This is a genomic window from Klebsiella oxytoca NBRC 105695 (assembly GCF_001598695.1).
Classification (GTDB): domain Bacteria; phylum Pseudomonadota; class Gammaproteobacteria; order Enterobacterales; family Enterobacteriaceae; genus Klebsiella; species Klebsiella oxytoca.
On sequence record NZ_BCZK01000001.1, the window covers coordinates 344831 to 400759 of the forward strand.

Sequence of the window (55929 nt, forward strand, 5' to 3'; positions counted from 1 at the left end):
CCATAAAAAACGCGCCAGCCACCAGCAGAGCAGGTGCTGAAAAAGAGCGGTCGTCCCTGGAAGAGATGTTTGTACTCATCGTTGTATCACTGCCATTGCTAAGCGATCCCGGATTCACCTGGAGCCCGCGGCTCTTAACTATCCGAAATAACTCACTCTTGTTGAATGTTTAAATTTATTTTGTAAATAAAACGTGATTTATCGCACGTTGAGATTGATTTTTGTGATGCAAGTCATATTATAGCCGTGTAGATATTAACACCTGCATAACAAAAATGGAGCCAACCATGAAACTGCGCAAAATTCTGAAGAGCATGTTCGAAAACTACTGCAAAACCTTTAAAGACGTACCGCCTGGCGCTATGTTCTGATAAAAAAACCTGCTGCGGCAGGTTTTTTTATATCCGAGGAATTAGGGTACTATTACGCTCCTGAAAAAAGGAGTGAAAAATGTCTCAACATCTTACCGAACACGACGAACTGGTCTCTGACGTTGTTGCCTGCCAGTTAGTTATCAAGCAGATCCTCGACGTCATCGATATCATCGCCCCTGTCGAGGTGCGCGAAAAAATGACTACCCAGCTGAAAGCCATCGATTTTGCCAGCCACCCGGCCTCGGCTGACCCGGTGACGCTGCGGGCGGTACAAAAAGCCATCGCGCTGATTGAGCTGAAATTCACCCCGCAGGAAGAAGCGCACTAGCGGCGTGAGCCCCGCCATCAACGTGATAGCGGGGCGTTATTGCTGATTAATGGGACACGGCGGTTTGAATGACGTTCTCCTGCGCATTCTTGAACAGTTTGCTGTTGCCCCAGCACTCTTCATAACGATGGCCCACTAAATCTTCCACGATAAGGCGAACGTCCGGCGCGATGTCGGCAATTTTGCCTCCCGCTTTAATGCGCGCGACTTCCTGTAGCACCACCAGGTGCGCCTTGCGATCGAGCTTCATCTGTTTACTGAACACGATGGCTGCCAGCGCCAGTAAAATCACCCCTGCACAGAATACCACCGCAATCGCGGTGACCGCACTTTCCGGCTGCGTGTGCGCCTTTGACTGGAACCCGTAGAAGCTGAGGATAGCTCCCATTGTAAAGACGATAATCGAGCGCAAAATTTTACCTGAGAAGGTCATGGCGCCTGCATAGATCCCCTCGCGACGGCGGCCGGTGTAAATTTCATCGACATCAGCCAAAAAGGTGTAAACGGTCCAGGGAATGTAGTAGACGCCGCCGGTGCCGAGACCGAACAGCACCGTGATGCCAAACATCAGAATGGTGGCCAGGCTTGAAGGCAGGTGGAAGAACCACAGCGAGGTGTAGAGCAGCACGGCAAAGATGACCACGCTCAGCGCCAGAATATACGGCTTACTGAAGCCTTTCTTCACGCACAGGCCGATAAACAGGGCCGTTGATACCAGCTGCAGAATTGAGTTCAGGCTGTTGAGCCCGGCCACCATGGCCGGATCGTGTTGCAGCACGAAGATGACGAAGTAAGTGAAGATCGACGCAAACAGCCATTCGGCGCCGAAACCGCAGAGATACATACCAAGGTGTTTACGGAATACGCGCAGATAAAAGGTTGAGCGCATATCTTTGGCCAGCATAAGCAGCGTATTGAGTAGCCCCTTTTTCTCCCCCGAGCTTTTTTCCTCTTCGCGCGGTCGTTCCCAGCTGCAGTACCACAAACAGGAGATGGCCACGATAAGAATGACACCGTAGGTCAGTCCGGTAAGGAAAAACGGGGTGGCGGATTCTTTGCCATAAAGCAGGATGAACTGCCCGGGGATAAATGCCGCGAGGAAGTTAGCCAGTTTGCCGAATATCGCTTTATAACCGGTGAGCTTCGAACGCAGTGAGAAATCATCAGTCATTTCGGTCGCCAATGTTTCATAGGGGACCATAATCGAGGTATAAATGATTTCAAAGACGACGTAGGTGCAGAGGTAGTACCAGAAACCGAGACCTTCTACCCACAGCAGCGGGTAGAACATCATTAGCGGAATGCCTATTAATAAAAAGAAGCGACGGCGGCCAAAGCGTTTACCGAGCCGGGTTTTGCCAAAGTTATCGGTGAGGTAGCCCATCAGCGGGTTACTAATCGCGTCGATAATGCTGGCGACGGAGAAAATAAAGGAGGCTTCGATCAGCGTCAGCCCACAGAATGTTGTATAAAAATAGAGCAGCCAGGCACCGCTGATCGCCAGTGCGCCGCTTCCCAGCAAATTTCCGCCGCCGTAGGCTAACTGATGGCGTAACAAAATCGGTCTTCCCTGCAGCCCGTTTGAGGCTGAAGCCGTATATCTTGCCATTAAAATAAACTCCGTGTTTTAAATTTTTGAAACACTGTTTTTATATTATCAACCCGGAGTTTTAAACGTGATCCAGATCACCAATACCCTGCTAATTCCTCCGGTTGAGCGGGAATGAGATCTGGTTAAAAGTTTTTAATGCCTTTCAGGAATAAAAACGGCGCCGAAGCGCCGAAAAAGATTGGTTCGCTGAGGGGCGATGAGGGCATTAAAGGCAGAAACACGCCTCTTTTTACGCTTTATCGCGCGCTCCGGTATTTGCCGACATGACGCTGGCGTACTGTTGGCTGACCAGTTCAAGCAGGTGACGATCGGTTTGCTGTTCGCTGGTCCCGGCCTGGTCCGCGCAGCGGACTTCATCCAGAATGGTCTCCAGCAGCATGCCATCCAGCTGCTGTTCTTTCGCCAGCAGCGCGAGGAAGCGTAGGGTTGATTCGTCGCTTTGCGCCTTCGCCTCTGCCGTCAGGCCGGAAAGCATGGTGCTGCGCTGCTGATAATCAGCAACGGTTTTGCTAAACAGGTCTTCAAGAGAGGCGCATTCCGCGCTGCAGGCTTCGTCTGCTTTAACCACGGGCCAGGCGCCGGAACTTTTCATAAAATCAAAGACCCGCATCATCTGCGTTATGCTGGATTGCGCTCGATTACGCAGAAAAGTGGCGGTACCGTTCAACCGCTGCTGAATACACCACTCGCTTAACTGCAGATACAAGTTGGAAGTATGGAACTCAAGATTCAATTGGTTATTCAGCTTTTGCACCATTCCTGGAACGACCATAACAATATCCTTATTTACTGTGCGGGAAGCGCCTGCGTCATATCCAGACGCGATTGTGACCAAGGGAGTTTGCGAAATTAAAACCAGCAGATGAAAAGCTCAGAATAATTCTATTCAAAACTTAAGCCCGAACCATGGAATTAAATTTCTTGTCTCAACCAAGATAGAATAGCGCTATATCTGAATTAAGAAAACTCTCAATGGTGGTTATTTACATTATGTTACAACATCTGGATTTAACTTTATACAGGCTGAAAATGTAATAGTAATCGCTTACCGTAGTACATTGTTATTTATATTAACCTTATGATTTAACACCCCTTTATTGGCTTTATGATTAAGAGGTAGTATCTCTAATATTTTTAGTGAAATTGCGTTTTAAAAATAATGATTCAAAATTCCTTTTTGTGATATCGTGAGTCATCAAAGCGAAGGCTGCACTGGTTCATCTTTTCGCCTGGGTAACTGAAAAGATGATGATAATTTAAAAAAAGATGTTTGTTTGTAAAAGGCTTATGACTACCACGCTAACGAAAGGAGACTGAAATGAAAAAAGTTGCGGTGCTACTGGCGTCGGGTTTTGAAGAGGGAGAGGCGATTGTGGTGGTTGATATCCTCCGCCGTCTGCATCTGGATGTGGAGCTTCTCTCCTGCGCCGAATCGCGCGCGGTGGTGAGCTACCACGATATCCCAATGGTTGCGGATAGCACTTTAGCCGAACGCGCAGGGATGCTGTACGACGCGGTGGTTCTGCCCGGCGGTCCGCAGGGAAGCGTCAACCTCGCCGCCAGCCAGGACGTCGTAGCGTTTATTACGGCCCACGATAAAGCAGGAATGCTGATCTGTCCGATCTGTTCGGCAGCCGCAAGGGTTCTCGGCGGCAATGGGCTGCTCAGGGGGCGACGCTACGTCTGTTCGGGGGAGTTATGGCAGAACGTGACGGACGGGGAGTATGTTGATCAACCCGTAGTGGAAGACGGTAATTTGATCAGCGGTAAAGGGTTAGGCCATGTTTTTGATTTTTCTTTTACCGTTGCCGCTCGTTTATTGGGGGATGAGGTGCCGGTACGCAATCATGCGGAGCATATTTATTGCCGCTGGTAATATCGACAAGGATAACTCTGCTGATGATATAGAGAATATTGCTACAGCCTGCGCTAATTGTCTGACAATTAGCGCTTTTTTTATGTCTTTTTTCGCTGTTTTTATGTACGCAATTACTGTAATTCCGCGATGTGATTGCGCTCTCGTATGGAGAAATAATTTCCGGTTAATACTATTTTAACAACGGCGGTCTTGATTGAGACTTTCCTAATGCCTTGTTTTGCGTCCGATAAAAAAATTAACTCTTAATTTTCCCTACATAAAAGCGAATTAAAGCTGGAGTTTACCATGCACAAATTTACTAAAGCGCTGGCGGCGATCGGTCTCGCCGCAGTTATGTCACAATCAGCTATGGCCGAGACGCTTAAGCTGGGTTTTCTGGTCAAACAGCCTGAAGAGCCATGGTTTCAAACAGAGTGGAAATTTGCCGATAAGGCCGGTAAAGATTTAGGTTTCGACGTCATCAAAATTGCCGTCCCCGACGGTGAGAAAACCCTCAATGCCATTGATAGCCTGGCGGCTAGCGGAGCCAAAGGCTTTGTTATCTGTACGCCCGATCCCAAACTCGGGGCGGCTATAGTCGCCAAAGCGCGCGGCTATGATATGAAAGTCATTACCGTCGATGACCAGTTCGTTAACGCCAAAGGCAAACCGATGGAGAGCGTACCGCTGGTGATGATGGCGGCCAGTGAGATCGGCGCACGTCAGGGGCAGGAGCTCTATAAAGAGATGCAAAAACGCGGCTGGGACGTGAAGGATACCGCCGTCATGGCCATCACTTCCGACGAGCTGGACACCGCCCGTCGTCGCACTACCGGATCGATGGACGCCCTGAAATCAGCCGGTTTCCCGGAGCAACAAATCTACCGTGTGCCAACGAAATCTAACGACATTCCCGGCGCCTTTGATGCCGGCAACTCTATGCTGGTTCAGCATCCTAACGTCAAACACTGGCTGATCGTCGGCATGAACGACAATACCGTTCTGGGCGGCGTACGCGCCACCGAAGGCCAGGGCTTTAAAGCGCCTGACGTTATCGGTATCGGTATTAACGGTGTTGATGCTGTGAACGAACTCTCTAAAGCGCAGGCCACCGGTTTCTACGGCTCTCTGCTGCCAAGCCCGGATATTCACGGCTATAAAACCAGCGAGATGCTTTATAACTGGGTGACAAAAGATGTCGAACCGCCAAAATTCACCGCGGTGACCGACGTGGTGCTGATTACCCGCGACAATTTTAAAGAAGAGCTGGCTAAAAAAGGGCTGTAAGGCCGGTTGAGCGGGCCTCTTGCCTTGCGCGAGAGGCCCTGTACAGAAAAGCGGAGTCGTTATGCAACAGTCTACCCCTTATCTCTCATTCCACGGCATCACCATGACATTCCCGGGCGTTAAAGCGCTGTCCGATATTAGCTTTGACTGCTATGCCGGACAGGTCCACGCCCTGATGGGAGAAAACGGCGCCGGGAAATCCACGTTGCTCAAAATCCTCAGCGGCAACTACGTACCCACTGCCGGCAGCCTACAGATCCAAGGCCAGCAGATGACCTTTACCCACACCACCGAGGCGCTGAATGCCGGGGTGGCGATTATCTATCAGGAGCTGCATCTGATCCCGGAAATGACCGTGGCGGAAAATATCTACCTCGGCCAATTGCCGCACAAGGGCGGGATTGTGAATCGGTCGCTGCTGAATTATGAAGCTGGCCTGCAGCTGCAGCATCTGGGGCTGGATATCGACCCGGAAACGCCGTTGAAGTATTTGTCGATTGGCCAGTGGCAGATGGTGGAGATCGCCAAGGCGCTGGCGCGGAACGCCAAAATCATCGCTTTTGACGAGCCCACCAGCTCACTGTCGGCCAGGGAAATCGACAATCTGTTTCGGGTCATCCGCGAACTGCGCCAGGAAGGGCGGGTGATCATTTACGTTTCCCACCGGATGGAAGAGATCTTTGCGTTAAGTGACGCCATCACGGTCTTCAAAGATGGTCGCTACGTGCGCACCTTTGACAATATGCAAGAGGTTAACCACGACGCTCTGGTACAGGCGATGGTCGGTCGCGAGCTGGGCGATATCTACGGCTGGCAGCCCCGTGAATATGGCAAAGAGCGTTTGCGCCTCGATCGGGTGAAGGCGCCTGGCGTACGGCAACCCGTTAGCCTTTCGGTGCGTAGCGGAGAAATCGTCGGCCTGTTTGGGCTGGTTGGCGCCGGACGCAGCGAACTGATGAAAGGCCTGTTCGGCGGCAGCAGAATAACCGCCGGTCAGGTTTATATCGACGGCGAGGCCATTGATATCCGCAAGCCGGCTCAGGCGATTCAGGCCGGGATGATGCTCTGCCCGGAAGACCGCAAAGCAGAGGGGATTATTCCGGTTCACTCGGTTCGCGACAACATCAATATCAGCGCCCGCCGCAAGCACATTCTCGCGGGCTGCGTCATCAATAATGCCTGGGAAGCGCAGAACGCCGACCAGCATATTAAATCGTTGAATATCAAAACGCCCGGCGCAGAGCAGCTGATTATGAATCTCTCCGGTGGCAATCAGCAAAAGGCGATTCTCGGCCGCTGGCTGTCGGAGGAAATGAAAGTCATCCTGCTTGACGAGCCCACGCGCGGCATTGATGTTGGCGCTAAGCATGAGATCTATAACGTTATTTACGCATTAGCGGCATCGGGCGTCGCGGTGGTCTTTGCCTCCAGCGATTTACCGGAAGTTCTCGGCGTAGCCGATCGCATCGTGGTGATGCGCGAGGGTGAGATTGCCGGAGAGCTGCTGCATGAACATGCCAATGAACAGCAGGCATTGAGCCTTGCCATGCCAAAAGTGAGCCAGGCAGTCGCCTGAGTAAGGAGTCTATGATGTCATCAGTTACCACTTCAGGTACTTCCCGGTCGGCTTTTAGTTTCTCCCGTATCTGGGATCAGTTCGGCATGCTGGTTGTTTTCGCGGTGCTGTTTATTGGCTGCGTAATTTTTGTGCCCAATTTTGCCTCGTTTATTAATATGAAAGGTCTGGGGTTGGCTATTTCTATGTCCGGAATGGTCGCCTGTGGGATGCTGTTTTGCCTGGCGTCCGGCGATTTCGATCTGTCGGTCGCCTCGGTTATCGCCTGCGCTGGCGTGACCACGGCGGTGGTGATTAATCTGACTGAAAGCATGTGGGTTGGCATCGGCGCCGGTCTGCTGCTTGGCGCAGTGAGCGGCCTGGTCAACGGTTTTGTCATTGCCCGCTTAAAGATTAATGCTCTGATTACCACCCTCGCCACGATGCAGATCGTCCGCGGTCTTGCCTATATCATCTCCGACGGTAAAGCGGTAGGGATTGAAGATGAGCGCTTTTTTACCCTCGGCTACGCCAACTGGTTTGGTCTGCCTGCGCCTATCTGGTTAACCGTTGCCTGCCTGATTGTATTCGGTCTGCTGCTGAATAAAACCACCTTTGGCCGAAACACGCTGGCGATAGGGGGTAATGAAGAAGCGGCTCGTCTGGCCGGCGTCCCGGTTGTGCGGACAAAAATTATTATTTTCGTCCTTTCAGGGCTGGTTTCCGCGGCGGCGGGCATTATCCTGGCATCCCGTATGACCAGTGGTCAGCCGATGACGTCCATTGGCTATGAGCTGATTGTCATTTCGGCCTGCGTGCTCGGGGGCGTATCGCTGAAGGGCGGGATCGGCAAGATCTCCTACGTGGTAGCCGGGATCCTGATTCTGGGAACGGTGGAGAATGCGATGAACCTGCTGAACATTTCCCCGTTCTCGCAGTACGTTGTGCGCGGCGTGATTTTGCTGGCTGCGGTGATCTTCGACCGCTATAAACAGAAAGCGAAGCGTGCGGTTTAATTCGTCCAACTTTTCAGTTTAATCCTAAACCCTCGCCAGCGCCCGTTGCGCTGGCGATGACTATCAAAAATGGCGATGCTGGTCACACTGTCTATACTTACATGGCTACAATAATTTAACACCCAGCATGTTGCTGGCCATGATAAGGAGGAAACAGGGTGGCTGACCAGATTTATGTACCGCCTGCGTTAACCGGAAACTACGCTTTTTTCTTTGACCTCGATGGTACCCTTGCCGGTATCAAACCCCATCCCGATCAGGTGGTCATTCCAGCCGATGTTCTGCAGTCGCTGCGCCAGCTTGTGCAGCAGCAAAACGGCGCGGTGGCATTGATTTCAGGGCGCTCAATGGTTGAGCTGGATGAGCTTACCCGTCCTTACCGGCTACCGCTTGCCGGTGTCCACGGGGCTGAACGCCGTGACATCAATGGTAAAACGCATATTGTCTCTTTACCGGATTCACTTCTGAAGGCGCTCTCTGCGCAGTTGACGACGGAACTGGATGCTTTGCCGGGATGCGAACTGGAAAGTAAGGGGATGGCTTTTGCTTTGCACTATCGACAGGCGCCGGAGCAGCAGCAAGCGGTGCTGGCGCTGGCGCAATCTATCGTCCAGCGCCATCCCATTCTGGCCCTGCAGCCGGGTAAGTGCGTGGTGGAGATCAAACCGCGTGGAGTGAATAAAGGTGAAGCGATAGCCGCTTTTATGCAGGAAGCTCCATTCAAAGGACGCAAGCCGGTGTTTGTTGGTGATGACTTAACCGATGAAGCTGGTTTTAGCGTCGTGAATCAATTGAATGGCGTATCGGTCAAAGTGGGCGGCGGCGAAACGCAAGCGCGTTGGCGTTTGCCTGACGTGCCCGCCGTCCATCTTTGGATTAGTAACATCGCGAATCATGGGCAACAACCAGATGCGCTAACCGACAGGAGAGATGGCTATGAGTCGCTTAGTCGTAGTATCTAATCGTATTGCCCCGCCGGATGACAAAAAGGCCAGCGCCGGTGGCCTTGCCGTGGGGATTATGGGGGCATTAAAAGCAGCCGGAGGTTTGTGGTTCGGCTGGAGTGGGGAAATCGGTGACGACCAACAGCCGTTAAAAAAAGTGACTCAGGGCAATATCACCTGGGCCTCTTTCAATCTTAGCGAGCAGGATCACGACGAATATTACAACCGCTTTTCCAATGCCGTTTTATGGCCCGCATTCCACTATCGTCTTGACCTGGTTGATTTTCAGCGTGAAGCCTGGGAGGGCTATCAGCGCGTTAATGCGACCCTGGCGGATAAACTGCTGCCGCTGATTGAACCTGACGATATCGTCTGGATCCACGATTACCACCTGCTGCCGTTGGCCAGCGAACTGCGCCAGCGCGGCGTCAATAATCGTATCGGCTTCTTTTTGCATATTCCGTTCCCGACGCCGGAAGTGTTTAATGCGTTACCGCCGCATGCGGAACTGCTTGAACAGCTTTGCGATTACGATTTATTGGGTTTCCAGACCGAAAGCGACCGACTGGCGTTTCTGGATTGCGTATCGATGCAAACCCGCCTGACGACGCGCGACGGCAAAAAGCATGTGGCCTGGGGAAAACCTTTCCAGACCGAAGTCTATCCGATCGGTATCGATCCGGAAGAGATTGCGCGCAGTGCTAAAGGGCCGCTGCCGCCGAAGCTGGCGCAGCTGAAGAGCGAGCTCAAAAGCGTCCAAAATATCTTTTCCGTTGAACGGCTGGACTATTCGAAAGGGCTGCCGGAGCGTTTTCTTGCTTATGAAGCCCTGCTGGAGAACTATCCGCAGCATCACGGCAAGATTCGCTATACCCAGATTGCGCCGACTTCACGCGGGGACGTTCAGGCCTATCAGGATATTCGTCATCAGCTGGAAAACGCAGCCGGCCGTATCAATGGCCAGTATGGCCAGCTGGGCTGGACGCCGCTTTACTACCTTAACCAGCACTTTGAACGCAAGCTGCTGATGAAAATCTTCCGCTACTCCGACGTTGGTCTGGTTACCCCGCTGCGCGATGGTATGAACCTGGTGGCGAAAGAGTATGTTGCCGCGCAGGACCCGCAAAATCCGGGCGTGCTGGTGCTGTCGCAGTTTGCCGGCGCGGCCAACGAGCTCCCGACGGCCTTAATCGTTAATCCTTACGATCGCGATGAGGTCGCTGCGGCGCTGGATAAGGCATTAACCATGCCTCTGGCCGAGCGTATTGCCCGCCATTCGGCCATGCTGGCGGTGATTAAGGAAAACGATATTCATCGCTGGCAGGAGCGGTTTATTGCCGATCTAAAGGAGATTGAGCCAGGGAGCGAGGAGAGCCACTTAGAGCGCAAGGTCGCCACTTTCCCTAAACTCGCCTGAGGCCAAGACGGTTAGCGCCTCCCCGGCGCTAGCCTTTTTCCAGACAAACCAGCAGCACATCGACGCCGCTACTGCCAACAATATCTTTTGCCGAACAGGTGGCGCGAGAAAACAGACTCTGGTTGTGGTTACCGCAAATCACCAGGTCAACGCGATGCTGTCGGCAAAAATCCTGCACGTGGTGAGCAATTCCGCCGCTGGCGATGGTCATTTTCTCTATAGGATAGTCGGCGTGGCGGGCCAGCTCGGCCAGAAATCCGCGCGTCTCCTCCTGCATCACTTCGCGTAAGTTTTCCATCATGGGCGCCGCAAACTGATTATACAGCTCCGGATCCGTCGCCAGCGTAATCAGGCTGACTTTTGCATTGACCGGACGTGCGATGGAGACGGCTTTTTGAATGAGGACCCGGCTTTCCGGGGTTGGCGCCACGGCGACCAGCAGATGTGAGTAGGGCATCAAGCCTCCTTGATATACGCGAAACAACCCTTTTCTTATTGTCTTTACTCCCATTCCTTAGCATTCGCAAGGTTTATCCGCAGCGAAATACATCGCCCAAATTTCATTCCACGACGCGCCGTTTCGGTGGCCATATCTCAGTTTTTGGTCCGATCTTTTGTATTAAAAGAAACGCTGTTTTATAAATCAGTGAAGCGTGTTCATCGACTCTTTGTGTTTTTGCCATTGAACGCTTTTGGCTGGCAAAAATGAAAAGGTAACGCCGTTCCCATGTTCTTACTGTAGCCATGTATCAACCCCCTTTTGGCGGAATGAGCCAAAAAGCGGTTCGGAGTTCTCAAAAAAAAGACACAGGATTTACGGCGATGAAAACACGTAAAATCGGTTTGGTTAACTACCTTGCCTATGGATCGGGCGATTTTCTTGGTGCGGGAACAACTGCACTCACGGCAGCCTGGCTGCTCTACTTCTACACCACCTTTTGCGGACTTTCGCCTATCGAGGCGACGCTCATTTTTGCCACTGCCAGAGTTCTGGATGCGGTAATCAGCCCGCTGATGGGCTTTCTGACGGATAACTTTGGCTCGACCTGGCTGGGAAAACGTTTTGGCAGGCGTAAGTTTTTTATCCTGCTCGGCATCCCTTGCGTGTTTAGCTACTCCATTATGTGGGTAGGGGATATGGGGTTCTGGTACTACCTGCTGACCTATCTGCTGTTTGACATCGTCTATACCATGATTCTGGTGCCGTATGAAACGCTGGTGCCGGAAATGACCGACGATTTTAAACAGAAAACCAAATTCTCCGGCGCGCGTATTTCTATGGCGCAGATGTCGGCGATCCTGGCTTCTTTCCTGCCGGGCATTCTGCTGACCATCTTCGGCAAAGACAACGCCGTCTCTTTCTTCTACGCCAGCCTGGTGTTCTCGGTGCTGTGCGCAATGATGTTAACTTTTGTCTGGTTCTTTACCTGGGAGCGCCCGCGTGAAGAGTGGACCGAGGCTGCGCTGCGCGCCGAAGAGGAGAAACAGAACCTGAGCTTGTCTCAGAGTCTTAATCGCCTGTTTATTGAATTAAGTTCGACCCTGCGCATTAAAATTTTCCGTCAGCATTTGGGGATGTATCTGGGGGGCTATATCGCCCAGGATGTCTTCAATGCGGTCTTTACTTACTATGTGGTGTTTGTCCTGATGCAGGAAGCCTCAATGGCCTCCAACCTGCTGGGGACCATGGCGATCTTCCAGTTTATTGCGGTTATTGCGATGATCCCGCTGTGTATTCGCTTCGGTCCGGCGCCATCGTACCGCATGGTGGTAGTGCTGTTCGGGCTGAGTTCGCTCTCTTACGCGGTGCTGTACTACGCTGGCCTCAGCGATGTTTATTCGCTGCTGCTGCTGATTTCCGCAGTGGCGGGTCTGGGCCGCGGCGGCATCAACTATGTTCCGTGGAACACCTATACGTATATTGCCGACGTGGACGAAGTGATCACCGGCCAGCGTCGCGAAGGCATCTTTGCCGGGATTATGACTCTGACGCGTAAGGCTTCCCAGGCCGGGGCGGTGATGCTGGTAGGGATCATCATGCAGATGTCCGGCTTTGTCTCCGGGCAGAAAACGCAGCCTTATGAAGTGAGCCATACCATTCTGCTGATCCTCAGCGTCGGCACTTTGCTGGTGCTGGCCTGCGGCTTCCTCGTTTCCCTGCGCTTTAAGCTCAATCTGCAAACCCACAGCGTCCTGCGTGCGGAAACGCTCAAAATGCGTGAATCCGGACGCGCTCAGCCGGAACTGGCCAGCGCCCAGGATCGTGAAGTAGTCGAGATGCTGGCCGGGATGCCGTACGACTCCCTGTGGGGAAACAACAATATTGGTTATCTGAATCGTAATAAACCCGCCGCGCCATCGCTGAAGCAGCGTTCTGCCATGAATTCGACATATAACAGAGGTTAAGGATATGAAAGTTTGGCCTGTCAAACATAGCCCACTACTGCGCCAGCCTGAGCGCTTTATCGCCCGCAATGAACTGCAGGCGCTGATTCAGAAGGTCACGCAAAATCTGGTCAACATTAAAGATGAAAGCGGGCAATTTTTACTGCGGCTGGACGACGGGCGCATCATTGATACGAAAGGGTGGAACGGCTGGGAGTGGACTCACGGCGTCGGCCTGTACGGCATCTGGCAGTATTACCAGCAGACCGGCGATACCGCAATGCGCGATATTATCGATAGCTGGTTTGCCGATCGCTTTGCCGAGGGGGCGACCACCAAAAACGTCAACACCATGGCGCCGTTTCTCACCCTCGCTTATCGCTATGAAGAGACGGGCAACGCCGCGTATCTGCCCTGGCTCGATAGCTGGGCCGAGTGGGCGATGAACGAGATGCCGCGCACGGAGTCTGGCGGCATGCAGCACATCACGCTGGCGGAAGAAAATCATCAGCAAATGTGGGACGACACGCTGATGATGACCGTTCTGCCGCTGGCGAAAATTGGTAAGCTGCTTAATCGCCCCGAATACGTAGAGGAGGCGGTGTATCAGTTTCTGCTGCACGTGCAGAATCTGATGGACCGCGAGTCCGGTCTGTGGTTTCACGGCTGGAACTACGAGGGGCGACATAATTTCGCTCGCGCCCGCTGGGCGCGCGGCAATAGCTGGCTGACGATCGTGATCCCGGATTTCCTGGAGCTGGTGGATTTACCCGAAAACAGCGCGGTGCGACGTTACCTGGTGCAGGTGTTGGATACGCAGATTGCTGCGCTGGCCCGCTGTCAGGACGATAGCGGCCTGTGGCATACGCTACTTGATGACCCTGACTCCTATCTGGAAGCGTCGGCGACCGCCGGTTTTGCGTATGGGATCCTCAAGGCGGTGCGCAAGCGCTACGTGAGTCAGGCGTATACGGAGGTTGCGGAAAAAGCGATTCGCGGCATTGTGGCGAATATCTCTGCGCAAGGGGAACTGCTGCAAACGTCCTTCGGTACCGGGATGGGGTCGGATCTCGATTTTTATCGCGACATCCCGCTGACGTCGATGCCGTATGGCCAGGCGATGGCGATCCTGTGTCTGACGGAGTATCTGCGGAAGTATTTTTGAATCAGGTGAGAACAGCCGGGTGTGGCGTCAGCCGCCGCCCGGCAAACCCGGCGTTAAGCCGGGTTCTTTCGACACATTACATCCGTTCTACGGTTTCGATACCCAGGGTATCAAGACCCAGCTTCAGCGTTTTCGCCGTCAGCAGAGCCAGTTTCAGGCGGCTGTTGCGCGTCTCTTCGCTTTCAGCGCTCAGGATCGGGCAGTGCTCGTAGAAACCGGAGAACAGACCCGCCAGATCGTACAGGTAAGAACACATAACGTGCGGCGTGCCTTCACGGGCAACGACCGTAAGGGTTTCTTCAAACTGCAGCAGACGGGCCGCCAGCTGGGCTTCGCGGTCTTCGATGATGACCACCGGCGCCGCCACCAGCGCGCTTTCATCAATATCCGCTTTGCGGAACACGGAGAGCACGCGGGTATAGGCATACTGCATATAAGGCGCGGTATTGCCCTCAAAGGCCAGCATGTTATCCCAGTCGAAGATATAGTCAGTGGTGCGGTTTTTTGACAAGTCGGCATACTTAACCGCGCCAATCCCGACCGCGTTCGCCAGTTTTTCCAGTTCATCGGCGGGCATATCCGGGTTTTTCTCCGCCACCAGACGGCGGGCGCGTTCCAGCGCTTCGTCCAGCAGGTCGGCGAGCTTCACGGTACCGCCGGCGCGGGTTTTGAACGGTTTGCCGTCCTTGCCGAGCATCATGCCGAACATGTGGTGCTCCAGCGGTACGGACTCCGGCACGTAGCCGGCTTTACGTACGATAGTCCACGCCTGCATCAGGTGCTGATGCTGGCGAGAGTCGATGTAGTAAAGCACGCGATCCGCATGCAGATTCTCGTAGCGGTATTTTGCGCAGGCGATATCGGTAGTGGTGTAAAGGTAGCCGCCATCCTTCTTCTGGATGATGACGCCCATCGGTTCACCTTCCTTGTTTTTGTACTCATCAAGGAATACCACCGTCGCGCCTTCGCTTTCTACCGCCAGCCCTTTGGCCTTCAGGTCGGCCACGATACCCGGCAGCATCGGGTTATAAAGGCTTTCGCCCATAACATCATCGCGGGTCAGGGTGACGTTCAGGCGGTTATAGGTTAACTGGTTTTGCGACATGGTGATGTCGACCAGCTTGCGCCACATTTCGCGGAAATATTCGTCGCCGCCCTGCAGCTTAACGACGTAGCTGCGCGCGCGCTCGGCGAAGGCTTCATCTTCATCGTAGTGTTTTTTCGCTTCACGATAGAAACCTTCGAGGTCGGCCAGCGCCATTTCACCGGCGTTCTCCTGCTGCTGTTTTTCCAGGTACGCGATAAGCATGCCGAACTGGGTACCCCAGTCGCCCACGTGGTTAGCGCGGATCACTTTATGCCCGAGAAACTCCAGCGTACGCACCGCGGCATCGCCAATGATGGTGGAGCGCAGGTGGCCTACGTGCATCTCTTTCGCCACGTTCGGCGCAGAGTAATCGACCACCACGGTTTGTGCCGGCGGCTGAGCCACGCCCAGACGTTCCGATTTCAGCGCGCTGCTGACATTTTCCGCGAGGAAGGCCGGATCGAGGAAAATATTAATAAAGCCAGGGCCGGCGATCTCTACCTTATTGGCAATCCCGCTCAGATCGAGATGAGACAGTACCTGCTCTGCAAGTTGTCGCGGCGCCATGCCCAGTTTTTTGGCAACGGCCATCACGCCGTTGGCCTGATAGTCGCCGAACTGGACTTTTGCTGACTGGCGGACCTGAGGTTCGCAATCGGCAGACGCGCCTGCTGCGATCAGGGCCTGACTGACTTTTTCTGAGAGAAGAGCCTGAATATTCACCGAAACACCTTACGTTAACACGCCGTCACCCTGATGGGGCGGCGCGGGAATGTGGACAAATTAGGGCAGGAGTATACTGCATTTGCACCCACGCGTCAGCACCGCACGGAGGTTGCTTAGCCTCGCGCTCAACGAATAGCCGTTCGCCGGACGTCGCCGACGATTGCCGGTTGGTCGGCTGCGGAAAACGCGATAGATTAGCGCTTTTTAGTGCGTACCGAGGCTTACGATGGCGAACTGGCAGCAGATTAATGAATTAAACGATATTTCCGCGGACCTGCCGCGCTTTACCGAGGCGCTAAACGCGCTTGCTCATCGGCTTGGTCTCGATATTACGCCACTTGATGCCGACCATATTTCCCTGCGCTGTCACCAGAACGCCACGGCGGAGCGCTGGCGTCGCGGCTTTGAGCAATGCGGCACGCTGCTGTCGGAAAATGTCATTAACGGCCGCCCCATCTGCCTGTTCAGGCTGGATGAGCCGGTGGTCGTGGCGCACTGGCGTTTTAGCATTGTTGAACTGCCGTGGCCGGGCGAAAAGCGCTATCCGCATGAAGGCTGGGAGCATATTGAAATCGTTCTGCCTGGCGAGCCCGAAACGCTCAATACCCGCGCCCTGGCGCTGCTTTCCGATGATGGATTGAGCCAACCGGGCATTTTTGTAAAGACCAGCGCGCCAAAAGGAGAGCATGAGCGCTTGCCGAATCCAACCCTGGCGGTTACTGATGGCAAAGTGACGATCAAATTTCACCCGTGGTCGATTGAGCAAATTGTCGCCAGCGAACAATCAGAACGATAACAGTGTGAAGCTACGCGGCGTCTGTCGGAAGAAATCGTGACATTCTGTCGTGCCTGCCATATCGACGGAGAGAAGAATGAGCTTACTGGAAGTCTGTTGTTACAGCATGGAGTGCGCGCTGGAGGCCCAGCGCTGCGGCGCCGACCGCATCGAGCTATGCGCCGCGCCGCAGGAGGGGGGGCTGACGCCTTCCTCGGGCGTCCTTAAAACGGTGCGTGAGTCGGTGACCATCCCCGTTCATCCAATTATTCGTCCGCGCGGCGGTGACTTTTGCTATACCGCTGGCGAATTTGCCGCAATGCTTGATGATGTGGCTGCGGTGAGAGATCTCGGCTTTCCCGGCATGGTGATCGGCATCCTGGACGCCGACGGTCAGGTAGATAGGGCGCGAATGAAAAAAATAATGGCGGCGGCGGGAACGATGGCCGTCACCTTTCACCGTGCCTTTGATATGTGCGCCAACCCGCGCCAGGCCAGCGTTGAGCTGGCTGAGCTCGGCGTTCAGCGGATCCTGACTTCGGGCCAGCAGCCGTCTGCCGAAAAAGGAATTTCATTAATCAGGGAACTTATTTCCCAAAGCGACACTCCTATTATTATGGCCGGCGCAGGAGTGCGTGCCGCCAACCTGCCGCTGTTTTTGCAGGCTGGGGTAAAAGAGGTCCACAGCTCGGCAGGCCAGTGGCTACCGTCCCCGATGCGCTTTCGTAATCCCGGGTTGTCGATGTCTACGGATGCCGATGCTGATGAATACTTACGCTACGCCGTCAATGGCGAAGCGGTAGCGGAAATGAAGAAGATTATTTCCGCACAGAGAGATTAAAACCCTAAATAATTCGAGTTGCGAGAAGGCGGCGACGCAGGGAATCCCCAGGAGCTTACTCAAGTAAGTGACTGGGGTGAGCGACAAATCTGTCTGGAACAGATTTGAACGCCGTATCCCGGCGGCCCGTAAGGGCGAGGCTCATGGATGAGCCGAGTAACAAAGCCAGCGCACATGCAACTTGAAGTATGACGGGGATAAACCGTTTTTTGCTGCACATCATGTCGCCCAATATGATGATTGCCCGTACCAGGCCCCTGCCCATTAAACAGGGGCCTTTTTTTATGCTAAAAACGCGTCAACCGGCCCGCTTGTCGGCACGTTTTTTCGCTGCCAGAGACTGTTCCGTTTCCGGTTTGGTGGCAATAATCACCGCGCGCAGCGGGGCGGGATAGCCTTCGCGGGTTTTGCTACTGTCCTCTGGATCGAGGAAGTCGGCCAGCGACTCGGTGGTCATCCACTCGGTGCGGCGCTGCTCTTCGGTCGAGGTCACGCACGCATCGACGATGCGTACATCGACAAATCCGCACTTCTCCAGCCACTGCTTCAGCGCGGCGGCAGAGGGAATAAAGTAGACGTTGCGCATCTGCGCATAGCGATCGCCCGGCACCAGCACGGTATTTTCGTCGCCTTCAACGACCAGCGTCTCCAGCACCAGCTCGCCGCCGGGAACCAGCTGATCTTTTAGCTGCCACAGGTGATCGAGCGGGGAACGACGATGGTACAGCACGCCCATCGAAAAAACGGTATCAAAGGCGTTCAGCGCCGGAAGCTGTTCAATTCCCAGCGGCAGCAGATGCGCCCGCTGGTCGTTGCCCAGCAGTTTACGTACGGCTTCAAACTGGCAAAGGAACAGTTGGGTGGGATCGATGCCTACCGCCAGATGAGCGCCGGCGCCAATCATCCGCCACATGTGATATCCGCTGCCGCAGCCGACATCAAGAATAGTCCGTCCGGTCAGGTCGGAAAGGTGCGGCAGTACGCGCTCCCACTTCCAGTCGGAACGCCACTCGGTATCGATATTCACGCCGTAAAGGGAGAAGGGCCCTTTACGCCAGGGCATCAGATTCTTCAGCAGGTTTTCAATGCGCAGGCGCTGGCCTTCACCGAGCGGCGTTTCGCTCTCAGCAGTGACGCTATGCAGCAGGTCGAGGCGGTAGGGCGCAAACTCGGGCAGAAACTCGACGGCCCGTTCCCACTCCCGGTATTTGCCGTGCAGCGCTTCACGTTGCCAGGCCGCGACCTGAGCGGGTAGCGTCTCCAGCCAGTGTGACAGCGGGCTTTTGGCAATCAATTGATAAAAGTTGCTGAAATCAATCATGCCGGTTCCCCGGATTTTACGGCGATTAACGATCCGAAGTTAAAGCACTGGAACCACAATTCGGCATGTTCGAAACCGGCCTTGCGCAGGCGGGCTTTGTGGGTTTCCACGGAATCGGTGAGCATGACGTTTTCCAGCATGCTGCGCTTCTGGCTGATTTCCAGCTCGCTGTAGCCGTTGGCGCGCTTGAAGTCGTGATGCATGTTGAACAGAAGTTCGCCGACGTTGTCATCCTCGAAGCTGAATTTTTCCGACAGCACCAACGCACCGCCCGGATTCAGCCCCTGATAAACCTTATCAAGAATGGCCTGGCGTTCGCCCGGCTCGAGAAACTGAATGGTGAAATTCAGCACCACCATCGAAGCATTTTCGATAGTGACTTGACGGATATCGCCTTCAATAACTTCGACCGGCGTCGGCGCTTTATAGGCGTCAATATGGCGACGGCAGCGTTCGACCATCGCCGGTGAGTTATCAACGGCGATAATTTTACAGCCGGCATGGGCAATGTTGCGGCGCACGGACAGCGTGGCTGCGCCAAGCGAGCAGCCGAGATCGTAAACCTGGGTATCCGGCTGAACGAAACGTTCCGCCAGCATGCCGATCATTGAAATAATGTTGGAATAGCCGGGAACAGAGCGCTGGATCATATCCGGGAAGACTTCAGCAACCCGTTCATCAAAGGTCCAGTCGCCGAGACTGGCAATCGGCGCGGAAAAAAGCGTATCGCGGTGAGACATAACGTTAAACCCGAAAAATCGAAAACGGCGTATTGTGCGCTAACGGACGGAGAAAACCAACTCCCAGGGCATATACCAGAAGTTCGCCAGCACCATCAGCAACAATGAACACCACGTCGCGCTCATGCCAGAGCGGCGCCAGCGATACAGGCGATGATGGAAACCATAAGAGTGCATCAGGCGCCCGACAATCAGCAAAATACCGCAGACGTGAACCATCCAGGTCTGCGCGCCGTTCATTTCCATAAACAGCAGCAGAATCAGGCCAATGGGAACGTATTCCACCGCGTTGCCGTGCACGCGAATAGCAACCTGCAGCTCGCTAAAACCACCGTCGCCGTAGCCAACGCGATATTGCGTCCTCAGGCGTACGACATCGTAAGAAAACTTTATTAGCAATAACGCACCTAAAACCGCATACAGCGCGCTGACCATACTCAAAACTCCCTTTTATTCCATCCGGTGGCTCAGTTGAGGATAGCAGGATATCAGAAAAGAGAGGTTTGCTGCGGAATTGACGGCGCATCACCTATTTCCGGTAGGGCGGCGCGCAGATCGCTCCACAGGATGTCGACCAGCTGCGGAGCCTGGGCGATATCCGGTGTGTGGAGGAACAGGTAGGGCGTTGTGGTTTGCGCCCATTTTGGCAGCGTCCTTATCCACACGCTAAAAAGCTCGCGATTTTGCGCCATATCGTCGCTGCCAATAAAGCGCACCATAGGGTGCCGGGCCGTCACCAGCGCATGGACGGGGACTTTGGGCTTTTTGTTTTGTGCTTCGATCATTGCCTGACTGCGGGCGATGGCGCTGTGAACCGGGCGGCTATCGAGGATAACGCGGTTGACGTTTCGCTGATGCAAGCCGCGATTAAGCTGCTGCTCCGCTTCCCCCTTGGCGAAAAATTCCGCATGCCTTACTTCGACGCCGTAGGTGAATTCACGCGGCAGACTATCAAGAAAGTGCCAGAGGGCGGGAAGGTCTCGAGGGCCAAACGTCGCCGGCAGCTGTAGCCAGTATTGGCCGATGCGCGAAGACAGCGGCGCCAGACGAGTAAAAAACTCCTGGCTTAAGTCGTCGCAGTTGCGCAGCGCCGCCTGGTGCGAAATGGTGGCCGGAAACTTGAAGCAGAAGCGAAAATCGTCGTGGGTCTGTTCATACCATCGGCTGACAATCTCCGCTTTTGGTAACGCGTACAGGGTGGTGTTGCCCTCCACGCAATTAAAGTGGCGGGCATACTCTTCAAGGCTGGTGATACCCAGGCGCACCCACTTCGGGTGCGCCCATTGGGGAAGCCCAATATAGATCATAAGGCGGCAAGTACCTCCTCGGTACTGCGCACGCGAGCAATACGCGGGAAGATGTGCGTCATGCTGCCCTGATGCTGTTCGGCCGACGCCGCGCTGCAGGCATCTTCAACCAGAATCAGATTAAATCCCAGCTCCCAGGCGTTGCGCGCCGTGGATTCGACGCCGATGTTGGTGGATATTCCGCACAGAATGATGGTGTCGATGCCGCGACGGCGAAGCTGCAGCTCGAGGTCAGTGCCGTAAAAAGCGCCCCACTGACGTTTAGTAACTTCGATATCGCTTTCCTGTTTTTCCAGCGCGAGCGGGTAGGTCCACCAGTTTTCCGGTAGCGTATGGGCGCCAGCCTCGGCATCGACCGGCTGTTTCAGCGCTTCGGCGAAATCCGCTGACCAGCCGACGCGAACCATCACTACGGGGGAGCCCTGCTGGCGACACTTTTTCGCCAGCTTCGCGGCCCGCTCAACCACTTCATCAGCACGATGAGGGCCGCCGGCAAACGGTAAAATACCTTCCTGCAGGTCAATAATGACCAGCGCGGTGTTTTTTGCATTGAGTTCTAACATAATATCCCCGTATCTTCTCCAGGTGGTCAGGTCGCTACAATACCGTTGCCGATTCTGCCCAAGGGTAACAATTTTTGTTAATTTTTGTGAGTGCAGGCACTAAGCGCACAGCAAAGCAACGCTGCGCGCTGCGCCGGGCTTATCGTGCGGCATAATTTCCAGTATAATAGCCGCCTTTTTTCATTCAGTAGTGACATCAGCTAAAGCTGCGACCTCGTCGCCTGCAAGGCAGGCAACAATCCGCCTGCGGCTAAGTTAAGGGATATCTCATGCGTACAGAATATTGCGGACAGCTCGGTCTGTCCCACGTAGGGCAGCAAGTGACTCTGTGTGGTTGGGTCAACCGTCGTCGTGATCTTGGTAGCCTTATCTTTATTGATATGCGCGACCGCGAAGGCATCGTGCAGGTGTTTTTCGATCCGGATCGCGCGGATGCATTAAAGCTGGCCTCCGAACTGCGTAATGAGTTCTGCATTCAGGTCACCGGTACCGTGCGCGCGCGTGACGAAAAGAACGTCAATAATGATATGGCCACCGGCGCCATTGAAGTGCTGGCAACCGACCTGACGATCATCAACCGTGCTGAAGCGCTGCCGCTGGATTCCAACCACGTCAACACCGAAGAAGCGCGTCTGAAATACCGTTACCTGGACCTGCGTCGTCCGGAAATGGCGCAGCGCCTGAAAACCCGCGCGAAGATTACCAGCCTCGTTCGCCGTTTTATGGACGACCACGGTTTCCTCGATATCGAAACCCCGATGCTGACCAAAGCGACCCCGGAAGGCGCGCGCGACTATCTCGTGCCTTCTCGTGTGCATAAAGGCAAATTCTACGCGCTCCCGCAGTCTCCGCAGCTGTTTAAACAGCTGCTGATGATGTCCGGTTTTGACCGCTACTATCAGATTGTTAAATGCTTCCGCGACGAAGATCTGCGCGCTGACCGCCAGCCGGAATTCACCCAGATCGACGTCGAGACTTCCTTTATGACCGCCCCGCAGGTGCGCGAAGTGATGGAAGCGCTGGTGCGTAATCTGTGGCAGGAAGTGAAGGGCGTGGATCTGGGGGATTTTCCGATCATGACCTTTGCCGAAGCCGAGCGCCGCTATGGTTCTGACAAACCGGACCTGCGTAACCCGATGGAGCTGGTGGACGTCGCCGATCTGGTGAAAGCGGTGGAATTCGCCGTCTTTGCGGGCCCGGCTAACGACGCCAAAGGCCGCGTTGCCGCGCTGCGCGTGCCTGGCGGCGCTGCGCTGAGCCGTAAGCAAATCGACGAATACGGTAAGTTTGTCCAAATCTACGGCGCCAAAGGTCTGGCATACATTAAAGTCAACGAACGGGCGAAAGGCCTTGAAGGTATCAACAGCCCGGTGGCTAAATTCCTCAACGCCGACATCGTTGAAGCGATCCTTGAGCGCACCGGCGCGCAGGATGGCGATATGATCTTCTTCGGCGCGGATAACAAAAAAGTGGTTGCCGATGCGCTGGGCGCGCTGCGTCTGAAGCTGGGTAAAGATCTGAACCTGACCGATGAAGAGAAATGGGCGCCGCTGTGGGTGATCGACTTCCCGATGTTTGAAGACGACGGTGAAGGCGGCCTGACCGCGATGCACCATCCGTTTACCTCGCCGAAAGATATGACCGCCGCAGAGCTAAAAGCCGCGCCGGAAGATGCGGTAGCTAACGCTTACGACATGGTGATTAACGGCTATGAAGTTGGCGGCGGTTCCGTGCGTATTCACAGCGGTGAGATGCAGCAGACCGTATTCGGTATTCTGGGAATTAACGAGCAGGAGCAGCGCGAGAAGTTTGGCTTCCTGCTGGATGCGCTAAAATACGGTACTCCACCGCATGCGGGTCTGGCTTTTGGCCTTGACCGTTTGACCATGCTGCTGACCGGCACCGATAATATCCGTGACGTTATCGCCTTCCCGAAAACGACGGCGGCGGCCTGCCTGATGACCGAAGCCCCGAGCTTTGCGAATCCTGCATCGCTGAGCGAGCTCGGTATTCAGGTGGTGGCGAAAGAGGCAAAAGAGTCTCCGGAGAATAAGTAAGATGTCATTCAAGCTCCCCGTTTCCGTTCTGGTGGTGATTTATGCCGAAGATACGAAGCGGGTGCTGATGTTGCAGCGTCGCGACGATCCCGCCTTCTGGCAGTCGGTTACCGGCAGCCTGGAGGAGGGGGAAACCGCGCCGCAAGCTGCCGCGCGTGAAGTAATGGAAGAGGTCGCCATTGACGTTGCCTGCGAGCAGCTGGCTTTGGTTGATTGTCAGCGAACGGTAGAGTTCGAGATATTTTCTCATTTACGTCATCGCTATGCGCCGGGCGTTGAGCGCAATACGGAGTTTTGGTTCCGTCTTGCGCTCCCCCATGAACGCCAGATTGTCTTTACGGAACATCTGGACTATCGCTGGGTTGATGCGACGGAAGCCGCCACGTTGACCAAGTCCTGGAGCAACCGGCAGGCGATTGAAGAATTTGTAATTAACGCCAACTAATTTCCCCCAGAATTTTAGTTATCAGGAAGGCGGCCAGTTGGGATATCACCCGGAGCTTACTTGCGTAGGTAATGGGTGTGAAACAACGCAGCCAGTGCTCCTGAGGGCTAAAAGGCGCCGGGAAAAGGCTTTTTTGGAGATATTATTTTATGGCAGGTCATAGTAAATGGGCCAACACCAAACACCGCAAAGCGGCACAGGATGCCAAACGCGGTAAGATCTTTACGAAAATTATTCGCGAGCTGGTCACCGCGGCCCGTCTTGGCGGCGGCGATGCGGGCTCAAACCCGCGTCTGCGCGCAGCGATTGACAAAGCGCTGAGCAACAACATGACCCGTGACACCCTGAACCGCGCTATTGCCCGCGGCGTCGGCGGCGATGATGATGCGAACATGGAAACCATCATTTATGAAGGTTACGGTCCTGGCGGTACGGCGGTAATGGTTGAATGTCTGTCCGACAACCGCAACCGTACCGTTGCTGAAGTACGTCACGCGTTCAGCAAAACCGGCGGTAACCTGGGCACCGACGGCTCCGTTTCCTACCTGTTCAGCAAAAAAGGCGTCATCTCCTTCGAGCAAGGCGATGAAGATGCGATCATGGAAGCGGCGCTGGAAGCGGGCGCGGAAGACGTGGTGACCTATGACGACGGCGCAATTGACGTCTACACCGCCTGGGAAGAGATGGGTGCGGTACGCGATGCGCTGGAAGCTGCCGGTCTGAAAGCGGACGCCGCTGAAGTCTCCATGATCCCGTCAACCAAAGCGGATATGGACGCGGAAACTGCGCCGAAACTGCTGCGTCTGATCGATATGCTGGAAGATTGCGACGACGTGCAGGAAGTTTATCATAACGGCGAGATCTCTGATGAGGTCGCCGCAACCCTGTGATACCCGTACACTTTCAGCCCACAGCGGTGTTGGCGCTCCTCGCTTACCCCGGTCACGTAGTGAATCTACGCACCCGGGGATGCGCTGCGTGGCCGCCTGGCTGTGAACTGAAATCGTTAGGGTCTCACGAGTTAGTTATGACCGGGGGCGCGTGATGGCTATTATTCTCGGTATTGACCCGGGGTCGCGCGTCACTGGTTATGGCGTTATCCGTCAGGTTGGACGCCAGCTGAGCTACCTCGGCAGCGGCTGTATACGCACGAAAGTGGATGATTTACCGTCCCGCCTGAAGCTTATCTATGCCGGCGTTACGGAAATTATCACCCAGTTCCAGCCGGACTACTTCGCCATCGAACAAGTTTTTATGGCCAAAAACGCCGACTCGGCGCTGAAGCTCGGCCAGGCGCGCGGAGTGGCCATCGTCGCGGCGACGAATCAGGATCTGCCGGTCTTTGAGTACGCCGCCAGGCAGGTGAAGCAGACCGTTGTCGGGATTGGCAGCGCGGAAAAGAGCCAGGTGCAGCACATGGTGCGCACGTTGCTCAAGCTTCCGGCCAACCCACAGGCGGATGCGGCGGATGCTTTAGCTATCGCCATCACTCATTGCCACGTCAGCCAGAACGCAGCTCAGATCAGTGAAAGCCGCCTGAACCTGGCGCGCGGACGCCTCCGCTAATCTACACCGCCCCGGCGCTTGTTGCCCGGGGCGTTTTACTTTCCTCACTGACATCGTTAACTAAAAAGAGTAAGGATGCAGATTATTCGGCATAGCGTTGGATAGTCAGTTGAATGATGAAAATCCGGGTGGTGAAATCTCTTTTTTTTATGCTGCTAATTATCGTCAGTGGATATTATTTACTGACCGAATATCAGTATTACCATCAGAGTTCGACGGTTTTCGGCACAGTCGTCAATACCCGCACCGTCAGCAGCGCAGAGCGGCGCCTGGCCGACGCCTGCACCACATTTCGCGGACGCGAAGATTGTTCCCCGCTCTTTGAGTATGATATTACCTGGCGGTCAGGCGGTCACTCCTACCTCTATCACGTTGCAAAGGCCTGGTCTCCGCCCGCAGACAGACTTTGTATGAATATCGTGCAGGGAAAACCCGCTATTGCCAAACCGTGTGACGCTCTCTTTTTTAACGTCAGCCGGCTCCCGGGTCTGATAGCAATCTGGGTTATCGTGGCTTTTATTACTTTGACGCTATTTTTATACCGTAAGCGTTACGCCATTTCTCGTCAGTGGCCTGCGCAGACGCTTTATCGGATTTATCACCGCAGGCACAGGCTGATGCTGGAAACCCCGGATGAACAAGAAGCGCTAAAGTTCATCAACAGCGGTTATCGAATAAGCGAAACTTTCCACCATCAGAAAGTCGTTGGGTCGGGTCGTCAAAGACGCGTCATTCACTACATCATCTACCTTGTGCGGGGGAAAAAGAGCGCATAAAAGCGCAAGCCAGGCTCGCGCCCCACCGATGTACGGGAATTACGTGTTTTTCATCTGGATATCTATCCAGCCTTTTTTTATGATACCGCATTAGACTTTCGGCCCTTAATCCAGGAGCTCCATGTGATAGGCAGACTCAGAGGCATTATTCTCGAAAAACAACCCCCGCTGGTTTTACTCGAAACGGGAGGCGTAGGCTATGAGGTTCATCTGCCGATGACCTGCTTCTATGAGCTGCCGGACGTGGGCAAAGAGGCGATCATTTTCACCCACTTTATCGTCCGTGAAGATGCGCAGCTGCTGTATGGCTTTAACAACAAGCAGGAGCGCACGCTGTTTAAAGAGCTGATTAAAACTAACGGCGTCGGTCCAAAACTGGCGCTGGCAATCCTTTCCGGCATGTCCGCTCAGCAGTTTGTCAATGCCGTTGAGCGTGAAGAGCTGGCGGCGCTGGTCAAACTGCCGGGGATCGGTAAGAAAACCGCGGAACGACTGATTGTCGAGATGAAAGACCGCTTCAAAGGACTGCATGGCGATCTGTTCACTCCGGCAGCCGATCTGGTTCTGACGTCGCCGGCCGGGCCGTCTGACGATGATGCTGAACAGGAAGCGGTTGCTGCGCTGGTGGCGCTGGGCTATAAACCTCAGGAAGCCAGCCGGATGGTCAGCAAAATCGTGCGTCCGGATGCCAACAGTGAAACGCTAATTCGCGAAGCGCTCCGCGCCGCGTTGTGAGGTAAGGGATGATAGAAGCAGACAGGCTGGTATCGGCAGACAGCAGCGGCTTTGAAGAGGCGGCGGACCGCGCAATCCGCCCCAAACTGCTGGAAGAGTATGTAGGCCAGCCGCACGTCCGTTCGCAAATGGAGATCTTTATCCAGGCGGCGAAACTGCGCGGCGACGCGCTCGATCACCTGCTGATTTTTGGTCCTCCAGGGCTGGGAAAAACCACGCTGGCGAACATCGTCGCTAACGAAATGGGCGTTAACCTGCGCACGACCTCCGGCCCGGTGCTGGAGAAAGCGGGCGATCTGGCGGCGATGTTGACCAACCTTGAACCACACGACGTTCTGTTTATCGACGAGATTCATCGCCTTTCACCGGTTGTCGAAGAAGTCCTGTATCCGGCAATGGAAGATTACCAGCTGGATATCATGATTGGTGAAGGGCCTGCGGCGCGTTCAATCAAAATCGATCTTCCGCCGTTTACCCTGATTGGCGCGACCACTCGCGCCGGCTCGCTGACGTCGCCGCTGCGCGACCGCTTCGGTATCGTCCAGCGCCTGGAGTTCTACCAGATCCCTGACCTGCAGCATATCGTCAGCCGCAGCGCCCGCTATATGGGGCTGGAGATGAGCGAAGAGGGAGCGCTGGAAGTTGCGCGTCGCGCGCGCGGTACGCCGCGAATCGCTAACCGCCTGCTGCGCAGGGTGCGCGATTTTGCCGAAGTCCGCTACGATGGACGTATCTCAGAGGATATTGCCGCTCAGGCGCTGGATATGCTCAACGTGGATGCCGAAGGATTTGACTATATGGACCGTAAGCTGCTGCTGGCGGTCATCGATAAATTCTTTGGCGGGCCGGTTGGGCTGGATAACCTGGCGGCGGCAATAGGTGAAGAGCGTGAAACCATCGAGGACGTGCTGGAACCGTATCTGATTCAGCAAGGTTTTCTACAACGCACCCCGCGCGGACGTATGGCGACGGTACGGGCCTGGACCCACTTTGGCATTACGCCACCTGAAATGCCTTAATCCTTGTCGGTGTTTAAAACAACAGACCGCAAGGGTCGGTAGCCCGGCTAAGCGCAGCGCAAGCCGGGGAAATCGTTGAAGCGGTATTGCGGTTGATGACCCGGCTTGCGGGGTGAACGCCTCAGCCGGGCGACAAAGTCCGCAGACAGCTGTGACCCTATAGCAATCTGCCGAGTTTTGATGGCGGTTGAGGCGGGCGCATAAGCGTCAGGCGGCCGGCTTCTTGCTCATGCTGATGATAAACAGCACCGCAGCGCACAGCACCACGGAAGGCCCGGCGGGCGTGTCGTAAAACGCTGAAAAGGTCAGTCCGCCGGTGACGGCAATCATCCCCATTCCTACCGCAATACCCGCCATTTGTTCAGGCGTACGGGCAAAGCGACGCGCCGTGGCTGCGGGAATAATCAGCAAAGACGTAATGATCAGCGCCCCGACGAACTTCATCGCCACGCCGATGGTCAGCGCGGTGACCAGCATCAACAGCAGTGTAACCCTCTGTAGCTTAACGCCGTCAACGAAGGCCAGATCCGGACTAATGGTCATCGATAGCAGATTACGCCACTGCCAGAGCAGGATCGCCAGTACGATCGCTACGCCAATCGCGATGGATATTAAATCCTCCGGCGTAACCGCCAACAGGTCGCCAAACAGATAGGCCATCAGATCGACGCGCACGTTCGACATCAGACTGACTACCACCAGGCCCAAAGACAGCGCGCTGTGGGCCATGATACCGAGTAGCGTATCTACCGCCAGATGAGGACGTTTTTCCAGCCATACCAGCCCGCCCGCCAGCAGCAACGTCACCACGATGACCGCATAAAAAGGATTAACGTTCAGCAGCAAACCAAAAGCGACGCCGAGCAGAGAGGCATGGGCCAGGGTATCGCCAAAGTAGGACATGCGGCGCCAGACGACAAACGATCCCAGCGGACCCGCCGCACAGGCGAGCATTATCCCGGCCAGCCAGCCGGGAAGCAGTAATTCAATCATTAACGGTCATTTCCCCGACGCAGTACAATCCGCCCCTGCAGGTCGTGGCGGTGATTATGATGATGGCGATAAATACCCAGCTGTTCCGCGCCGCGCTGGCCGAACATTGAGATAAATTCCGGATGCATGGAGACCACTTCCGGCGCGCCGGAGCAGCAGATATGCTGATTGAGACACAGTACTTCATCGGTTTTCGCCATCACCAGGTGCAGGTCGTGGGAAACCATCAGCACGGCACAATCAAGCTCCTGGCGCAGCTGATTAATCAGATCGTACAGCGCCACCTGACCATTCACGTCAACGCCCTGCGTTGGCTCGTCAAGCACCAGCAGCTGCGGTTGATTGAGCAGCGCGCGCGCCAGAAGTACCCGCTGAGTCTCGCCGCCGGAAAGCTTTTGCATAGGCGCGTCAATCAGATGACCGGCCTGCACGCGCTTCAGCGCCGGCAGTATGTCGCGCTTGTGCGTTCCTGGCCGCAACAGCATAAAGCGGCTGACGGTGAGCGGCATCGTGGCATCAAGGTGCAGCTTTTGCGGGACATAGCCTATCCGCAGATGTCCCTCGCGTTTGATAACCCCTTCTGTAGGTGCTACCAGCCCAAGAACGACTCTGACGAGGGTCGATTTACCGGCGCCGTTGGGGCCCAGCAGAGTTAAAATTTTGCCCGGCTTAAGCGTGAGCGAAATGTCAGACAGCACGCGCCTTTGGCCATAGACGACCGCGACGTTTTCCAGAGTTACAAGATTTGTCATATCAAATTAGAGGTTGCACAAGCCAGTGAATGTTATAATATCACATCTTTCTCATTCATTACGATGATTAGACGCATTATGTTACATAAAAATACGCTTCTTTGCGCTGGACTTAGCGCCGCTTTTTTGTTCGCTCATGCACCGCTGGCAAGCGCCGCGGTCGTCACCTCGCTTAAACCGCTGGGCTTTATAGCATCAGCCATTGCTGATGGGGTAACAGAGACCCAGGTACTGCTGCCTGACGGGGCATCGGAGCATGATTATTCACTGCGTCCATCGGATGCAAAACGCTTACAGAACGCAGACTTAGTGGTCTGGATTGGTCCAGAGATGGAGGCGTTTATGGATAAGTCAACGCAAAGCATTGCGCCGAACAAAAAGGTGACGATTGCCGAGCTTGACGGCGTGAAACCGTTACTCATGAAAGGCGTCGACGACGACGATGACCATCACGGTCACGATCATGGCGCCGGGGAAAATAGTGACGACGATCACCATCACGGCATCTATAACATGCATCTATGGCTTTCCCCAGAGATAGCGCGCCTTTCGGCGGTTGCAATCCACGATAAATTATTGGAACTTATGCCGCAGAGTCGAGCCAAACTTGACGCCAACCTGAAGGATTTTGAGGCAAAATTAGCCGCAACCGACAAGCAGGTTGGGACCGAGCTGGCACCGCTGAAAGGGAAGGGGTATTTCGTTTTTCATGACGCCTACGGCTACTTTGAAAAACACTACGGTTTGACCTCCTTAGGTCATTTTACTGTCAACCCTGAAATCCAGCCTGGTGCGCAGCGTTTACACGAAATCAGAACACAGCTGGTTGAGCAAAAAGCAACTTGCGTTTTTGCTGAGCCACAGTTCAGGCCAGCGGTTATAGAAGCTGTTGCCAGGGGGACGTCCGTGCGCATGGGAACCCTGGATCCACTTGGAATCGGAATTAAGCTGGGTAAAGAGAGTTATCCGCAATTCCTGAGCCAGATGGCAAATCAGTATTCAAGCTGCCTGAAAGGAGAATAACGAGGAAGTGAATACGTGCAACAGATAGCCCGCGCTGTCACTCAGGCATTTAACAATCTGCCGCGACCTCACCGCGTTATGCTGGGGTCGCTTAGCGTTCTTACCTTAGCGGTCGCCGTCTGGCGACCCTACATTTACCACCATCCCGAAACGGCTCCCATCTCCAGAACCATCGAGCTGGAACAAAGCGAAATTCGTTCTCTGCTGCCAGAGGCCTCGGAACCTATCGATCAGGCGCCTCAGGAAGAAGAAGCCATCCCTCAGGATGAGCTGGATGATAAAGCGGACAGCGATTCCGGCGGCCATGAATATGTGGTGTCGACCGGGGATACGCTCAGCAGCATTCTTAATCAGTACGGTATTGATATGGGCGATATCGCCCGGCTCTCCTCGGCGGATAAAGAGCTGCGTAATCTGAAAATCGGCCAACAGCTCTCCTGGACGCTGACGGCGGATGGTGATTTACAAAGCCTGACCTGGGAGATGTCGCGCCGCGAAACCCGTACCTACGACCGGGTGGCCAACGGTTTCAAAATGAGCAGCGAGCTGCAAAAAGGCGACTGGGTCAATAACGTACTGAAAGGTACCGTGGGCGGAAGCTTTGTCGCCAGCGCTCGCGATGCCGGCCTGACCAGCACTGAAATTAGCGCGGTGATCAAAGCCATGCAGTGGCAGATGGACTTCCGTAAGCTGAAAAAAGGCGATGAGTTTTCCGTACTGATGTCGCGTGAAATGCTGGACGGTAAGCGCGAGCAAAGCCAACTGCTTGGCGTACGCCTGCGTTCGGATGGCAAAGACTATTACGCGATCCGCGCTGAGGATGGCAAATTCTACGATCGCAATGGTACAGGGCTTGCGAAGGGCTTCCTGCGTTTCCCGACCGCCCGCCAGTTCCGCGTCTCATCAAACTTTAACCCGCGTCGTCTGAACCCGGTCACCGGCCGCGTCGCTCCGCATCGTGGCGTCGATTTTGCGATGCCGCAGGGCACCCCAGTGCTCTCGGTTGGCGATGGCGAAGTGGTAGTGGCTAAACGTAGCGGTGCGGCAGGTTATTACGTTGCCGTCCGCCACGGTCGTACCTATACCACCCGCTATATGCACCTGCGTAAGCTGCTGGTCAAACCCGGGCAGAAGGTGAAACGCGGCGATCGCATCGCGCTGTCGGGCAATACCGGCCGTTCGACCGGTCCGCATCTGCATTATGAAGTGTGGATCAACCAGCAAGCGGTTAACCCGCTGACGGCGAAACTGCCGCGTACGGAAGGGCTCAGCGGTTCTGACCGTACCGATTTCCTGGCGCAGGCCAAACAGGTGATTCCGCAGCTACGGTTTGATTAACCTCACGCCAGTTAAAGCCGGTGCCTTCTGCGCGCCGGCTTTTTCTTTTGTACGTTACTCCACGTATCGCTAAACTAACCCATTATCTTTACTGAGCGGAAATTCTGCGGATTGGGCATGGAAACGAAAAAAAATAATATTGAGTTTATTCCAAAATTTGAAAAATCCTTTTTACTGCCGCGCTACTGGGGCGCGTGGTTCGGCGTTTTTGCCTTCGGCGCCATTGCCCTGACGCCCGCGTCTTTCCGCGATCCGATCCTGGGTAAACTGGGGCGTTTTGTTGGTCGTCTGGCAAAGAGTTCGCGCCGCCGGGCGCAAATTAACCTGCTGTACTGCTTTCCGGAAAAAAGCGAGCAGGAACGTGAAGAAATAATTGATGCCATGTATGCCTCCGCGCCGCAGGCGATGGTGATGATGGCCGAGTTAGGCCTACGCGATCCGCAGCGGATTCTTTCCCGCGTCGACTGGCAGGGCAAAGAAATTATTGATGAGATGCAGCGCAACAACGAGAAAGTGATCTTCCTGGTTCCTCATGCCTGGGGAGTGGACATCCCGGCGATGCTGATGGCGTCCGGCGGGCAAAAAATGGCGGCGATGTTTCATAACCAGGGCAACCCGGTATTCGATTACGTCTGGAATACCGTGCGTCGTCGTTTCGGCGGTCGTATGCACGCGCGCAACGACGGCATCAAACCCTTCATTCAGTCGGTACGTCAGGGATACTGGGGCTACTATCTGCCGGATCAGGATCACGGGGCCGAACACAGTGAATTTGTTGATTTCTTTGCCACCTACAAGGCGACGCTCCCGGCAATTGGTCGTTTAATGAAAGTATGTCGCGCCCGGGTTGTCCCGCTGTTCCCGGTTTACGATGGCGAAACGCATCGCCTGACGGTGCTGGTGCGCCCGCCGATGGACGATCTGCTGGAAGCGGACGACAATACCATTGCCCGACGGATGAATGAAGAGGTAGAGATTTTCGTTAAGCCGCATACCGAGCAGTATACGTGGATCCTTAAACTACTCAAAACGCGCAAACCCGGCGAAATCGAACCGTACAAGCGCAAAGAGCTGTATCCGAAAAAGAAATAGTCCGCGTAGACGCTGCGGGCAAAAAAAAACCTGCCGACAACTGCCGGCAGGTTTTTTTATGGCGCAGCAAATTACTCGACGGTCAGAATACGGGTGGTATTGGTGCTGCCGATGGTGCTCATTACGTCGCCCTGAGTGACGATAACCAGGTCACCGGTCACCAGATAGCCTTTATCACGCAGCAGCGTTACCGCATCGTGCGCGGCGGCGACGCCGTCGCTTGCGCTATCGAAATAAACCGGAGTCACACCGCGATACAGCGCAGTCAGGTTCAGCGTACGCTCGTGGCGAGACAGCGCGAAAATCGGCAGGCCGGAGCTGATACGGGAAGTCATCAGCGCGGTACGCCCGGATTCCGTCATGGTAATGATAGCGGTGACGCCCTTGAGGTGGTTCGCCGCGTACATAGCCGACATCGCAATGGCTTCTTCAACATTATCGAACTGAACGTCCAGACGGTGTTTGGAGACGTTGAGGCTGGGGATTTTTTCCGCGCCCAGGCAAACGCGCGCCATCGCGGCAACGGTCTCAGACGGATACTGGCCCGCGGCGGTTTCTGCAGACAGCATGACGGCGTCGGTACCATCCAGCACGGCGTTCGCCACGTCCATCACTTCCGCGCGGGTTGGCATCGGGTTGGTGATCATCGACTCCATCATCTGCGTCGCGGTAATGACCGAGCGGTTGAGCTGACGAGCGCGGCGGATTAATGCTTTCTGGATGCCGACCAGCTCCGGGTCGCCAATTTCTACGCCGAGGTCGCCGCGGGCTACCATGACAACGTCGGAAGCCAGGATCACGTCATCCATCGCGTCCTGATCGCATACCGCTTCCGCACGCTCTACTTTGGCCACGATTTTTGCATCGCAGCCCGCATCGCGCGCCAGACGACGCGCGTAGTTCAGGTCTTCGCCGCAGCGCGGGAAGGAGACGGCCAGATAGTCGACGCCGATTTTGGCGGCGGTGATGATGTCTGCTTTGTCTTTTTCAGTCAGCGCTTCGGCAGAGAGGCCACCACCCAGCTTGTTGATACCTTTGTTGTTAGACAATGGTCCGCCGACGGTGACTTCGGTGAACACTTTCATGCCCTGAACTTCCAGGACTTTCAGCTGCACGCGCCCGTCGTCCAGCAGCAGGATATCGCCAGGAACCACGTCAGCCGGCAGGCCTTTATAATCGATGCCGACTTTTTCTTTATCGCCTTCGCCTTTACCCAGGTTCGCGTCGAGCAGGAATTTATCACCGATATTGAGGAAAATTTTGCCTTCTTTGAAGGTAGAGACGCGAATTTTCGGCCCCTGAAGGTCACCGAGAATAGCGACATGACGGCCCAGTTTTGCCGCAATCTCACGGACTTTATCCGCACGGAGCTGGTGATCTTCCGCGGTGCCGTGAGAGAAGTTCATACGTACCACGTTAGCGCCTGCGGCGATAACCTTTTCAAGGTTGTTATCGCGATCGGTAGCCGGGCCTAAGGTGGTAACGATTTTGGTTCTGCGAAGCCTTCTGGACATGTAATACTCCGTTGACTGAAACAACTTTGGTGTTGCGTGAACATGGATTCGGTAGCGCCAGCGAGCAAAGTCGCTATACCGGAACATTACCGACGTTGTAATAGGATACTGCTTTGTTTCTACTTTTATTGGTCATTACTGTGTAAGCTGAGCTCTTTATCAAAGCGCGATTCCTTCAGCGCTTCCTTGACCCTCTTCAAGTTATCTCTGAATTTCGCTCCCCGACGAAGGGTAAAGCCGGTTGCCAGTACGTCAATCACCGTCAGCTGCGCTAAGCGGGAAACCATTGGCATATAGATATCGGTATCTTCCGGGACATCCAGCGTAATGGCCAGCGTCGACTCGCGGGAAAGCGGGGTGCCCGGCGAAGTAATGGCGATCACCATCGCATCATTTTCGCGCGCCAGCTGCGCCAGCTCTACCAGGCTTTTGGTCCTGCCGGTATGCGAAATAATCACCACCACGTCATCGTCATTACAGTTCATACAGCTCATGCGTTGCAGGACGATGTCGTCGGAATAAATCACCGGCACATTAAAGCGGAAAAATTTGTTCATCGCATCGTGGGCGACGGCTGCCGATGAGCCCAGGCCGAAGAAGGCGATTTTCTTGGCCTGAGTGAGAAGGTCCACTGCCCGGTTGATCGCCGACATATCGAGAGAATGATGGACCTGATCTAAACTGGCCATAGCCGATTCAAATATCTTACCCGTATAGGACTCAACGCTGTCGTCTTCATCGACGTTGCGGTTAACATAGAGGGTACCGTGCGCCAGGCTTTGCGCCAGATGCAGTTTGAAATCCGGGAAACCGCGGGTTTCCAGACTGCGGCAGAAACGGTTGACCGTAGGCTCGCTGACGCCGGCTTCCAGCGCCAGGGCAGCAATACTTGAATGAATGGCCTGCGCGGGGGTTGCAAGAATGACTTCCGCCACTTTGCGTTCAGATTTGCTAAGGTGTTCCAGTCGGGACTGGATTTTTTCCAGCATATTCATGGGTAATCAGGCGCTCATCAATGGAAACGATTTCATTAATGGGTGAAATCATCAGGCGTTTTAGCAAGAATATACCCCTCCGTAGTCGGAAACGGTGAGGAATGACTTTAAAATATGTTGTTTTTTTTCATTACATGATCAGAGTCGTATTTTACTAACTGATAATCGGTCGAAACAACGAACAATACTAGCCGCATGCCCAAAAACTCAGCCCATATTTTCCTCCCTGTGCGATTTAGCCGCGGGAACGGGAGCGGAGGGTTTCGGGAAATTCGTAAACACAGTACGATGCAGTGAAAGAAAATTACAAATACAACTATAGCCTGGCATAAGCACCGGGCTATCAACTAAGGAGAATGACATGGCGGTAACGCAAACGGCCCAGGCATGCGATCTGGTCATTTTCGGCGCGAAGGGTGACCTGGCGCGACGTAAATTGCTGCCTTCCCTGTATCAGCTTGAAAAAGCTGGCCAGATCCACCCTGATACCCGCATCATCGGCGTCGGGCGTGCCGACTGGGATAAAGACGCTTACACCAAGGTAGTGCGTGAAGCGATGGAAACCTTCATGAAGGAGAAAATTGATGAAGGTTTGTGGGAGACCCTGAGCGGGCGTCTGGATTTTTGTAACCTGGATGTCAACGATACCAAAGCGTTTACTCGTCTGGGCAAAATGCTCGATCAGAAAGAGCGGGTGACGATCAACTATTTCGCCATGCCGCCAAGTACCTTCGGCGCGATTTGTAAAGGCCTGGGCGAAGCGAAGCTGAACGCCAAGCCGGCCCGCGTGGTGATGGAAAAACCGCTGGGTACCTCGCTTGAAACGTCCCGCGAGATTAACGATCGGGTGGGCGAGTTCTTCGAGGAGTGCCAGGTCTATCGCATCGACCATTATCTGGGTAAAGAGACGGTGCTGAACCTGCTGGCGCTGCGCTTTGCTAACTCGCTGTTCGTCAATAACTGGGATAGCCGCACCATCGATCACGTTGAGATCACCGTAGCGGAAGAGGTAGGCATTGAAGGTCGCTGGGGCTACTTCGATCAGGCCGGGCAGATGCGCGACATGATCCAGAACCACCTGCTGCAGATCCTGTGCATGATCGCCATGTCCCCGCCGTCGGATCTGAGCGCCGACAGCATCCGCGATGAAAAAGTGAAGGTGCTGAAATCTCTGCGCCGCATCGACCGCACCAACGTGCGTGAAAAAACGGTGCGTGGTCAGTACACCGCCGGCTTCGCGCAGGGCAAAAAAGTGCCTGGCTACCTCGAAGAAGAGGGGGCGAATAAATCCAGCCATACGGAAACTTTCGTGGCCATCCGCGTCGATATCGACAACTGGCGCTGGGCGGGCGTACCGTTCTACCTGCGCACCGGTAAACGTCTGCCGACCAAGTGTTCTGAAGTTGTGGTGTACTTTAAAACGCCGGAACTCAACCTGTTCAAAGAGACCTGGCAAGAGCTGCCGCAGAATAAGCTGACCATTCGTCTGCAGCCGGATGAAGGGGTGGATATTCAGGTACTTAATAAAGTTCCTGGCCTTGACCATAAGCACAATCTGCAAATCACCAAGCTGGATCTGAGCTACTCAGAAACCTTTAATCAAACCCATCTGGCGGATGCCTATGAGCGTCTGCTGCTGGAGACCATGCGCGGTATCCAGGCGCTGTTCGTCCGTCGCGACGAAGTGGAAGAGGCGTGGAAGTGGGTCGATTCTATCACCGAAGCCTGGGCTGCCGATCGCGATTCGCCGAAACCTTATCAGGCGGGCACCTGGGGGCCGGTTGCCTCCGTGGCGATGATCACCCGCGATGGTCGTTCGTGGAATGAATTTGAGTAATCGCCAGCTCCTCCGTCAGGGTTATTTTACCGGTAACATGATCTGACGCAGCAAGTCGCGTAATTTTTAATCTTTTAAGCCCCGGAGGATTCACCCCCGGGGCTTTTTTTATTACACTGGCTGCAGATATTTTGCCCCTGAGCCCCAGTACTTGTGCCTTGAGTCCCAAAAAGTACCGCTAAAGCGCTGCGGCCGGACAGATGAAATTTGAGGAGCCTTTATGAATTCTGAAATGTTACGGGTAACAAATCGCATCATCGAACGTTCGCGCGCTACCCGCGAAGCCTACCTCGCGCGGATTAACCAGGCCAAAACTGACACCGTTCATCGCGCCCAGCTGGCATGCGGTAACCTGGCCCACGGTTTCGCCGCCTGCCAGGCGGATGACAAAGCCTCGTTGAAAAGCATGCTGCGCAATAACATCGCTATCATCACCTCCTACAACGATATGCTTTCCGCCCACCAGCCCTATGAGCGCTATCCGGAGATTATTCGCAAAGCGCTGCACTCCGCGAACGCGGTAGGCCAGGTCGCAGGGGGCGTTCCGGCGATGTGTGATGGCGTTACGCAGGGACAGGACGGAATGGAGCTGTCGCTGCTCAGCCGCGAAGTGATTGCCATGTCCGCGGCGATTGGTCTGTCGCACAACATGTTTGACGGCGCGCTCTATCTCGGGGTCTGCGATAAAATTGTTCCCGGCCTGGCGATGGCTGCGCTATCCTTCGGCCATCTGCCGTCTATCTTTATTCCTTCCGGTCCGATGGCCAGTGGCCTGGCAAATAAAGAAAAAGTGCGCATTCGCCAGCTGTATGCGGAAGGCAAAGTGGATCGTATGGCGCTGCTGGAGTCCGAAGCTGCGTCTTACCATGCGCCTGGCACCTGCACCTTCTACGGCACCGCCAATACCAACCAGATGGTGGTTGAGTTTATGGGGATGCAGCTGCCCGGATCGTCATTCGTGCATCCCGATGCGCCGCTGCGCGAAGCGCTGACCGCCGCCGCCGCCCGCCAGGTGACTCGTCTGACCGGCAACGGTAATGAGTGGATGCCGCTGGGCAAAATGTTTGATGAAAAAGTGGTGGTTAACGGGATTGTCGCGCTGCTGGCAACCGGCGGCTCCACCAACCACACCATGCACCTGGTGGCCATGGCGCGGGCGGCGGGGATCATCATCAATTGGGATGATTTCTCCGATCTCTCTGACGTGGTGCCGCTGCTGGCGCGTCTCTACCCGAACGGCCCGGCGGATATTAACCACTTCCAGGCGGCTGGCGGGGTACCGGTGCTGGTTCGCGAACTGCTGAAAGGCGGACTGCTGCATGAAGATGTTCACACCGTGGCCGGCTTCGGCCTCTCTCGCTACACCCTGGAGCCCTGGCTTAATAACGGCGAACTTGACTGGCGCGAAGGGGCGACCGCTCCGCTGGACGAACAGGTTATCGCCACCTTTGACAAACCGTTCTCTCGCCACGGCGGCACCAAAGTCCTGAGCGGCAATCTCGGCCGCGCGGTCATGAAAACCTCCGCCGTGCCGGTTGAAAACCAGATTATAGAAGCCCCGGCGGTCGTCTTCGAGAGCCAGCATGATGTGCTGCCTGCCTTTGAAGCGGGCCTGCTCGACAAAGATTGCGTAGTTGTCGTCCGCCATCAGGGGCCAAAAGCGAACGGCATGCCAGAATTACATAAACTTATGCCGCCACTTGGTGTATTATTGGACCGCCGTTTCAAAATCGCGCTGGTGACCGATGGTCGACTCTCCGGCGCGTCAGGCAAAGTACCATCGGCAATCCACGTGACGCCTGAGGCGTACGATGGTGGCCTGCTGGCGAAGGTACGCGATGGCGATATCATCCGCGTCAATGGTCAGACGGGCGAGCTAACGCTGATGGTCGATGACGCTGAGCTGGCCGCGCGTCAGCCCCATATTCCTGACCTGAGCGGTTCGCGTGTGGGAACCGGCCGGGAAATGTTCGGTGCGCTGCGTGAGAAACTCTCCGGAGCTGAACAGGGCGCAACCTGCATCAATTTTTAAGACGATTCGATTTATAGATCTGGCGAGAGAAAATCTGATGAAAAACTGGAAAACAACTGCAGAAGCAATCCTCACCTCCGGCCCGGTTGTACCGGTAATCGTGGTGAAAAAGCTGGAACACGCTGTGCCAATGGCGAAAGCGCTGGTTGCAGGCGGCGTACGCGTACTGGAAGTCACCCTGCGTACCGAGTGTGCGATGGACGCTATCCGCGCAATCGCCAAAGAAGTCCCGGAAGCGATCGTCGGTGCCGGGACCGTCACCAACGTTGAGCAGTTGAAAGAAGTGACCGAAGCGGGCGCGCAGTTTGCTATCAGCCCGGGCCTGACCGAATCTCTGCTGAAAGCGGCGACCGGTGAAGGCACCATTCCGCTGATCCCGGGGATCAGCACCGTATCCGAGCTGATGCTGGGTATGCAGTATGGCCTGAAAGAGTTCAAATTCTTCCCGGCTGAAGCGAACGGCGGCGTGAAAGCGCTGCAGGCGATTGGTGGTCCGTTCGCGCACATTCGTTTCTGCCCGACTGGCGGCATCTCTCCGGCAAACTATCGCGATTATCTGGCGCTGAACAGCGTACTGTGCATCGGCGGTTCCTGGCTGGTTCCGGCGGATGCGCTGGAAGCCGGTGATTACGACCGTATCACCAAACTGGCTCGTGAAGCGGTAGAAGGCGCGAAGTAATCTTCGCGCGCTTACCCGAGGCCCGGTCTGCAGTCCATGCGACCGGGCTTTTTTTATCCTTCGACGACGACCGCTGAAGCCGCCGCTTTAGCCCGCGCAACCGCTTCTTCGACGTTATCGGCTATCGCCAGCGTTACGCCCAGGCGACGTGAGCCGTCAATTTCCGGCTTACCGAACAGACGCAGCTGCAGACCCGCGCCGACCGCTGCCTGGAGGTTGCTGAAGGTGACGTTCTGGCTGCTCATCTGCGGCAGAATGACCGCAGAGGCCGCCGGGCCGTACTGGCGAATCGCGCCAATCGGCAGGCCGAGAAAGGCGCGGACGTGCAGGGCGAACTCGGATAAATCCTGCGAAATCAGTGTGACCATACCGGTATCGTGCGGGCGCGGCGAGACTTCGCTAAAAATCACCTCATCGCCGCAGACGAATAGCTCAACGCCGAACAGGCCGTAACCGCCCAGCGCCAGCACCACCTGACGGGCGATGTCCTGCGCGCGTTCCTGCGCCAGCGCGCTCATCTGCTGCGGCTGCCAGGATTCACGATAGTCGCCATCTTCCTGGCGGTGGCCGACCGGCGCGCAGAAGTGCACGCCGTCCACGGCGCTGACGGTGAGAAGGGTAATTTCAAAATCAAAATTCACCACGCCTTCAACGATAACGCGACCGGCCCCGGCACGGCCGCCCTGCTGCGCATACTGCCAGGCCTCAGCCAGCTGTTCGTGGGTACGAATAAAGCTCTGGCCCTTTCCCGATGAGCTCATTACCGGCTTGACGATGCACGGCAGTCCTGTCTCGGCGACGGCCTCGCGGAAGGCGGATTCGCTGTCGGCAAAACGGTAGGCGGAGGTCGGCAGCTTCAGTTCCTCAGCGGCCAGGCGGCGGATCCCTTCACGGTTCATGGTGAGCTTCGCCGCGCGCGCGGTAGGGACGACTTTTTGCCCGGCCTGTTCCAGCGCCACCAGGGTATCGGTGGCGATGGCCTCGATTTCCGGCACGATAAAGTCAGGCTTTTCCTGCTCAATCAGCGCTTGTAAGGCTTCGCCGTGCAGCATATTAATGACGTGTGAGCGGTGCGCGACCTGCATGGCCGGCGCATCAGGGTAACGATCGACGGCGATGGTCTCAATTCCCAGGCGCTGGCATTCGATGGCCACTTCTTTACCCAGCTCGCCGGAACCTAACAGCATAACCTTTGTTGCCGCAGGGCGCAGCGCCGTACCTAATACAGTCATAACTCTCTTCCGCAGTAAAAAAACATGCGCCGCATTATAAACGAAAACGTTTGCGCATGTCTTTATGTGCATCATTTGAGTTCGCGGAAGAAATTTGATATACTGTATAAAAACACAGTACTGAGAGGCTGCATCATGGCGGTTGAAATTAAATATGTAGTGATTCGTGAAGGTGAGGAAAAAATGTCTTTTGCCAGCAAAAAAGAGGCCGATGCTTACGACAAAATGCTCGATCTGGCGGAAGTACTGAACGGCTGGCTGGTTGAGTGCCCGCTTACGCTCGATGAAGAGCAGCGCGATAGCATGGCGATGTGGCTTGCCGAGCGCAAAGACACCCTCAACCATATTCTGCGTTCCGGTAAGCTGCCGGAAGCTGAGGGCAGCGCCGATGCGCCAGCCGCGCGCGCAGAAGAAGCAGAAGAGGGTGACAAACCCGAAGAGGTCGTCGAATCGGCAGCCTCGGCACCGGCCAGGCCGCGCAAAGCGAAAGCCGCCTGAGCCATGCTGCCGCCGACACTCGTTCTGGCGGTTGGCTCCCGCGCCGCGCGCCCGGCGCGACATTTGCTCATCTTTAGCTGACGATAACGTTTCCTGACGCCGCGTCGTTTAGGCTGGTGGTATCGCTTATCGCGCAACGAGGAAATGTATGGCTAACTGGCTTAATCAACTGCAGTCTTTGCTGGGTCAGCAAGGGCAATCTTCTTCATCTGACGATCGGTCACACGGCAAAGACTTCCTGCTGCCGGGCGCGCTTGGCGGCCTGGCCGGGCTGCTGGTTGCCAGCAAATCATCGCGCAAGCTGTTAGCCAAATACGGCACCGGTGCGCTGCTGGTCGGCGGCGGCGCGGTTGCAGGCAGCGTATTGTGGAATAAATATCAGCAGAAATTGCGTACCAGCGGGCAGCAGACATCGGCGGCGCCCACGCCCGCAACTGCGGCGTCCTCCGCGCCAGCCGAACTTGATGCCCGCAGCGAAAGGCTGATTATGGCGCTGGTTTTCGCTGCTAAAAGCGATGGGCATATTGACGAACGCGAGCGGGCAAATATTGAAGCGCAGCTGCGCGCGGCGAACGTTGACGTGCAGGGGCGTGTGTTAATTGACCAGGCGCTGGCGCAGCCCCTCGACCCGCAGAGCCTGGCGCAGGGTATCAGCAGCGAGCAAGAGGCGCTGGAAGTTTACTATATCAGCTGCGCGGTCATTGATATTGACCACTTTATGGAACGCAGCTATCTGAACGCCCTCGGCGAAGCGCTGAAGCTCCCGCAGGAAGTGCGTGAAGATATCGAACGGGATATCCAGGCGCAAAAACAGGCCGTAACGCTCTAAATCCGCACGTTTCGCTTGCATCGCTGGCGACTTTTGCCACCCTTATATATTGTGTAGTCACGTCACCCTTCAGGCTGCTGTGAGCAGCCTGAAAATTTTAGTACTCAATACAAGCCGCAGAAGAATAAGCAGATGCCACCAAAAGCGAAACGGATCCCCCATGCCATGACATTACATGGCGACACGCGAATCGATAATTACTACTGGCTGCGCGATGACGATCGCGCACAGCCGGAAGTGCTTGATTATCTGCGCCAGGAAAATGAGTACGGTAAAAAAGTGATGTCTTCGCAAAGTAGCCTGCAGGACAGGGTACTCAAGGAGATTATCGACCGTATTCCGCAGCGCGAAGTGTCGGCCCCCTATAGCAAAAATGGCTATCGTTACCGTCAGGTCTATGAGCCTGGCTGCGAGTATGCGATTTATCAACGCCAGCCGGTCGTAAAAGAAGAGTGGGATGAATGGGAGGTCCTGCTTGACGGTAACCAGCGCGCGGCCGGCAGCGAATTCTACACCCTCGGGGGGTTAGGGGTTTCTCCTGACAACAACATGATGGCGGTGGCGGAAGACTATCTCTCCCGCCGGCAATATAGCCTGCGCTTCTACCCTTTAAACGATGGCGATGAATTTGCGGAAGTTCTTGAGAACGTCTCGCCTGATTTTGCCTGGAGTAATGATTCGCAGACCCTGTGGTACGTGCGTAAGCATCCTACCACGCTGCTGCCGTATCAGGTCTGGCGCCATCGCCTGGGCACACCGGCCAGTGCGGATGTTCTGGTGTATGAAGAGCAGGACGATACATTTTACGTCAGCGTACACAAGACGACTTCCCAGCAGTTTGTGGTGATTTATCTGGCCAGCGCGACCACCAGCGAAGTGCTGCTGCTTAACGCGGAAATGACCGACGCCGAGCCGGTCTGTTTTCTACCGCGGCGCAAAGACCATGAATATAGCCTCGATCACTATCAGCACGCTTTTTATCTGCGATCCAACCGTGAAGGGAAAAACTTCGGCCTTTATCGCACTACCCTGCGCGATGAGCAGCAGTGGGAGACCCTGATCGCGCCGCGTCAGGAAGTGATGCTGGAAGGATTTACTCTGTTTACCGACTGGCTGGTTGTGGAAGAGCGCCAGCGGGGGCTGACCAGCCTGCGGCAGATCAATCGTAAAACAAGAGAGTCCCAGGGCATTGCCTTTGACGATCCGGCCTATGTGACCTGGCTTGCCTATAATCCAGAGCCGGAAACCGCTCGTCTGCGCTACGGCTACTCCTCCATGACGACGCCGGATACGCTATTTGAACTGGATATGAATACCGGCGAGCGGCGGGTACTAAAACAGCAGGAAGTCAAAGGGTTTGATGCCAGCCATTATCGCAGCGAGCATTTGTGGATTAAAGCCCGCGACGGCGTCGAAGTCCCGGTCTCGCTGGTCTACCGTCATGAACATTTCCGTAAAGGCGCCAGTCCACTGCTGGTGTACGGCTACGGCTCCTATGGCGCAAGCATGGATGCGGATTTCAGCGCCAGCCGCCTGAGCTTGCTCGACCGCGGTTTTGTGTTCGCTATCGCCCATATTCGCGGCGGCGGCGAACTGGGCCAGCAGTGGTATGAAGACGGAAAGTTTTTGTGCAAGAAGAACACCTTCAACGATTATCTCGACGTCTGCGATGCGCTGCTGGCGCAGGGCTATGGCGATCCGCGCTTTTGCTACGGCATGGGCGGCAGCGCCGGCGGCATGCTGATGGGCGTGGCTGTGAACCAGCGGCCGGAGCTTTTCCACGGCGTGGTAGCCCAGGTTCCCTTTGTCGATGTCCTCACCACCATGCTCGATGAGTCGATTCCGCTAACCACCGGTGAGTTTGAGGAGTGGGGGAATCCGCAGGATGAAGAGTATTACCGCTATATGAAAAGCTACAGCCCGTACGACGGCGTGCAGGCTCAGGCGTATCCGCATCTGCTGGTTACCACGGGCCTGCATGATTCGCAGGTTCAATACTGGGAGCCGGCAAAATGGGTGGCAAAACTGCGCGAGCTAAAAACGGATGATAACCTGCTGCTGCTCTGTACCGATATGGATTCCGGCCACGGCGGTAAATCCGGACGCTTCAAAAGCTATGAAGGCGTGGCGCTGGAGTTTGCGTTTCTGATTGGCCTGGCGCAGGGGACGCTGCCGGGCCAGGCGGAGGTATAGCGCCGGTTACTCCCCGAGATAGTGCTTCAGCGTCAGGCGCAGCTCGGGGCTCATGCGCTCCAGGTTATTAAACAGCCAGCGTAAATAGCCGGGATCGTTTTCCGCAACCTCGGAAACCGGCTTGCCGCGGTATTTGCCGAAGGTAAAGGTGGATAGTAGCGCCGGGCGGCCGGTAATGGTCGCCATTTCCTCAGGCGTCCAGCCGGAGGTGTTGATAATATCGAGCAGCAGGGCGGCGGTGATATAGCAATCATAAAGCGCCCGGTGATGATGCAGTCCCGGTGGCGTCGTGACGCTGAGCTTGCGCGACTTATATAGCCCCATATTGCTGTACTTGATGCCTGGCCACAGGCGGCGCGCCAGCTTCATCGTGCAGATCCACTCGCCCTGCATCTCTGGCAACACCCGACGGTCAAAGCTGGCGTTATGGGCGACATACCACGGACTGCCCATATACAGCGGCACAATCTCCTCGATCCACGGCTTATCGGCGACCATCTCTTCGGTGATACGGTGAATCGCCATCGCCTGCGGACTGATGGGGCGGTCGGGGCGAACCAGATGGCTCATGGGATTGGTAATTTGTCCGTCGACAATATCAACCGAGGCGATTTCAACAATGCCTCCCTGCAATCCGCAGGTTTCTGTATCGATTACGCGCAGCATGGCTCGCTCCAGGCCAAAGAAACCAGCGTAATGCAACACGCGGGTCTTGCCAACTCGGATGTCCACAGGGGACGGGAATTATTTCTGTTTCGGTTCATAGGGCAGGCGAGAGAGCGAAACGGAGGCCAGTCGATGGGCAATCAGACGTTCGCGAAACCAGCCGCGCAGATGTTCGGGCTGTTCTCTTTCGACTAAATCGGCAACCACCGGCATATTGTAGCGTTCTTTAAACGCAACGCCCGCCGCGGCGAGATCGACATTCACTTTGTCCATCTCCTCCTGGGATAGTTTAGCCAGGTTCTTTTCCATCGGTTTCTCCTCTGATAACGCCGCAAAAAGTACTAAGCACGCGGCAAAAAGGCAAGTCTCAGACGCTTAGCTCGACTGCGCCATTATACAGGGTTATTCTCTGTGCTACATACATAACAAAAAGGAATGACAACTATGCCAATCATCGCCGGACGCGCGCTGCGTCTGTCTCTGTTTCTCGCCGGTTGCCTCAGCGCAGCAGGCGCATTCGCCCACGCCCATTTGCAACAGCAGCTTCCGGCCGCTGGCGCGGTGGTGGCGGCTTCACCCCAGGCGCTGACCCTCAACTTCTCTGAAGGCATCGAAACGCAGTTTAGCGGCGTGACCCTCACCGGGCCGCAGCAGAAGACCATCACCCTGGGTAAACCTGTCCGCAGCGACAGCAATAAGGCCGAGCTGACGGTACCGGTTGAGCAGGCGCTGACGCCGGGCGAATATACCGTTGACTGGCACGTGGTCTCCGTTGATGGCCATAAGACGAAAGGACAATACACCTTTACCGTGAAGTAAGCCGATGCTGAGTGGAGTCTATGTCAGCTTACGCTTTATCCATTTTATCTCGCTGATCGTCGCTTTCGGCTGTGTCCTCTATGGGACATGGTGGGCGCCGGTAACCTTGCGCCGCTTAATGATGCAGCGTTTCTACCCGCTAATGCGCCATTTATTGCTGGCGAGCACGCTGTCGGCGCTGCTGATGCTGATGGCGCAGGGTGGGCTGATGGGCAGCGGCTGGCCGGACGTCTGGCAGCCGGCTATCTGGCAGGCGGTTGCCGGAACGCAGTTCGGTAGCGTGTGGATATGGCAGATTTTACTCGCCCTTGTGGCGCTGGCGGTGGTCTGGCTGAAGCCCCGACGATCGGGACGTTTGCTGCTGGTCCTGTTTTGCGCACAGCTGCTGCTGTTGGCCGGCGTCGGTCATGCCGCGATGAACGACGGCTGGCTGGGGATAGTGCAGCGGACCAACCATGCTATTCATCTGTTCTGTGTTGCCAGCTGGGTTGGCGGTCTGCTGCCGTTTATCTACTGTCTTCGCCTGGCGCACGGTCGCTGGCGGCAGGCGGCGATTGCCACCATGATGCGTTTTTCACGCTACGGGCATCTGGCGGTTGCTGGCGCTATCGCCAGCGGCGCAGTGAATGCGCTGTTGATCCAGGGCGGGTTCATCAGCGCCTCGCCCTGGGGGCGTATGCTGTTGCTCAAATGTGCGCTGGTGGCGGCAATGGTGGTAATTGCGCTGGTGAACCGGTATGTTCTGGTGCCACGCATGTCGGCAGGCGGAACGCGAGCGGAGCAGCTTATCGTGCGGACCACGCAGATAGAAATTGCGCTGGGGGCGCTGGCGCTATTTGCCGTCAGCCTGTTTGCCACCTGGGAACCTTTCTGAATAAACTGGTTAAATCATGAAAAAAATCGTTCTGACAATGTTGTTATTGGCAAGTTCTGGCGCTGCGCTGGCGGCGCCGCAGGTGATTACCGTGAGCCGCTTTGAAGTGGGTAAGGAGAGCTGGGCGTTTAATCGGGAAGAGGTGATGCTGACCTGCCGTCCGGGCAACGCGCTGTTTGCCATCAATCCGAGCACGCTGGTGCAGTACCCGTTAAACGACATCGCCGAGCAGCAGATGAAAGACGGTAAGACCAACGCGCAGCCGATTTCTGTGATCCAGATTGACGATCCGCAGCAGCCGGGACAAAAAATGAGCCTTGCGCCATTTATTGAGCGCGCGCAGAAACTCTGCTGATCGATATTTTCATCCTACTGTTTTTACATAAAAATAACCGCCATCTCCCCATTCCGGGAGCGGCGGTTTTTTGTAGGCATACGCAATCCTGAGAGGAATTATTGGTTCCCTTTTGTCACGGACTGGAAAACCTGACACGGTAAACTATTCTTATAAGGCAAGGCGACTTAGCCTGCATTAATGCCAACTTTTAGCGCACGGCTCTCTCCCAAGAGCCATTTCCCTGGACCGAATACAGGAATCGTGTTCGGTCTTTTTTTATCTTTTTTTCAGCAATCGCAGATTCCCTTCTAAAAACCCCAGCAGCTTTTTTCGGGGCTTTTTTCTTATACCACAACAATAATTTCCTAAACATTTCTTTTACAAAAAAATCGCCTGCTAACCTTTTAATAGCTCACCGTCACCAGGACGGTATCGCTGTAGGTTCCCGCAGGTTGGTTGCTCTGGTTCGGGTTAATCTTCAGGGTGTAGCTTGCAGATTGCGCGGCGCCGGAGCCGGTCACGCTGAGATTGTTATTTTCCGTCCAGGCGCTGCCGTTGGGCTGGTAAAATTGATACTGCAAAAAGGCAGTCGGTTGGTTAGCGATGGGCTGGCTCATCTGCCGCCAGTCGCCGACGCTGGCGTTAGTACTGGCGAGATTGACGGTGTAGGCCGCGTTTTTTGTGCAGCGAATGGCAAGCTGGCCGCTGTAGGAACTAAAACCGGACGGGAGGGCGGCAGGGGCAAACTCGACGTCCGGCGCGCTGTCGATATAGCAAAAATTGGTCACCCTCACCGATACGTTGACCGTAGAGACCAGGGTGCCGTTATTCGGAATACATATCTTAATGCCCAGTAGATCGAGCCCGACGTAGCAAAAACGATACACCCAGGTAATGGTTAAGACATCGCTATAGGTTCCGGCGGGCACGTTGGCTCCCGGGGTGGTTCTGAAGTAGAGCGGCATGGTGCCATCGCTCGAGTTAAATAGCCCCAGCAGCTCAAGCAGCGTTGTCCTGGACCAGCTTATTACGCCGCCATCCTGATACGCCGGCGAGCAGGATGCGTCAGAACAGATGCTGTAAGGGATGGCATCGCCGGCGCCGTTAAGCAGCCGGGGCACTCTGTTGCTCTGGTTAGCCGACGCCAGGGTAGCGCTTAGCGTGTTGGTCGAGTTCAGCGCCACCAGTTCCGGGGTGCAGTAAAACCCCGCGCCCGCCATCACGCCCTGAGGCGCGCTGTAGAGCGTAAAGGAATCGACAGGGCCGATCGCTGGCGCACTGGTTTTGATGCTGCAGGCGGCCAGCGCGTTGCTGGCTTGCCCAAGCGCTAAAAGCATCACGAATACCCGGATAATATTTTTCAATCTTATCTCCGCTATGAAGAGGGACAGCTGACCGGGCCTATCCGCTGCGGAACCGGCGTGGTCTCCGGAAGCTCGAACGGGATGCTGCATCGAAGCTCTCCGGCATTTATTTTGACTTCGTTAATGCGCCCGAGGTGCGAGAACCAGACCACGCCGTCGTAGCCCACCAGGGCGCGCTGTTGACTATTAACTTCCTCCACCGGCGTACCGACCGGTAGCGGTTGTCCCTGAGCATCGACGAAGATGAGCGTTGCCGAGCGCACGCGGTTAACCGGGAAATCAACCAGCGCGCCGCTGCCTTCGCGTACGGCGATGCGTTTTTCCACCGTGACGGCTTCGGTATCCGTGGGCAACGGCAGCGTATCGAGGGTGACCTTTCCCGGATACCAGGCCGAAGCCCAGGGGATCAGCAGATGACCATTTTTATCGGTCACGCCGACTTTGCGGTTTTCATAATTCACCGCAATGTTTGGATAGTTGCCGGTAGAAACGACGATAAAGGCGTCGTTAATTTGCCGGGCGAAAAACAGACTGTTATCCATCAGCACGACCGAGCCTGCGGCCTCAAACCAGCTGTGATGATCGTCACGCGACCCGTAATAGCCACCGCTCAGCGTGGACACGCGATTAATCCAGGTCAGATCCGCCTGACTATAGTTATTGCCGCCGATCGAATGGGCGAGGTTCCAGCCCAGCCCGCCTTCCGCCGGGGCAGAGCGACTAACGTTGATATTTTCCCCCCATTGGCCTGAGCTGGATCGTTGACCGCTTAGCTGCACGGAGCTTTGCGAATCGAAAGGGATAATGATTTGCAACATGCTGGCGTAGCTATTGTCCTGCAGATCGCGGTTTACGCTCAGGTTGAGGCTGCTGCTTTGCCACAGGCTGCGGCTCCAGGAGAGGTTCATGAGCCGGGTATGTGAATTATCCTCGGCTTTGATATCAAAATAGCCAATGCTGAAAGATCCGAGCGCTCTGTCCCATGGGCTCAGGCTCAGCGTCGCCTGATCTGACTGACGGCTTAATGCGGCGACAGAACCGTAGGTGCTGAGGTTGTTGTAGTCGGCGCTGCGGCGAATATGCTGATAGTTCACTCCCCAGCTGCTGGCGTAATAAGAGTATCCGGCGGTGAGTTGATTGCCGCTGCCGTCGCCCCGGCTGGCGCTGGTCGACAGGCTGAGGGTGCCCAGGTTCCCCACGCCGATATCGCTGCCTATTCCGGCATTGGTTAATCCTTTGCGGTCTTCCGTATGCGTCGACAGCGTGAGCCAGTTGTTGACTCCATAGCGATAAATTGCGCTCAGCGCGCCGGCGCCATAATCGGCACTCTTGATACCGTAGTTGTTGCGCAGGGCCCCAAGGGTGAAATCAAAATCACTCAGGCCTTCGCGTAGCAGGGTGTTGGAGACATAAAAAGGAATGCTGGTGGACACCTGACGACCGAGGGCATCGGTGGTCACCACGGTAGCTTCGCCGGCGCCGCTGATCCAGGGAACGTTGGTCAGCGTATAGGGGCCACCATTGATTTGCGCGGAGCTGGTTTTATAGCCGTTAATAAACAGATCGACGCTTGAAGGAACCGCCGCGCTGCCGGATAAATTGAGCAGCGGATACGTCACCAGATCCGGGCGAACGCTGAAGTTACGGCTCAGCCGGAGTCCTCCCATACGTACTGAACTGCTCCAGGTCAGGGCGTTACTGACCACATCCCCGGCCTGGTAGCTAATCATCTGTTCGCTGTCGCTGTATTTCCACAGGGTGTCGTAACGCATAAAGCCCTGCTGCTCGTAGCCCGTCGAAGACCAGTTTTGCCGGATGACGGCATTGTTAGAAAGAACGCCTGGCGGCCCGAAGAGGCGCGTCTCGGTATAGGTGCTGGTGGTTTGCGTTCCGCCGGACGAGAAGAGGCTGTAAGCGTCATAGTTAAATAACATGCCGGGACTGCTTATCGCGGCCTGGTAGTTTTGTCCCGTCGTCTCCCCGATGCGCTGCTCGGGAAGCCAATTGTCCGGCACCCGGAGATTGAGCATTTGCCCCGGCCGATCGTATTCCACTTTAACCGAGGGGATCGTCGTCACGTCAACCAGCGCATCTTGGGTCTGTAAGGGAATATGCGCCTGGCGCAAAACCTCGGCGGCGATCCAATAGCGACCCGCAATAACCTTTACCGGAGCGGCGCTCGCCAGGAGATTCCCGTTGACCGATACGCTGAGATACAGCTCATACTCCTGCTTATCGCTGTATGAAGCTGCTGGCGCAGGCAACGAATCATAGGTCGCAGCGCAGGCCGTTACCGACGCTAGTGCCAACAGCCCTCCGGTCGCTGCCCTTTTCAGATCGCGCATTATCAACGATCCGCCGGAATTTCCACCGCCTGGCCGTTATCCGTTAATTTCGCGAACAGGTGCATGCCTGAGGGGACTGAAGCGTTTCCTACCAGCGGGAAACAGCTCTTTTTCTGCGCCAGCACGTAGCCGAGCAGGCCATTGGCCTGAGCTATCTGGCCCTTGCCACCGGCATTGGCCCAGTAAACCGCGCTGAGCCGGGCATGCTGATTGCCGGTATTGTCGATGCACAGCGTCTGGCGGCTATTTTGCCGCGAGAGCGACCAGCGCAGCGTGGTTCTTACCGCTTCCACGGATCCATTGTTCTTCAGCGGGTTGATGCCCTGTCCGTAGGTAAACAACGGCAGGACATAGCGCATGCGCATTTTCAGTCCGGCGGAATTCTGTTCCTTCTGCGCCGTCGGTTCAGCGGCAGGAATCTCATCGATAACAATACGGTAGGATTGTTCTTTGCCAGCCGTGACGGGGGCGATGCGCATCAACCGTACCAGCTGACGCTGGCCGGGCGCGACGGTGGTAAAAGGTGGGCTGGCGACGACGTCACGCTGATCGGCATAGGCATCGGACGACCCTTTTTGGTCCCAGGAAAAAACGCGCAGCTGTAAATTAACCGGGCTAGCGCCGCGGTTTTCCAGCCACAGCTCTGACCCCTTTTCGTGGCTTTCGATAGTCTGGAAGATGGGCCAAACGAGGACGGAGCTTGCGGCCATAACGGAGCAGGGGAGAGATAAAGCGAATGTAAACAGCGCAAATCTACAGCGAATCATAGTTAACCTGTGATGATTTAATAGGTCAGCGTGACGGTGACCGTGTCGGTATAGGAGCCCACCGCCGGGAAGCCATTCGTGGCAAAAAGGCGGCCATAAACCGTATAGGTTTGCGTGGAGCTCGGAAATGATGCAACGCTCAGGGCCAGCGTACTGTTGCCCCAAACGTTAGCGCGGTTGGCATCCTGATAAAGCTGATAGGCCAGCGTGTTGCCGCCGCCGTTCGACATATAGCGCCGGGTGGCCGAACCGCCGTTTACGCCATAGTCGAGAGCGATTGAGATAGCGGTGCCGGGGGTACAGGTCACGATGATTGAGCCGGCGCCGGAAGTACTGGCGACATCAACATTGTTATAAAGCGATGACAGAGTGCCAAAACTCAAGGTGCCGAAATCCGTCGTTTGGGAGCCATCCCCCGCGCCAAGCGCGCAGCCAGCGGTTATCTGCGCGGAGACTTTGAAGGTCTTCTGGACAGTAGCGGCGTGGGCGCCCGAGGTAAAAAGCAGAATTAATGTAAGCCACTCTGGTCGAAGCATGACGCCCATTTTCCTTATGCGATTACCAGGTTAACGTTGCGGTTACGATGTCGTCATACACATCGGCTGTCGGCGCGTTGACGCTCTGGTCTTCGGGGCGAATACGGGCAAAAACGGGGATAGCCTGCGGGTTGCCTGTGCCTACGATAGCGATTGTTCCGCCGGGTAAAATTTCCTGACTGCGGGCGGCATCCGCATAAAGCCGATAAGCAATCTGCTGGTTGCCTGCCGCGTTTTTCATGTAACGCAGAGCAGCATCGCCATACTGGCCGCCGTCAAGCGTCAGCGTTGAGTCAAGATCTTCGGTACAGGTCACGGTAAGCGCGTTACCTCCGCCGCTTCCGGTGACGCTTGCATCAATGGAGTTGGCTAAATCACCGTAGGCGCCGAAATTAATCGTGCCCCAGCGGTTGTTTTCTCCATTTCGGACGTTCGATACGCTGCAGCCGCTGCCAAGTGTGACCTGAACACTAATCTGGCCGCTTAATGTTCCCGCTGCGGAAGCCGGTTGCGTAAGAACTATGGCGCTCAGTAAGCCGCCCAGGATACTGCGCGATATCGTTTTCACGTTCATCGAAAACCTCTTAGTGGAAAGCCGCTGAAGAAAAACAACAATGTAGCGATAGTCGTGAGTTACCGTTTAACAACCACGGTTTTGTTGGTTAACGTATAGCTACTTCTGTGGGATATGGGTAACTTTGCGTTAATGACTGCATTTTGGTTGTGAAATAGTTTTTTAGTCTGACTTATTGCTATTCTGTTGAAATAAAATTCCTTATGTTAATATTTTGTTGGTTTTATGTGTTTTCTTTGTTTTTTGAAGGAGAGAGAAGAGAACGCGATTTTTTTAAAATCACAATCGGGCGCAAAGTTTGAAACAAAAAATCTGGATAAAAAGGCGTGTGTAGACACTTACCTTGCGGTTGAGCGACAACGAGGAGAAAACACCTGCACGAAATCAGGCCCATAGTGCAGGTGAATTTTACGGGCCAACATCGGAAGTGACCCAGTATACACATTTGTATGACAAATAGAATAATAGATAAGAAAACGCCTTAAATTTTTTGCCTATTATTTTAACGGCGCTTGTCCGAGGTATTGCGAAGAAAGGATAGGCAGCTTAGAGGCGACAAAGAAATAACGCCCAAGGCATTATTCTGGCGTCACAAAAGAGGGGTACAGCGTTGTTTCAAGGTAGCTAACAATGAACCATATTTCGTCACTAAAAATAAACCAGAGAGCAGCGGACAAAATAATCAACAGGATAGCCAGCAGGAGTATTTCTGTTTTGCTCATAACTTCACTAGCCGTCCGCAAGGAGTACAACGAAGTTATGATAGTAACTAAAGCGGCGTAGAAGATGCAAACGCCGCTGTGCTATACGGCGTTGATGAAACGTTTGCAGCGTTAATCCATGATAATTGTCATCTGCGCAGCCATATCATCCAGCAGCTGGAAGCGGCGACGATATTCAGCGCGCTTCTTACTGGCAATGCTCTCAAGCGTCTTTCTTTCCAGCTTCAGTGGTAAGCGCCAGCGCCATGCACTGTCGGCTACCCCTTCGATAGATTGCCAGAATTCATCATAGCTGGCGTGGAAATGGCGCCCTTTGCTCAGACGATAGCGCAGCGCGCGGAAGACGTGACCGTTATCGCTGACTCCGTAAATATGTTGAATGCCGCAACGCGCCGCCATTAGCCAGATAAACTCCATCAGCAGGCGTTTCGGGAACAGACCGTAGCAGGCGCGGGTTGCTCGTTTAATCACTTCATGCGAAATATTGCTACGCGGCCCCTGCAGGCCGCCAATAGTCAACTGCCAGCAATCCTGCTGACGGGAAACGCTAAAAGTCGCGCTGGCGAGCACGATCCCATCGCCATCGCGCAGCCATAGGGTCGTTTCACCCTCGCGTTCAGCTTTGCCCGCCGAAGAGGCGGAAAGCGTAAACCGGCTGTCGTCCTTGCCTGCCAGCTCAAGCAGCGGCAGCTCATTCGCTGCGGTCATGGCATCAGCCAGGCGCGATCCGCCCAGCGAGTCGACAAACTGGTAGTGGCTGATAATCGCGTGCGCGCGCTGGCTGGCGTTGAGCCCGCGGGTTAAATACTGACGATGAACCTTGCCCGGCAGAGTCACCTGAGCGGTCAGTAGCTGATTGAAGTCCGCGCGCGCCGACAGGCTCTCCAGCATGCTGCGCGTTGGCGCATAAAATAATGCCGTGCGCAGTAAAAACTTCAGCCGGTAATTACGTTTTTGCCAGATGGGTGCAGGGGTGAGTCGCCCCATCACCAGGTCGGCAATAAGATTGGGGCGTCGTTCAACGACCCCGGCTGAATGCAGGCTGTTATCCGTCACGATGAATACCTCGTTGTTATTTAGCCTCTATTCTAGGGATATATCGTGAGGAGCTTAATGCCCTGGCGGACTATATTTGGCTTTCGTTTAAACTCGATTGAGGTGGCAATATTACGCCCGCGGAAGCGGGAGAATTTTCCTATAATTAGGTCAGGAGGACGAAATATGTATCAGCGTATTAACGGTTCCGCCTGGCGTAATATCTGGCTGGTTGGCGACCTGCACGGCTGCTTTGCGCGGCTGATGGAAGCCCTTCGCGAGCGCAGGTTCGATCCTTACCAGGACCTGCTTCTTTCCGTGGGCGATCTGATCGATCGTGGGCTGCAAAGCGCGGAGTGTCTGGATTTACTGCGCTATCGCTGGTTTTTCGCGGTGCGCGGCAACCATGAACAGATGGCGCTGGATACGCTTGCCGATGGCGAACCGATGCTCTGGGAAATGAACGGCGGCGGCTGGTATACGCAACGCTCAGAACAGCAGAAAGAGCGCCTCGCGCCGCTTATCGCCCGCTGCCGTCATCTGCCGCTGATTATAGAGCTCCACAGCGCTGAGCAGGTACATGTTATCGCCCATGCGGATTATCCGGCGACGCTTTATCGCTGGCAGCAGGCGGTGGATGAGCATCAGGTGCTGTGGAGCCGACAGCGTCTTACCGATCTTCTCTCCGGGCGTCACGGCGCGATTGCCGGTGCTGACCACTTCTGGTTCGGCCATACGCCGCTTAAACGGCGTTACGACTACGATAATCAGCACTATATTGATACCGGGGCGGTATTTGGCGGGGAGTTAACCCTGGCGGCGCTACAGAGGACGGGCTAAAAGTCACTGTACTCCTGGGCGGGCAGCCAGAAACTATCGATAAAATCCTCTACCGGAAAGCAGCCGCCGTGACGTATTCGCTGATCGTCCATCGCTGCGGTGCACTGCCGTTCGTTATCGTACACATCCACAACGATATCTTCA

Annotated in this window: 58 protein-coding genes (2 of these 58 only partly in view); 32 read left to right on the forward strand and 26 right to left on the reverse strand. The window is 55.2% G+C overall.

The genetic code is table 11. From position 1 onward, the window contains the following. Positions 1-79, reverse strand: partial view of an MFS transporter gene (locus tag KO1_RS01480; RefSeq protein WP_017145628.1) — the 5' portion only. It extends 1343 nt beyond the left edge of the window; the window shows 79 of its 1422 coding nt (coding positions 1-79); it begins with the start codon at positions 77-79; its stop codon lies beyond the left edge, outside the window. 208 nt (positions 80-287) lie between these two features. On the opposite strand from KO1_RS01480, the gene azuC reads away from it, so the two are divergent. Further along, the gene (azuC, locus tag KO1_RS27960; protein WP_014229869.1) at positions 288-371 is read left to right on the forward strand and encodes a stress response protein AzuC; all 84 of its coding nucleotides are present in this window, start codon (positions 288-290) and stop codon (positions 369-371) included. 79 nt (positions 372-450) lie between these two features. Next, positions 451-702: a DUF2766 family protein gene (locus KO1_RS01485; protein ID WP_004103438.1), complete on the forward strand. Its 252-nt coding sequence runs from the start codon at positions 451-453 to the stop codon at positions 700-702. 46 nt (positions 703-748) lie between these two features. Here KO1_RS01485 and KO1_RS01490 read toward each other — a convergent pair whose 3' ends face one another. Both KO1_RS01490 and KO1_RS01495 read right to left on the reverse strand, forming a co-directional pair. Beyond that, entirely contained in the window at positions 749-2311 is a 1563-nt protein-coding gene (locus KO1_RS01490) for an MFS transporter (RefSeq protein ID WP_004113819.1), read from the reverse strand. 232 nt (positions 2312-2543) lie between these two features. Continuing rightward, entirely contained in the window at positions 2544-3086 is a 543-nt protein-coding gene (locus KO1_RS01495; RefSeq protein ID WP_024274408.1) for a non-heme ferritin-like protein, read from the reverse strand. 546 nt (positions 3087-3632) lie between these two features. Between KO1_RS01495 and KO1_RS01500 the strand changes: the two genes are divergently transcribed. From KO1_RS01500 to otsA, 6 genes are all read left to right on the forward strand, one after another. Continuing rightward, complete coding sequence (locus tag KO1_RS01500) at positions 3633-4190, forward strand: DJ-1/PfpI family protein (protein ID WP_024274407.1); 558 nt, start codon at positions 3633-3635, stop codon at positions 4188-4190. A 288-nt stretch (positions 4191-4478) separates the two neighbouring features. Next, positions 4479-5459, forward strand: a complete 981-nt coding sequence (locus tag KO1_RS01505; protein WP_004113815.1) for an arabinose ABC transporter substrate-binding protein — start codon at positions 4479-4481, stop codon at positions 5457-5459. 61 nt (positions 5460-5520) lie between these two features. Then, positions 5521-7035 carry an L-arabinose ABC transporter ATP-binding protein AraG gene (gene araG, locus KO1_RS01510; RefSeq protein WP_004103427.1) on the forward strand — a complete coding sequence of 505 codons (1515 nt, stop codon included), beginning with the start codon at positions 5521-5523 and terminating at the stop codon, positions 7033-7035. Positions 7036-7049: 14 nt separating this feature from the next. Beyond that, positions 7050-8030, forward strand: a complete 981-nt coding sequence (gene araH, locus KO1_RS01515; protein WP_004103425.1) for an L-arabinose ABC transporter permease AraH — start codon at positions 7050-7052, stop codon at positions 8028-8030. A 158-nt stretch (positions 8031-8188) separates the two neighbouring features. Continuing rightward, complete coding sequence (otsB, locus tag KO1_RS01520; RefSeq protein WP_016808315.1) at positions 8189-8992, forward strand: trehalose-phosphatase; 804 nt, start codon at positions 8189-8191, stop codon at positions 8990-8992. Further along, positions 8967-10391 (forward strand): alpha,alpha-trehalose-phosphate synthase, encoded by a 1425-nt coding sequence (gene otsA, locus KO1_RS01525; protein ID WP_004103421.1) that lies wholly within the window; start codon positions 8967-8969, stop codon positions 10389-10391. The genes otsB and otsA overlap by 26 nt, the downstream gene beginning before the upstream one ends. Before the next feature lie 28 nt (positions 10392-10419). On the opposite strand, the gene uspC is transcribed toward otsA, so the two are convergent. Beyond that, the gene (gene uspC / locus KO1_RS01530) at positions 10420-10848 is read right to left on the reverse strand and encodes a universal stress protein UspC (protein ID WP_004103417.1); all 429 of its coding nucleotides are present in this window, start codon (positions 10846-10848) and stop codon (positions 10420-10422) included. A gap of 103 nt (positions 10849-10951) precedes the next feature. Further along, a complete protein-coding gene (locus KO1_RS28405; RefSeq protein ID WP_156529725.1) occupies positions 10952-11137 on the reverse strand; it encodes a hypothetical protein in 186 nt (61 codons plus the stop codon). 76 nt (positions 11138-11213) lie between these two features. Here KO1_RS28405 and KO1_RS01535 point away from each other — a divergent pair, with 76 nt between their 5' ends. Together KO1_RS01535 and bglB are read left to right on the forward strand one after the other, a co-directional pair. After that, complete coding sequence (locus KO1_RS01535) at positions 11214-12797, forward strand: MFS transporter (RefSeq protein WP_004103413.1); 1584 nt, start codon at positions 11214-11216, stop codon at positions 12795-12797. A 4-nt stretch (positions 12798-12801) separates the two neighbouring features. Beyond that, positions 12802-13941: a beta-galactosidase BglB gene (bglB, locus tag KO1_RS01540; protein ID WP_016808314.1), complete on the forward strand. Its 1140-nt coding sequence runs from the start codon at positions 12802-12804 to the stop codon at positions 13939-13941. Between the two features lie 76 nt (positions 13942-14017). On the opposite strand, the gene argS is transcribed toward bglB, so the two are convergent. Further along, on the reverse strand, positions 14018-15751 hold the full coding sequence (argS, locus tag KO1_RS01545; RefSeq protein ID WP_024274406.1) for an arginine--tRNA ligase: 1734 nt from the start codon (positions 15749-15751) through the stop codon (positions 14018-14020). Between the two features lie 229 nt (positions 15752-15980). Here argS and KO1_RS01550 point away from each other — a divergent pair, with 229 nt between their 5' ends. Together KO1_RS01550 and cutC are read left to right on the forward strand one after the other, a co-directional pair. Then, positions 15981-16550 (forward strand): VOC family protein, encoded by a 570-nt coding sequence (locus KO1_RS01550; RefSeq protein WP_023321230.1) that lies wholly within the window; start codon positions 15981-15983, stop codon positions 16548-16550. Positions 16551-16626: 76 nt separating this feature from the next. After that, positions 16627-17370: a copper homeostasis protein CutC gene (gene cutC, locus KO1_RS01555; protein ID WP_023321229.1), complete on the forward strand. Its 744-nt coding sequence runs from the start codon at positions 16627-16629 to the stop codon at positions 17368-17370. Between the two features lie 298 nt (positions 17371-17668). Here cutC and cmoB read toward each other — a convergent pair whose 3' ends face one another. The 5 genes from cmoB to KO1_RS01585 are packed head-to-tail and all read right to left on the reverse strand — an operon-like array spanning position 17669 to position 21301. Next, positions 17669-18691, reverse strand: a complete 1023-nt coding sequence (gene cmoB / locus KO1_RS01565) for a tRNA 5-methoxyuridine(34)/uridine 5-oxyacetic acid(34) synthase CmoB (protein WP_004113808.1) — start codon at positions 18689-18691, stop codon at positions 17669-17671. Next, the gene (cmoA, locus tag KO1_RS01570; protein WP_024274405.1) at positions 18688-19431 is read right to left on the reverse strand and encodes a carboxy-S-adenosyl-L-methionine synthase CmoA; all 744 of its coding nucleotides are present in this window, start codon (positions 19429-19431) and stop codon (positions 18688-18690) included. The genes cmoB and cmoA overlap by 4 nt, the downstream gene beginning before the upstream one ends. 39 nt (positions 19432-19470) lie before the next feature. Continuing rightward, a complete protein-coding gene (locus KO1_RS01575; protein ID WP_004103403.1) occupies positions 19471-19866 on the reverse strand; it encodes an MAPEG family protein in 396 nt (131 codons plus the stop codon). A gap of 53 nt (positions 19867-19919) precedes the next feature. Next, the gene (locus KO1_RS01580) at positions 19920-20738 is read right to left on the reverse strand and encodes a DUF72 domain-containing protein (RefSeq protein WP_024274404.1); all 819 of its coding nucleotides are present in this window, start codon (positions 20736-20738) and stop codon (positions 19920-19922) included. After that, positions 20735-21301, reverse strand: a complete 567-nt coding sequence (locus tag KO1_RS01585) for a hydrolase (RefSeq protein ID WP_004103401.1) — start codon at positions 21299-21301, stop codon at positions 20735-20737. The genes KO1_RS01580 and KO1_RS01585 overlap by 4 nt, the downstream gene beginning before the upstream one ends. A 269-nt stretch (positions 21302-21570) precedes the next feature. Between KO1_RS01585 and aspS the strand changes: the two genes are divergently transcribed. The 7 genes from aspS (at position 21571) to ruvB (ending at position 27899) form a co-directional block, all read left to right on the forward strand. Then, entirely contained in the window at positions 21571-23358 is a 1788-nt protein-coding gene (gene aspS, locus KO1_RS01590; RefSeq protein ID WP_004103400.1) for an aspartate--tRNA ligase, read from the forward strand. A gap of 1 nt (position 23359) precedes the next feature. After that, the gene (nudB, locus tag KO1_RS01595; RefSeq protein ID WP_004103398.1) at positions 23360-23803 is read left to right on the forward strand and encodes a dihydroneopterin triphosphate diphosphatase; all 444 of its coding nucleotides are present in this window, start codon (positions 23360-23362) and stop codon (positions 23801-23803) included. Between the two features lie 149 nt (positions 23804-23952). Next, positions 23953-24693 carry a YebC/PmpR family DNA-binding transcriptional regulator gene (locus tag KO1_RS01600; protein WP_004103396.1) on the forward strand — a complete coding sequence of 247 codons (741 nt, stop codon included), beginning with the start codon at positions 23953-23955 and terminating at the stop codon, positions 24691-24693. A 154-nt stretch (positions 24694-24847) separates the two neighbouring features. After that, positions 24848-25369, forward strand: coding sequence for a crossover junction endodeoxyribonuclease RuvC (ruvC, locus tag KO1_RS01605; RefSeq protein WP_004113791.1), 522 nt, complete (start codon positions 24848-24850; stop codon positions 25367-25369). A gap of 113 nt (positions 25370-25482) precedes the next feature. Continuing rightward, positions 25483-26145 carry a hypothetical protein gene (locus tag KO1_RS01610; RefSeq protein ID WP_024274403.1) on the forward strand — a complete coding sequence of 221 codons (663 nt, stop codon included), beginning with the start codon at positions 25483-25485 and terminating at the stop codon, positions 26143-26145. A 123-nt stretch (positions 26146-26268) separates the two neighbouring features. Continuing rightward, on the forward strand, positions 26269-26880 hold the full coding sequence (gene ruvA / locus KO1_RS01615) for a Holliday junction branch migration protein RuvA (protein ID WP_004103390.1): 612 nt from the start codon (positions 26269-26271) through the stop codon (positions 26878-26880). A gap of 8 nt (positions 26881-26888) precedes the next feature. Beyond that, complete coding sequence (ruvB, locus tag KO1_RS01620) at positions 26889-27899, forward strand: Holliday junction branch migration DNA helicase RuvB (RefSeq protein WP_004103386.1); 1011 nt, start codon at positions 26889-26891, stop codon at positions 27897-27899. 207 nt (positions 27900-28106) lie between these two features. Here the strand turns inward: ruvB and znuB are convergent, their stop codons facing one another. Both znuB and znuC read right to left on the reverse strand, forming a co-directional pair. Beyond that, the gene (gene znuB, locus KO1_RS01625) at positions 28107-28892 is read right to left on the reverse strand and encodes a zinc ABC transporter permease subunit ZnuB (protein WP_024274402.1); all 786 of its coding nucleotides are present in this window, start codon (positions 28890-28892) and stop codon (positions 28107-28109) included. After that, a complete protein-coding gene (znuC, locus tag KO1_RS01630; protein ID WP_004103383.1) occupies positions 28892-29644 on the reverse strand; it encodes a zinc ABC transporter ATP-binding protein ZnuC in 753 nt (250 codons plus the stop codon). Before znuC ends, znuB begins: the two co-directional genes overlap by 1 nt. 78 nt (positions 29645-29722) lie before the next feature. On the opposite strand from znuC, the gene znuA reads away from it, so the two are divergent. The 3 genes from znuA to lpxM all read left to right on the forward strand — a co-directional run bounded on the left by znuA (position 29723) and on the right by lpxM (position 33097). After that, a complete protein-coding gene (gene znuA, locus KO1_RS01635) occupies positions 29723-30667 on the forward strand; it encodes a zinc ABC transporter substrate-binding protein ZnuA (RefSeq protein WP_016808309.1) in 945 nt (314 codons plus the stop codon). Between the two features lie 15 nt (positions 30668-30682). Continuing rightward, positions 30683-32005, forward strand: a complete 1323-nt coding sequence (gene mepM, locus KO1_RS01640; protein ID WP_004113780.1) for a murein DD-endopeptidase MepM — start codon at positions 30683-30685, stop codon at positions 32003-32005. 117 nt (positions 32006-32122) lie between these two features. Next, complete coding sequence (gene lpxM, locus KO1_RS01645; RefSeq protein ID WP_004103380.1) at positions 32123-33097, forward strand: lauroyl-Kdo(2)-lipid IV(A) myristoyltransferase; 975 nt, start codon at positions 32123-32125, stop codon at positions 33095-33097. 71 nt (positions 33098-33168) lie between these two features. On the opposite strand, the gene pyk is transcribed toward lpxM, so the two are convergent. Together pyk and KO1_RS01655 are read right to left on the reverse strand one after the other, a co-directional pair. After that, entirely contained in the window at positions 33169-34611 is a 1443-nt protein-coding gene (gene pyk / locus KO1_RS01650) for a pyruvate kinase (RefSeq protein ID WP_004103379.1), read from the reverse strand. A 125-nt stretch (positions 34612-34736) separates the two neighbouring features. Continuing rightward, complete coding sequence (locus KO1_RS01655; protein ID WP_004103378.1) at positions 34737-35606, reverse strand: MurR/RpiR family transcriptional regulator; 870 nt, start codon at positions 35604-35606, stop codon at positions 34737-34739. A 361-nt stretch (positions 35607-35967) separates the two neighbouring features. On the opposite strand from KO1_RS01655, the gene zwf reads away from it, so the two are divergent. The 3 genes from zwf (at position 35968) to KO1_RS01670 (ending at position 40154) form a co-directional block, all read left to right on the forward strand. Beyond that, on the forward strand, positions 35968-37443 hold the full coding sequence (gene zwf, locus KO1_RS01660; protein WP_004103371.1) for a glucose-6-phosphate dehydrogenase: 1476 nt from the start codon (positions 35968-35970) through the stop codon (positions 37441-37443). A 220-nt stretch (positions 37444-37663) separates the two neighbouring features. Continuing rightward, on the forward strand, positions 37664-39475 hold the full coding sequence (gene edd, locus KO1_RS01665; RefSeq protein ID WP_004103369.1) for a phosphogluconate dehydratase: 1812 nt from the start codon (positions 37664-37666) through the stop codon (positions 39473-39475). 37 nt (positions 39476-39512) lie between these two features. After that, positions 39513-40154: a bifunctional 4-hydroxy-2-oxoglutarate aldolase/2-dehydro-3-deoxy-phosphogluconate aldolase gene (locus KO1_RS01670; RefSeq protein WP_004103368.1), complete on the forward strand. Its 642-nt coding sequence runs from the start codon at positions 39513-39515 to the stop codon at positions 40152-40154. A 53-nt stretch (positions 40155-40207) separates the two neighbouring features. Here KO1_RS01670 and purT read toward each other — a convergent pair whose 3' ends face one another. Then, complete coding sequence (gene purT / locus KO1_RS01675) at positions 40208-41386, reverse strand: formate-dependent phosphoribosylglycinamide formyltransferase (RefSeq protein ID WP_004103366.1); 1179 nt, start codon at positions 41384-41386, stop codon at positions 40208-40210. A gap of 135 nt (positions 41387-41521) precedes the next feature. Between purT and KO1_RS01680 the strand changes: the two genes are divergently transcribed. From KO1_RS01680 to ptrB, 3 genes are all read left to right on the forward strand, one after another. Beyond that, positions 41522-41884 (forward strand): YebG family protein, encoded by a 363-nt coding sequence (locus tag KO1_RS01680; RefSeq protein WP_004103364.1) that lies wholly within the window; start codon positions 41522-41524, stop codon positions 41882-41884. A 148-nt stretch (positions 41885-42032) separates the two neighbouring features. Beyond that, the gene (locus KO1_RS01685; RefSeq protein ID WP_004103363.1) at positions 42033-42713 is read left to right on the forward strand and encodes a tellurite resistance TerB family protein; all 681 of its coding nucleotides are present in this window, start codon (positions 42033-42035) and stop codon (positions 42711-42713) included. 132 nt (positions 42714-42845) lie between these two features. Next, the gene (ptrB, locus tag KO1_RS01690) at positions 42846-44906 is read left to right on the forward strand and encodes an oligopeptidase B (RefSeq protein ID WP_016808307.1); all 2061 of its coding nucleotides are present in this window, start codon (positions 42846-42848) and stop codon (positions 44904-44906) included. A 6-nt stretch (positions 44907-44912) separates the two neighbouring features. Here ptrB and exoX read toward each other — a convergent pair whose 3' ends face one another. Then, positions 44913-45572 (reverse strand): exodeoxyribonuclease X, encoded by a 660-nt coding sequence (exoX, locus tag KO1_RS01695; protein WP_004103360.1) that lies wholly within the window; start codon positions 45570-45572, stop codon positions 44913-44915. 78 nt (positions 45573-45650) lie between these two features. Beyond that, the gene (locus tag KO1_RS01700; protein WP_004103351.1) at positions 45651-45881 is read right to left on the reverse strand and encodes a DNA polymerase III subunit theta; all 231 of its coding nucleotides are present in this window, start codon (positions 45879-45881) and stop codon (positions 45651-45653) included. A gap of 135 nt (positions 45882-46016) precedes the next feature. Between KO1_RS01700 and yobA the strand changes: the two genes are divergently transcribed. From yobA to KO1_RS01715, 3 genes are read left to right on the forward strand one after another with little or no spacing between them, the layout of a single operon-like run. Beyond that, positions 46017-46391 (forward strand): CopC domain-containing protein YobA, encoded by a 375-nt coding sequence (gene yobA, locus KO1_RS01705; protein WP_016808306.1) that lies wholly within the window; start codon positions 46017-46019, stop codon positions 46389-46391. Between the two features lie 4 nt (positions 46392-46395). After that, positions 46396-47265, forward strand: a complete 870-nt coding sequence (copD, locus tag KO1_RS01710) for a copper homeostasis membrane protein CopD (RefSeq protein WP_047720985.1) — start codon at positions 46396-46398, stop codon at positions 47263-47265. A 16-nt stretch (positions 47266-47281) separates the two neighbouring features. Then, positions 47282-47620 carry a YebY family protein gene (locus KO1_RS01715; RefSeq protein ID WP_004103344.1) on the forward strand — a complete coding sequence of 113 codons (339 nt, stop codon included), beginning with the start codon at positions 47282-47284 and terminating at the stop codon, positions 47618-47620. 386 nt (positions 47621-48006) lie between these two features. Here the strand turns inward: KO1_RS01715 and KO1_RS01720 are convergent, their stop codons facing one another. From KO1_RS01720 to KO1_RS01745, 7 genes are all read right to left on the reverse strand, one after another. Next, positions 48007-48966: a Csu type fimbrial protein gene (locus KO1_RS01720; RefSeq protein WP_004113762.1), complete on the reverse strand. Its 960-nt coding sequence runs from the start codon at positions 48964-48966 to the stop codon at positions 48007-48009. Between the two features lie 11 nt (positions 48967-48977). Next, positions 48978-51311, reverse strand: coding sequence for a fimbria/pilus outer membrane usher protein (locus KO1_RS01725; RefSeq protein ID WP_047720986.1), 2334 nt, complete (start codon positions 51309-51311; stop codon positions 48978-48980). A gap of 2 nt (positions 51312-51313) precedes the next feature. Beyond that, complete coding sequence (locus KO1_RS01730; RefSeq protein WP_004103339.1) at positions 51314-52078, reverse strand: fimbrial biogenesis chaperone; 765 nt, start codon at positions 52076-52078, stop codon at positions 51314-51316. 17 nt (positions 52079-52095) lie between these two features. Beyond that, entirely contained in the window at positions 52096-52614 is a 519-nt protein-coding gene (locus KO1_RS01735) for a Csu type fimbrial protein (protein ID WP_032692328.1), read from the reverse strand. Between the two features lie 22 nt (positions 52615-52636). Next, complete coding sequence (locus KO1_RS01740; protein ID WP_004103335.1) at positions 52637-53188, reverse strand: Csu type fimbrial protein; 552 nt, start codon at positions 53186-53188, stop codon at positions 52637-52639. A 578-nt stretch (positions 53189-53766) separates the two neighbouring features. Continuing rightward, positions 53767-53910, reverse strand: a complete 144-nt coding sequence (locus KO1_RS27965) for an Ecr family regulatory small membrane protein (RefSeq protein ID WP_142447463.1) — start codon at positions 53908-53910, stop codon at positions 53767-53769. A 111-nt stretch (positions 53911-54021) separates the two neighbouring features. Continuing rightward, entirely contained in the window at positions 54022-54966 is a 945-nt protein-coding gene (locus KO1_RS01745; protein ID WP_004103333.1) for a VirK/YbjX family protein, read from the reverse strand. A 165-nt stretch (positions 54967-55131) separates the two neighbouring features. Between KO1_RS01745 and pphA the strand changes: the two genes are divergently transcribed. After that, the gene (gene pphA, locus KO1_RS01750) at positions 55132-55785 is read left to right on the forward strand and encodes a protein-serine/threonine phosphatase (protein ID WP_047720987.1); all 654 of its coding nucleotides are present in this window, start codon (positions 55132-55134) and stop codon (positions 55783-55785) included. On the opposite strand, the gene KO1_RS01755 is transcribed toward pphA, so the two are convergent. After that, positions 55782-55929, reverse strand: partial view of a YdfD/YebW family protein gene (locus tag KO1_RS01755; RefSeq protein WP_004103330.1) — the 3' portion only. Its footprint extends 44 nt past the window's final position; only the last 148 of its 192 coding nucleotides appear in the window; the start codon falls outside the window, past its right edge; its stop codon occupies positions 55782-55784. The genes pphA and KO1_RS01755 overlap by 4 nt on opposite strands.

Excerpts from the sequence above, each read along its gene's own strand:
- araH (WP_004103425.1), top strand. The coding sequence starts at position 7,050 with ATGTCATCAGTTACCACTTCAGGTACTTCCCGGTCGGCTTTTAGTTTC.
- yobA (WP_016808306.1), top strand. The coding sequence starts at position 46,017 with ATGCCAATCATCGCCGGACGCGCGCTGCGTCTGTCTCTGTTTCTCGCC.
- uspC (WP_004103417.1), bottom strand. The coding sequence starts at position 10,848 with ATGCCCTACTCACATCTGCTGGTCGCCGTGGCGCCAACCCCGGAAAGC.
- KO1_RS01580 (WP_024274404.1), bottom strand. The coding sequence starts at position 20,738 with ATGATCTATATTGGGCTTCCCCAATGGGCGCACCCGAAGTGGGTGCGC.
- KO1_RS01485 (WP_004103438.1), top strand. The coding sequence starts at position 451 with ATGTCTCAACATCTTACCGAACACGACGAACTGGTCTCTGACGTTGTT.
- exoX (WP_004103360.1), bottom strand. The coding sequence starts at position 45,572 with ATGCTGCGCGTAATCGATACAGAAACCTGCGGATTGCAGGGAGGCATT.
- KO1_RS01600 (WP_004103396.1), top strand. The coding sequence starts at position 23,953 with ATGGCAGGTCATAGTAAATGGGCCAACACCAAACACCGCAAAGCGGCA.
- KO1_RS01500 (WP_024274407.1), top strand. The coding sequence starts at position 3,633 with ATGAAAAAAGTTGCGGTGCTACTGGCGTCGGGTTTTGAAGAGGGAGAG.
- KO1_RS01700 (WP_004103351.1), bottom strand. The coding sequence starts at position 45,881 with ATGGAAAAGAACCTGGCTAAACTATCCCAGGAGGAGATGGACAAAGTG.
- zwf (WP_004103371.1), top strand. The coding sequence starts at position 35,968 with ATGGCGGTAACGCAAACGGCCCAGGCATGCGATCTGGTCATTTTCGGC.
- KO1_RS01505 (WP_004113815.1), top strand. The coding sequence starts at position 4,479 with ATGCACAAATTTACTAAAGCGCTGGCGGCGATCGGTCTCGCCGCAGTT.
- copD (WP_047720985.1), top strand. The coding sequence starts at position 46,396 with ATGCTGAGTGGAGTCTATGTCAGCTTACGCTTTATCCATTTTATCTCG.
- cutC (WP_023321229.1), top strand. The coding sequence starts at position 16,627 with ATGAGCTTACTGGAAGTCTGTTGTTACAGCATGGAGTGCGCGCTGGAG.
- bglB (WP_016808314.1), top strand. The coding sequence starts at position 12,802 with ATGAAAGTTTGGCCTGTCAAACATAGCCCACTACTGCGCCAGCCTGAG.
- purT (WP_004103366.1), bottom strand. The coding sequence starts at position 41,386 with ATGACTGTATTAGGTACGGCGCTGCGCCCTGCGGCAACAAAGGTTATG.
- KO1_RS01495 (WP_024274408.1), bottom strand. The coding sequence starts at position 3,086 with ATGGTCGTTCCAGGAATGGTGCAAAAGCTGAATAACCAATTGAATCTT.
- KO1_RS27965 (WP_142447463.1), bottom strand. The coding sequence starts at position 53,910 with ATGAGCAAAACAGAAATACTCCTGCTGGCTATCCTGTTGATTATTTTG.
- pyk (WP_004103379.1), bottom strand. The coding sequence starts at position 34,611 with ATGTCCAGAAGGCTTCGCAGAACCAAAATCGTTACCACCTTAGGCCCG.
- KO1_RS01575 (WP_004103403.1), bottom strand. The coding sequence starts at position 19,866 with ATGGTCAGCGCGCTGTATGCGGTTTTAGGTGCGTTATTGCTAATAAAG.
- ruvC (WP_004113791.1), top strand. The coding sequence starts at position 24,848 with ATGGCTATTATTCTCGGTATTGACCCGGGGTCGCGCGTCACTGGTTAT.
- KO1_RS01740 (WP_004103335.1), bottom strand. The coding sequence starts at position 53,188 with ATGAACGTGAAAACGATATCGCGCAGTATCCTGGGCGGCTTACTGAGC.
- aspS (WP_004103400.1), top strand. The coding sequence starts at position 21,571 with ATGCGTACAGAATATTGCGGACAGCTCGGTCTGTCCCACGTAGGGCAG.
- otsA (WP_004103421.1), top strand. The coding sequence starts at position 8,967 with ATGAGTCGCTTAGTCGTAGTATCTAATCGTATTGCCCCGCCGGATGAC.
- KO1_RS28405 (WP_156529725.1), bottom strand. The coding sequence starts at position 11,137 with ATGGCTACAGTAAGAACATGGGAACGGCGTTACCTTTTCATTTTTGCC.
- znuB (WP_024274402.1), bottom strand. The coding sequence starts at position 28,892 with ATGATTGAATTACTGCTTCCCGGCTGGCTGGCCGGGATAATGCTCGCC.
- KO1_RS01725 (WP_047720986.1), bottom strand. The coding sequence starts at position 51,311 with ATGCGCGATCTGAAAAGGGCAGCGACCGGAGGGCTGTTGGCACTAGCG.
- KO1_RS01685 (WP_004103363.1), top strand. The coding sequence starts at position 42,033 with ATGGCTAACTGGCTTAATCAACTGCAGTCTTTGCTGGGTCAGCAAGGG.
- KO1_RS01550 (WP_023321230.1), top strand. The coding sequence starts at position 15,981 with ATGGCGAACTGGCAGCAGATTAATGAATTAAACGATATTTCCGCGGAC.
- KO1_RS01535 (WP_004103413.1), top strand. The coding sequence starts at position 11,214 with ATGAAAACACGTAAAATCGGTTTGGTTAACTACCTTGCCTATGGATCG.
- nudB (WP_004103398.1), top strand. The coding sequence starts at position 23,360 with ATGTCATTCAAGCTCCCCGTTTCCGTTCTGGTGGTGATTTATGCCGAA.
- KO1_RS01715 (WP_004103344.1), top strand. The coding sequence starts at position 47,282 with ATGAAAAAAATCGTTCTGACAATGTTGTTATTGGCAAGTTCTGGCGCT.
- znuC (WP_004103383.1), bottom strand. The coding sequence starts at position 29,644 with ATGACAAATCTTGTAACTCTGGAAAACGTCGCGGTCGTCTATGGCCAA.
- KO1_RS01610 (WP_024274403.1), top strand. The coding sequence starts at position 25,483 with ATGATGAAAATCCGGGTGGTGAAATCTCTTTTTTTTATGCTGCTAATT.
- cmoB (WP_004113808.1), bottom strand. The coding sequence starts at position 18,691 with ATGATTGATTTCAGCAACTTTTATCAATTGATTGCCAAAAGCCCGCTG.
- ptrB (WP_016808307.1), top strand. The coding sequence starts at position 42,846 with ATGCCACCAAAAGCGAAACGGATCCCCCATGCCATGACATTACATGGC.
- edd (WP_004103369.1), top strand. The coding sequence starts at position 37,664 with ATGAATTCTGAAATGTTACGGGTAACAAATCGCATCATCGAACGTTCG.
- KO1_RS01670 (WP_004103368.1), top strand. The coding sequence starts at position 39,513 with ATGAAAAACTGGAAAACAACTGCAGAAGCAATCCTCACCTCCGGCCCG.
- azuC (WP_014229869.1), top strand. The coding sequence starts at position 288 with ATGAAACTGCGCAAAATTCTGAAGAGCATGTTCGAAAACTACTGCAAA.
- KO1_RS01735 (WP_032692328.1), bottom strand. The coding sequence starts at position 52,614 with ATGCTTCGACCAGAGTGGCTTACATTAATTCTGCTTTTTACCTCGGGC.
- KO1_RS01585 (WP_004103401.1), bottom strand. The coding sequence starts at position 21,301 with ATGTTAGAACTCAATGCAAAAAACACCGCGCTGGTCATTATTGACCTG.
- KO1_RS01730 (WP_004103339.1), bottom strand. The coding sequence starts at position 52,078 with ATGATTCGCTGTAGATTTGCGCTGTTTACATTCGCTTTATCTCTCCCC.
- pphA (WP_047720987.1), top strand. The coding sequence starts at position 55,132 with ATGTATCAGCGTATTAACGGTTCCGCCTGGCGTAATATCTGGCTGGTT.
- lpxM (WP_004103380.1), top strand. The coding sequence starts at position 32,123 with ATGGAAACGAAAAAAAATAATATTGAGTTTATTCCAAAATTTGAAAAA.
- KO1_RS01680 (WP_004103364.1), top strand. The coding sequence starts at position 41,522 with ATGGCGGTTGAAATTAAATATGTAGTGATTCGTGAAGGTGAGGAAAAA.
- znuA (WP_016808309.1), top strand. The coding sequence starts at position 29,723 with ATGTTACATAAAAATACGCTTCTTTGCGCTGGACTTAGCGCCGCTTTT.
- KO1_RS01655 (WP_004103378.1), bottom strand. The coding sequence starts at position 35,606 with ATGAATATGCTGGAAAAAATCCAGTCCCGACTGGAACACCTTAGCAAA.
- ruvB (WP_004103386.1), top strand. The coding sequence starts at position 26,889 with ATGATAGAAGCAGACAGGCTGGTATCGGCAGACAGCAGCGGCTTTGAA.
- cmoA (WP_024274405.1), bottom strand. The coding sequence starts at position 19,431 with ATGTCTCACCGCGATACGCTTTTTTCCGCGCCGATTGCCAGTCTCGGC.
- araG (WP_004103427.1), top strand. The coding sequence starts at position 5,521 with ATGCAACAGTCTACCCCTTATCTCTCATTCCACGGCATCACCATGACA.
- KO1_RS01490 (WP_004113819.1), bottom strand. The coding sequence starts at position 2,311 with ATGGCAAGATATACGGCTTCAGCCTCAAACGGGCTGCAGGGAAGACCG.